At 51.2% G+C, this 57,671-nt stretch carries 51 protein-coding genes and 3 pseudogenes (2 of these 54 cut by a window edge); 32 read left to right on the top strand and 22 right to left on the bottom strand.

Annotated features, from left to right (window positions below):
• The 4 genes from prpD to codA all read left to right on the top strand — a co-directional run.
• On the top strand, positions 1-645 hold the end of the coding sequence (gene prpD, locus ACJHYO_RS07455) for a 2-methylcitrate dehydratase (protein ID WP_001591604.1). Its footprint begins 807 nt before the window's first position; the window shows 645 of its 1,452 coding nt (coding positions 808-1,452); its start codon lies beyond the left edge, outside the window; the stop codon is at positions 643-645.
• 39 nt (positions 646-684) lie between these two features.
• Positions 685-2,571 carry a propionate--CoA ligase gene (prpE, locus tag ACJHYO_RS07450; protein ID WP_024232108.1) on the top strand — a complete coding sequence of 629 codons (1,887 nt, stop codon included), beginning with the start codon at positions 685-687 and terminating at the stop codon, positions 2,569-2,571.
• 324 nt (positions 2,572-2,895) lie between these two features.
• Positions 2,896-4,155 (top strand): cytosine permease, encoded by a 1,260-nt coding sequence (gene codB, locus ACJHYO_RS07445; RefSeq protein WP_000076233.1) that lies wholly within the window; start codon positions 2,896-2,898, stop codon positions 4,153-4,155.
• On the top strand, positions 4,145-5,428 hold the full coding sequence (codA, locus tag ACJHYO_RS07440) for a cytosine/isoguanine deaminase (RefSeq protein WP_024232109.1): 1,284 nt from the start codon (positions 4,145-4,147) through the stop codon (positions 5,426-5,428). The genes codB and codA overlap by 11 nt, the downstream gene beginning before the upstream one ends.
• Positions 5,429-5,548: 120 nt before the next feature.
• Here codA and lacA read toward each other — a convergent pair whose 3' ends face one another.
• From lacA to ACJHYO_RS07415, 5 genes and pseudogenes are all read right to left on the bottom strand, one after another.
• The gene (lacA, locus tag ACJHYO_RS07435) at positions 5,549-6,160 is read right to left on the bottom strand and encodes a galactoside O-acetyltransferase (protein ID WP_001350624.1); all 612 of its coding nucleotides are present in this window, start codon (positions 6,158-6,160) and stop codon (positions 5,549-5,551) included.
• 65 nt (positions 6,161-6,225) lie between these two features.
• Complete coding sequence (lacY, locus tag ACJHYO_RS07430) at positions 6,226-7,479, bottom strand: lactose permease (RefSeq protein WP_000291549.1); 1,254 nt, start codon at positions 7,477-7,479, stop codon at positions 6,226-6,228.
• A gap of 51 nt (positions 7,480-7,530) precedes the next feature.
• On the bottom strand, positions 7,531-10,605 hold the full coding sequence (gene lacZ, locus ACJHYO_RS07425; protein WP_001682636.1) for a beta-galactosidase: 3,075 nt from the start codon (positions 10,603-10,605) through the stop codon (positions 7,531-7,533).
• Positions 10,606-10,727: 122 nt separating this feature from the next.
• Positions 10,728-11,810, bottom strand: coding sequence for a DNA-binding transcriptional repressor LacI (lacI, locus tag ACJHYO_RS07420; RefSeq protein WP_000805862.1), 1,083 nt, complete (start codon positions 11,808-11,810; stop codon positions 10,728-10,730).
• Between the two features lie 36 nt (positions 11,811-11,846).
• A pseudogene (locus tag ACJHYO_RS07415) lies at positions 11,847-11,945 on the bottom strand (GlxA family transcriptional regulator); the annotation flags it as partial.
• Between the two features lie 66 nt (positions 11,946-12,011).
• Between ACJHYO_RS07415 and ACJHYO_RS07410 the strand changes: the two are divergent.
• Entirely contained in the window at positions 12,012-12,551 is a 540-nt protein-coding gene (locus ACJHYO_RS07410) for a DUF2058 domain-containing protein (protein ID WP_001096700.1), read from the top strand.
• Positions 12,552-12,776: 225 nt separating this feature from the next.
• Here ACJHYO_RS07410 and fghA read toward each other — a convergent pair whose 3' ends face one another.
• The 7 genes from fghA to ACJHYO_RS07375 form a co-directional block, all read right to left on the bottom strand.
• Positions 12,777-13,610: an S-formylglutathione hydrolase gene (fghA, locus tag ACJHYO_RS07405; protein WP_000419066.1), complete on the bottom strand. Its 834-nt coding sequence runs from the start codon at positions 13,608-13,610 to the stop codon at positions 12,777-12,779.
• Positions 13,611-13,702: 92 nt separating this feature from the next.
• On the bottom strand, positions 13,703-14,812 hold the full coding sequence (gene frmA, locus ACJHYO_RS07400) for an S-(hydroxymethyl)glutathione dehydrogenase (RefSeq protein ID WP_000842109.1): 1,110 nt from the start codon (positions 14,810-14,812) through the stop codon (positions 13,703-13,705).
• 34 nt (positions 14,813-14,846) lie between these two features.
• Positions 14,847-15,122, bottom strand: a complete 276-nt coding sequence (gene frmR, locus ACJHYO_RS07395) for a formaldehyde-responsive transcriptional repressor FrmR (protein ID WP_001141271.1) — start codon at positions 15,120-15,122, stop codon at positions 14,847-14,849.
• Positions 15,123-15,310: 188 nt separating this feature from the next.
• The gene (locus ACJHYO_RS07390) at positions 15,311-16,084 is read right to left on the bottom strand and encodes a YaiO family outer membrane beta-barrel protein (protein ID WP_000596101.1); all 774 of its coding nucleotides are present in this window, start codon (positions 16,082-16,084) and stop codon (positions 15,311-15,313) included.
• 1 nt (position 16,085) lies between these two features.
• A complete protein-coding gene (locus ACJHYO_RS07385) occupies positions 16,086-16,610 on the bottom strand; it encodes an acetyltransferase (RefSeq protein WP_000582572.1) in 525 nt (174 codons plus the stop codon).
• Between the two features lie 34 nt (positions 16,611-16,644).
• Entirely contained in the window at positions 16,645-17,841 is a 1,197-nt protein-coding gene (locus ACJHYO_RS07380; protein ID WP_000860428.1) for a glycosyltransferase, read from the bottom strand.
• Positions 17,842-17,850: 9 nt separating this feature from the next.
• A complete protein-coding gene (locus tag ACJHYO_RS07375; RefSeq protein ID WP_000362014.1) occupies positions 17,851-18,522 on the bottom strand; it encodes a PIG-L deacetylase family protein in 672 nt (223 codons plus the stop codon).
• A gap of 607 nt (positions 18,523-19,129) precedes the next feature.
• On the opposite strand from ACJHYO_RS07375, the gene tauA reads away from it, so the two are divergent.
• From tauA to tauD, 4 genes are read left to right on the top strand one after another with little or no spacing between them, the layout of a single operon-like run.
• The gene (gene tauA / locus ACJHYO_RS07370; protein WP_001018403.1) at positions 19,130-20,092 is read left to right on the top strand and encodes a taurine ABC transporter substrate-binding protein; all 963 of its coding nucleotides are present in this window, start codon (positions 19,130-19,132) and stop codon (positions 20,090-20,092) included.
• 12 nt (positions 20,093-20,104) lie between these two features.
• Positions 20,105-20,872 (top strand): taurine ABC transporter ATP-binding subunit, encoded by a 768-nt coding sequence (gene tauB, locus ACJHYO_RS07365; protein WP_000939358.1) that lies wholly within the window; start codon positions 20,105-20,107, stop codon positions 20,870-20,872.
• Positions 20,869-21,696 (top strand): taurine ABC transporter permease TauC, encoded by an 828-nt coding sequence (tauC, locus tag ACJHYO_RS07360; protein ID WP_000114575.1) that lies wholly within the window; start codon positions 20,869-20,871, stop codon positions 21,694-21,696. Before tauB ends, tauC begins: the two co-directional genes overlap by 4 nt.
• Positions 21,693-22,544 (top strand): taurine dioxygenase, encoded by an 852-nt coding sequence (gene tauD, locus ACJHYO_RS07355; protein ID WP_000004064.1) that lies wholly within the window; start codon positions 21,693-21,695, stop codon positions 22,542-22,544. Before tauC ends, tauD begins: the two co-directional genes overlap by 4 nt.
• A 39-nt stretch (positions 22,545-22,583) precedes the next feature.
• Here tauD and hemB read toward each other — a convergent pair whose 3' ends face one another.
• A complete protein-coding gene (hemB, locus tag ACJHYO_RS07350) occupies positions 22,584-23,558 on the bottom strand; it encodes a porphobilinogen synthase (protein WP_001295337.1) in 975 nt (324 codons plus the stop codon).
• A gap of 525 nt (positions 23,559-24,083) precedes the next feature.
• On the opposite strand from hemB, the gene ACJHYO_RS07345 reads away from it, so the two are divergent.
• Both ACJHYO_RS07345 and iprA read left to right on the top strand, forming a co-directional pair.
• Positions 24,084-27,071: an autotransporter outer membrane beta-barrel domain-containing protein gene (locus ACJHYO_RS07345; RefSeq protein WP_000556414.1), complete on the top strand. Its 2,988-nt coding sequence runs from the start codon at positions 24,084-24,086 to the stop codon at positions 27,069-27,071.
• A gap of 85 nt (positions 27,072-27,156) precedes the next feature.
• Complete coding sequence (gene iprA, locus ACJHYO_RS07340; protein WP_001350621.1) at positions 27,157-27,780, top strand: hydrogen peroxide resistance inhibitor IprA; 624 nt, start codon at positions 27,157-27,159, stop codon at positions 27,778-27,780.
• On the opposite strand, the gene ampH is transcribed toward iprA, so the two are convergent.
• Positions 27,781-28,938, bottom strand: coding sequence for a D-alanyl-D-alanine-carboxypeptidase/endopeptidase AmpH (gene ampH, locus ACJHYO_RS07335; protein WP_000830766.1), 1,158 nt, complete (start codon positions 28,936-28,938; stop codon positions 27,781-27,783).
• Positions 28,939-29,289: 351 nt separating this feature from the next.
• On the opposite strand from ampH, the gene sbmA reads away from it, so the two are divergent.
• Together sbmA and yaiW are read left to right on the top strand one after the other, a co-directional pair.
• The gene (sbmA, locus tag ACJHYO_RS07330) at positions 29,290-30,510 is read left to right on the top strand and encodes a peptide antibiotic transporter SbmA (RefSeq protein ID WP_001298543.1); all 1,221 of its coding nucleotides are present in this window, start codon (positions 29,290-29,292) and stop codon (positions 30,508-30,510) included.
• A gap of 12 nt (positions 30,511-30,522) precedes the next feature.
• On the top strand, positions 30,523-31,617 hold the full coding sequence (gene yaiW / locus ACJHYO_RS07325) for a surface-exposed outer membrane lipoprotein YaiW (RefSeq protein WP_085455212.1): 1,095 nt from the start codon (positions 30,523-30,525) through the stop codon (positions 31,615-31,617).
• Positions 31,618-31,674: 57 nt separating this feature from the next.
• Here yaiW and ACJHYO_RS07320 read toward each other — a convergent pair whose 3' ends face one another.
• A complete protein-coding gene (locus tag ACJHYO_RS07320; protein ID WP_000763151.1) occupies positions 31,675-31,983 on the bottom strand; it encodes a YaiY family protein in 309 nt (102 codons plus the stop codon).
• Positions 31,984-32,242: 259 nt separating this feature from the next.
• Between ACJHYO_RS07320 and ACJHYO_RS07315 the strand changes: the two genes are divergently transcribed.
• The gene (locus ACJHYO_RS07315) at positions 32,243-32,455 is read left to right on the top strand and encodes a DUF2754 domain-containing protein (protein ID WP_001295334.1); all 213 of its coding nucleotides are present in this window, start codon (positions 32,243-32,245) and stop codon (positions 32,453-32,455) included.
• Between the two features lie 202 nt (positions 32,456-32,657).
• Here ACJHYO_RS07315 and ddlA read toward each other — a convergent pair whose 3' ends face one another.
• Positions 32,658-33,752 (bottom strand): D-alanine--D-alanine ligase, encoded by a 1,095-nt coding sequence (ddlA, locus tag ACJHYO_RS07310; RefSeq protein WP_000413677.1) that lies wholly within the window; start codon positions 33,750-33,752, stop codon positions 32,658-32,660.
• A 77-nt stretch (positions 33,753-33,829) separates the two neighbouring features.
• Here ddlA and ACJHYO_RS07305 point away from each other — a divergent pair.
• The 5 genes and pseudogenes from ACJHYO_RS07305 (at position 33,830) to adrA (ending at position 37,647) form a co-directional block, all read left to right on the top strand.
• A pseudogene (locus ACJHYO_RS07305) lies at positions 33,830-34,033 on the top strand (hypothetical protein).
• 181 nt (positions 34,034-34,214) lie between these two features.
• A complete protein-coding gene (gene iraP / locus ACJHYO_RS07300) occupies positions 34,215-34,475 on the top strand; it encodes an anti-adapter protein IraP (RefSeq protein ID WP_000792973.1) in 261 nt (86 codons plus the stop codon).
• A 100-nt stretch (positions 34,476-34,575) separates the two neighbouring features.
• Positions 34,576-35,991, top strand: coding sequence for an alkaline phosphatase (gene phoA / locus ACJHYO_RS07295; protein ID WP_000814404.1), 1,416 nt, complete (start codon positions 34,576-34,578; stop codon positions 35,989-35,991).
• A gap of 118 nt (positions 35,992-36,109) precedes the next feature.
• Positions 36,110-36,430 carry a phosphate starvation-inducible protein PsiF gene (gene psiF / locus ACJHYO_RS07290; RefSeq protein ID WP_001295332.1) on the top strand — a complete coding sequence of 107 codons (321 nt, stop codon included), beginning with the start codon at positions 36,110-36,112 and terminating at the stop codon, positions 36,428-36,430.
• Positions 36,431-36,531: 101 nt separating this feature from the next.
• Positions 36,532-37,647: a diguanylate cyclase AdrA gene (adrA, locus tag ACJHYO_RS07285; protein ID WP_410232426.1), complete on the top strand. Its 1,116-nt coding sequence runs from the start codon at positions 36,532-36,534 to the stop codon at positions 37,645-37,647.
• 16 nt (positions 37,648-37,663) lie between these two features.
• Here adrA and proC read toward each other — a convergent pair whose 3' ends face one another.
• Positions 37,664-38,473, bottom strand: a complete 810-nt coding sequence (proC, locus tag ACJHYO_RS07280) for a pyrroline-5-carboxylate reductase (protein WP_001298540.1) — start codon at positions 38,471-38,473, stop codon at positions 37,664-37,666.
• 119 nt (positions 38,474-38,592) lie between these two features.
• Between proC and ACJHYO_RS07275 the strand changes: the two genes are divergently transcribed.
• The 7 genes and pseudogenes from ACJHYO_RS07275 (at position 38,593) to ACJHYO_RS07245 (ending at position 41,856) form a co-directional block, all read left to right on the top strand.
• On the top strand, positions 38,593-39,051 hold the full coding sequence (locus ACJHYO_RS07275; protein WP_000158159.1) for a YaiI/YqxD family protein: 459 nt from the start codon (positions 38,593-38,595) through the stop codon (positions 39,049-39,051).
• 182 nt (positions 39,052-39,233) lie between these two features.
• Entirely contained in the window at positions 39,234-39,758 is a 525-nt protein-coding gene (gene aroL / locus ACJHYO_RS07270; RefSeq protein ID WP_000193393.1) for a shikimate kinase AroL, read from the top strand.
• A 49-nt stretch (positions 39,759-39,807) separates the two neighbouring features.
• Positions 39,808-39,999: a protein YaiA gene (gene yaiA / locus ACJHYO_RS07265; RefSeq protein WP_001142439.1), complete on the top strand. Its 192-nt coding sequence runs from the start codon at positions 39,808-39,810 to the stop codon at positions 39,997-39,999.
• 257 nt (positions 40,000-40,256) lie between these two features.
• The gene (locus ACJHYO_RS07260) at positions 40,257-40,934 is read left to right on the top strand and encodes an AroM family protein (protein ID WP_001276402.1); all 678 of its coding nucleotides are present in this window, start codon (positions 40,257-40,259) and stop codon (positions 40,932-40,934) included.
• A 71-nt stretch (positions 40,935-41,005) separates the two neighbouring features.
• The gene (gene ppnP, locus ACJHYO_RS07255; RefSeq protein WP_000941942.1) at positions 41,006-41,290 is read left to right on the top strand and encodes a pyrimidine/purine nucleoside phosphorylase; all 285 of its coding nucleotides are present in this window, start codon (positions 41,006-41,008) and stop codon (positions 41,288-41,290) included.
• Between the two features lie 147 nt (positions 41,291-41,437).
• Positions 41,438-41,779: pseudogene (locus ACJHYO_RS07250) on the top strand (DUF2773 domain-containing protein); the annotation flags it as partial.
• Positions 41,776-41,856 carry a hypothetical protein gene (locus ACJHYO_RS07245; RefSeq protein WP_122083095.1) on the top strand — a complete coding sequence of 27 codons (81 nt, stop codon included), beginning with the start codon at positions 41,776-41,778 and terminating at the stop codon, positions 41,854-41,856. The pseudogene ACJHYO_RS07250 and the gene ACJHYO_RS07245, both read left to right, overlap by 4 nt.
• An 80-nt stretch (positions 41,857-41,936) precedes the next feature.
• On the opposite strand, the gene rdgC is transcribed toward ACJHYO_RS07245, so the two are convergent.
• Positions 41,937-42,848, bottom strand: a complete 912-nt coding sequence (rdgC, locus tag ACJHYO_RS07240; protein ID WP_001366457.1) for a recombination-associated protein RdgC — start codon at positions 42,846-42,848, stop codon at positions 41,937-41,939.
• 124 nt (positions 42,849-42,972) lie between these two features.
• Here rdgC and mak point away from each other — a divergent pair, with 124 nt between their 5' ends.
• Positions 42,973-43,881, top strand: coding sequence for a fructokinase (gene mak / locus ACJHYO_RS07235; protein ID WP_001219315.1), 909 nt, complete (start codon positions 42,973-42,975; stop codon positions 43,879-43,881).
• Between the two features lie 267 nt (positions 43,882-44,148).
• Here the strand turns inward: mak and araJ are convergent, their stop codons facing one another.
• The 3 genes from araJ to sbcD form a co-directional block, all read right to left on the bottom strand.
• Positions 44,149-45,333, bottom strand: a complete 1,185-nt coding sequence (araJ, locus tag ACJHYO_RS07230; protein ID WP_001331503.1) for an MFS transporter AraJ — start codon at positions 45,331-45,333, stop codon at positions 44,149-44,151.
• 125 nt (positions 45,334-45,458) lie between these two features.
• Entirely contained in the window at positions 45,459-48,602 is a 3,144-nt protein-coding gene (sbcC, locus tag ACJHYO_RS07225) for an exonuclease subunit SbcC (RefSeq protein ID WP_021531072.1), read from the bottom strand.
• Complete coding sequence (sbcD, locus tag ACJHYO_RS07220; protein ID WP_001221287.1) at positions 48,599-49,801, bottom strand: exonuclease subunit SbcD; 1,203 nt, start codon at positions 49,799-49,801, stop codon at positions 48,599-48,601. The genes sbcC and sbcD overlap by 4 nt, the downstream gene beginning before the upstream one ends.
• Positions 49,802-49,990: 189 nt before the next feature.
• Here sbcD and phoB point away from each other — a divergent pair, with 189 nt between their 5' ends.
• The 5 genes from phoB (at position 49,991) to malZ (ending at position 57,181) form a co-directional block, all read left to right on the top strand.
• Positions 49,991-50,680 (top strand): phosphate response regulator transcription factor PhoB, encoded by a 690-nt coding sequence (gene phoB / locus ACJHYO_RS07215; protein ID WP_000113933.1) that lies wholly within the window; start codon positions 49,991-49,993, stop codon positions 50,678-50,680.
• Positions 50,681-50,737: 57 nt separating this feature from the next.
• Entirely contained in the window at positions 50,738-52,033 is a 1,296-nt protein-coding gene (gene phoR, locus ACJHYO_RS07210; RefSeq protein WP_000893603.1) for a phosphate regulon sensor histidine kinase PhoR, read from the top strand.
• A gap of 406 nt (positions 52,034-52,439) precedes the next feature.
• Positions 52,440-53,759 (top strand): branched-chain amino acid transporter carrier protein BrnQ, encoded by a 1,320-nt coding sequence (gene brnQ, locus ACJHYO_RS07205; RefSeq protein ID WP_000149635.1) that lies wholly within the window; start codon positions 52,440-52,442, stop codon positions 53,757-53,759.
• 75 nt (positions 53,760-53,834) lie between these two features.
• Positions 53,835-55,208 carry a proline-specific permease ProY gene (gene proY / locus ACJHYO_RS07200; protein ID WP_001295329.1) on the top strand — a complete coding sequence of 458 codons (1,374 nt, stop codon included), beginning with the start codon at positions 53,835-53,837 and terminating at the stop codon, positions 55,206-55,208.
• Positions 55,209-55,363: 155 nt separating this feature from the next.
• A complete protein-coding gene (gene malZ, locus ACJHYO_RS07195) occupies positions 55,364-57,181 on the top strand; it encodes a maltodextrin glucosidase (RefSeq protein ID WP_001682644.1) in 1,818 nt (605 codons plus the stop codon).
• A gap of 4 nt (positions 57,182-57,185) precedes the next feature.
• Here the strand turns inward: malZ and acpH are convergent, their stop codons facing one another.
• Positions 57,186-57,671, bottom strand: partial view of an ACP phosphodiesterase gene (gene acpH, locus ACJHYO_RS07190; protein ID WP_001009870.1) — the 3' portion only. The gene runs 96 nt beyond the window's last position; the window shows 486 of its 582 coding nt (coding positions 97-582); its start codon lies off the right edge, out of view — the gene reads right to left on this strand; it ends in the stop codon at positions 57,186-57,188.

Genomic DNA, 57,671 nt, shown 5'->3' with positions numbered 1-57,671 from the left:
CAGCGCCCGTATGGTTCTTACGTGATGGAAAATGTGCTGTTCAAAATCTCCTTCCCGGCGGAGTTCCACTCCCAGACGGCAGTTGAAGCAGCGATGACGCTCTATGAACAGATGCAGGCAGCAGGCAAAACGGCGGCGGATATCGAAAAAGTGACCATTCGCACCCACGAAGCCTGTATTCGCATCATCGACAAAAAAGGGCCGCTCAATAACCCGGCTGACCGCGACCACTGCATTCAGTACATGGTGGCGATCCCGCTGCTGTTCGGGCGCTTAACGGCGGCAGATTACGAGGACAACGTTGCGCAAGATAAACGCATCGACGCCCTGCGCGAGAAGATCAATTGCTTTGAAGATCCGGCGTTTACCGCTGACTACCACGACCCGGAAAAACGCGCCATCGCCAATGCCATAACCCTTGAGTTCACCGACGGCACGCGCTTTGAAGAAGTGGTGGTGGAGTACCCCATTGGTCATGCTCGCCGCCGTCAGGATGGCATTCCGAAACTGGTCGATAAATTCAAAATCAATCTCGCGCGCCAGTTCCCGACTCGCCAACAGCAGCGCATTCTGGAGGTTTCTCTCGACAGAACTCGCCTGGAACAGATGCCGGTCAATGAGTATCTCGACCTGTACGTCATTTAAGTAAACGGCGGTAAGGCGTAAGTTCAACAGGAGAGCATTATGTCTTTTAGCGAATTTTATCAGCGTTCGATTAACGAACCGGAGAAGTTCTGGGCCGAGCAGGCCCGGCGTATTGACTGGCAGACGCCCTTTACGCAAACGCTAGACCACAGCAACCCGCCGTTTGCCCGTTGGTTTTGTGAAGGCCGAACCAACTTGTGTCACAACGCTATCGATCGCTGGCTGGAGAAACAGCCAGGGGCGCTGGCATTGATTGCCGTCTCTTCGGAAACAGAGGAAGAGCGTACCTTTACCTTCCACCAGTTACATGACGAAGTGAATGCGGTGGCGTCAATGCTGCGCTCACTGGGCGTGCAGCGTGGCGATCGGGTGCTGGTGTATATGCCGATGATTGCCGAAGCGCATATTACCCTGCTGGCCTGCGCGCGCATTGGCGCTATTCATTCGGTGGTGTTTGGGGGATTTGCTTCGCACAGCGTGGCGGCGCGAATTGATGACGCTAAACCGGTGCTGATTGTCTCGGCTGATGCCGGGGCGCGCGGCGGTAAAATCATTCCGTATAAAAAATTGCTCGACGATGCGATAAGTCAGGCACAGCATCAGCCGCGTCACGTTTTACTGGTGGATCGCGGGCTGGCGAAAATGGCGCGCGTTAGCGGGCGGGATGTCGATTTCGCGTCGTTGCGCCATCAGCACATCGGCGCGCGGGTGCCGGTGGCATGGCTGGAATCCAACGAAACCTCCTGCATTCTCTACACCTCCGGCACGACCGGCAAACCTAAAGGTGTGCAGCGTGATGTCGGCGGATATGCGGTGGCGCTGGCGACCTCGATGGACACCATTTTTGGCGGCAAAGCGGGCGGCGTGTTCTTTTGTGCTTCGGATATCGGCTGGGTGGTAGGGCATTCGTATATCGTTTACGCGCCGCTGCTGGCGGGGATGGCGACTATCGTTTACGAAGGATTGCCGACCTGGCCGGACTGCGGCGTGTGGTGGAAAATTGTCGAGAAATATCAGGTTAGCCGCATGTTTTCAGCGCCGACCGCCATTCGCGTGCTGAAAAAATTCCCTACCGCTGAAATTCGCAAACACGATCTTTCGTCGCTGGAAGTGCTCTATCTGGCTGGAGAACCGCTGGACGAGCCGACCGCCAGTTGGGTGAGCAATACGCTGGATGTGCCGGTCATCGACAACTACTGGCAGACCGAATCCGGCTGGCCGATTATGGCGATTGCTCGCGGTCTGGATGACAGGCCGACGCGTCTGGGAAGCCCCGGCGTGCCGATGTATGGCTATAACGTGCAGTTGCTCAATGAAGTCACCGGCAAACCGTGTGGCGTCAATGAGAAAGGGATGCTGGTGGTGGAGGGGCCATTGCCGCCAGGCTGTATTCAAACCATCTGGGGCGACGACGACCGCTTTGTGAAGACGTACTGGTCGTTGTTTTCCCGTCCGGTGTACGCCACTTTTGACTGGGGCATCCGCGATGCTGACGGTTATCACTTTATTCTCGGGCGCACTGACGATGTGATTAACGTTGCCGGACATCGGCTGGGTACGCGTGAGATTGAAGAGAGTATCTCCAGTCATCCGGTCGTTGCCGAAGTGGCGGTGGTTGGGGTGAAAGATGCGCTGAAAGGGCAGGTGGCGGTGGCGTTTGTCATTCCGAAAGAGAGCGACAGTCTGGAAGACCGTGAGGTGGCGCACTCGCAAGAGAAGGCGATTATGGCGCTGGTGGACAGCCAGATTGGCAACTTTGGCCGCCCGGCGCACGTCTGGTTTGTCTCGCAATTGCCAAAAACGCGATCCGGAAAAATGCTGCGCCGCACGATCCAGGCGATTTGCGAAGGACGCGATCCTGGGGATCTGACGACCATTGATGATCCAGCGTCGTTGGATCAGATCCGCCAGGCGATGGAAGAGTAGGTCGGATAAGGCGCTCGCGCCGCATCCGACACCGTGCGCAGATGCCTGATGCGACGCTGACGCGTCTTATCATGCCTACAGGCCTGAACCGTAGGTCGGATAAGGCGCTCGCGCCGCATCCGACACCATGCGCAGATGCCTGATGCGACGCTGACGCGTCTTATCATGCCTACCCACTGTTTTTACACAGATAAGTTTCCCCCGCCTTTTTGCACTCATTCATATAAAAAATATATCCCCCTACGAAAACGATTGCTTTTTATCTTCAGATGAATAGAATGCGGCGGATTTTTTGGGTTTCAAACAGCAAAAAGGGGGAATTTCGTGTCGCAAGATAACAACTTTAGCCAAGGGCCAGTCCCGCAGTCGGCGCGGAAAGGGGTATTGGCATTGACGTTCGTCATGCTGGGATTAACCTTCTTTTCCGCCAGTATGTGGACCGGCGGCACTCTCGGAACCGGTCTTAGCTATCATGATTTCTTCCTCGCAGTTCTCATTGGTAATCTTCTCCTCGGTATTTACACTTCATTTCTTGGTTACATTGGCGCAAAAACCGGCCTGACCACCCATCTTCTTGCTCGCTTCTCGTTTGGTGTTAAAGGCTCATGGTTGCCTTCACTGCTGCTGGGCGGCACCCAGGTTGGCTGGTTTGGCGTTGGCGTGGCGATGTTTGCTATTCCGGTGGGCAAGGCAACCGGGCTGGATATTAATTTGCTGATTGCCGTCTCCGGTTTACTGATGACCGTCACCGTCTTCTTTGGCATTTCGGCGCTGACAGTTCTTTCGGTGATTGCGGTTCCGGCTATCGCCTGCCTTGGCGGTTATTCCGTGTGGCTGGCCGTTAACGGCATGGGCGGACTGGACGCATTAAAAGCGGTCGTTCCCGCACAACCGTTAGATTTCAATGTCGCGCTGGCGCTGGTTGTGGGGTCATTCATCAGTGCGGGTACGCTCACCGCTGACTTTGTCCGGTTTGGTCGCAATGCCAAACTGGCGGTGCTGGTGGCGATGGTGGCCTTTTTCCTCGGCAACTCGTTGATGTTTATTTTCGGTGCAGCGGGCGCTGCGGCACTGGGGATGGCGGATATCTCTGATGTGATGATTGCTCAGGGCCTGCTGCTGCCTGCGATTGTGGTGCTGGGGCTGAATATCTGGACCACCAACGATAATGCGCTCTATGCGTCGGGTTTAGGTTTCGCCAACATTACCGGTATGTCGAGCAAAACCCTTTCGGTGATTAACGGTATTATCGGTACGGTCTGCGCATTATGGCTGTATAACAATTTTGTCGGCTGGTTGACCTTCCTTTCGGCAGCTATTCCTCCGGTGGGCGGCGTGATCATCGCTGATTATCTGATGAACCGTCGCCGCTATGAGCACTTTGCGACCACGCGTATGATGAGTGTCAATTGGGTGGCGATTCTGGCGGTCGCGCTGGGGATTGCCGCAGGCCACTGGTTACCGGGAATTGTTCCGGTCAACGCGGTATTAGGTGGCGCGCTGAGCTATCTGATCCTTAACCCGATTTTGAATCGTAAAACGACAGCAGCAATGACGCATGTGGAGGCTAACAGTGTCGAATAACGCTTTACAAACAATTATTAACGCCCGGTTACCCGGCAAAGAGGGGCTGTGGCAGATTCATTTTCACGACGGAAAAATCAGCGCCATTGATGCGCAATCCGGGGTGATGCCCATAACTGAAAACAGCCTGGATGCCGAACAAGGTTTAGTTTTACCGCCGTTTGTGGAGCCGCATATTCACCTGGACACCACGCAAACCGCCGGACAACCGAACTGGAATCAGTCCGGCACGCTGTTTGAAGGCATTGAACGCTGGGCCGAGCGCAAAGCGTTATTAACTCATGACGATGTGAAACAACGCGCATGGCAAACGCTGAAATGGCAGATTGCCAACGGCATTCAGCATGTGCGTACCCATGTCGATGTTTCGGACGCAACGCTGACTGCGCTGAAAGCAATGCTGGAAGTGAAACAGGAAGTTGCGCCGTGGATTGATCTACAAATCGTCGCCTTCCCGCAGGAAGGGATTTTGTCGTATCCCAATGGTGAAGCGTTGCTGGAAGAGGCGTTACGCTTAGGGGCAGACGTTGTTGGGGCGATTCCGCATTTTGAATTTACCCGTGAATATGGCGTGGAGTCGCTGCATAAAACCTTCGCCCTGGCGCAAAAATACGACCGTCTCATCGATGTTCACTGTGACGAGATTGATGATGAGCAATCACGCTTTGTCGAAACCGTTGCTGCCCTGGCGCACCGTGAAGGCATGGGCGCGCGAGTCACCGCCAGCCATACTACGGCAATGCACTCCTATAACGGGGCGTATACTTCGCGCCTGTTTCGTTTGCTGAAAATGTCCGGTATTAACTTTGTCGCCAACCCGTTGGTCAATATTCATCTGCAAGGACGTTTCGATACGTATCCAAAACGTCGCGGCATCACGCGCGTTAAAGAGATGCTGGAGTCCGGCATTAACGTCTGCTTTGGTCACGATGATGTCTTCGATCCGTGGTATCCGCTGGGAACGGCGAATATGCTGCAAGTGCTGCATATGGGGCTGCATGTTTGCCAGCTGATGGGCTACGGGCAGATTAACGACGGCCTGAATTTAATCACCCACCACAGCGCCAGGACGTTGAATTTGCAGGATTACGGCATTGCCGCCGGAAACAGCGCCAACCTGATTATCCTGCCGGCTGAAAATGGGTTTGATGCGCTGCGCCGTCAGGTTCCGGTACGTTATTCGGTACGTGGCGGCAAGGTGATTGCCAGCACACAACCGGCACAAACCACCGTATATCTGGAGCAGCCAGAAGCCATCGATTACAAACGGTAATCGGCTGGGTTACCGCGAGCGTAGTTTATGCCGGATGCGGCGTGAACACCTTATCCGGCCTACGTAGATCTCTGAAATTGTAGGCCTGATAAGCGGAGCGCATCAGGCAATTTTGCTTATTTAAACTGAAGACTCAACTTTAAAATCTTTGAAATAATATTGCTTATCCCGGTCGTTTATTTCGCGAATAACCCGACAAGGAACGCCAGCAGCCACGACGTTTGGTGGAATGTCTTTTGTGACGACACTACCCGCGCCAATAACAGAATTATCCCCGATGGTGACGCCTGGATTAATAACCACATGACTTCCGATCCAGACGTTATTGCCAATCGTTATCGGAAAAGAGTACATCTCTCCGTTTTTTCTCAATTCATGGTGTACCGGGTGTCCCGTAACGGAAAGAGTAACGTTGGGTGCAATCAGTACGTTATCACCGATCGTTACCGTGTAGTCGTCGACAATGGTTAAATTGAAATTTGCATAAAAATTGCGGCCTATATAGATGTTGGAACCGTAAGAGAAATAGACGGGGGGTTCTACCCAGGCGTTTTCCCCTACCGTGGCAAACATTTCTTTAATCAGACTTTCTCTTTTATCAACTTCTGATGGATGCGAGTGATTAAACTCATACATTAACGTTTTTCCACGAAGTCTTTTTTCAGGTAAGCCTTCGCACATATCGGTAAATAGCTTGCCTGCTTTTATTCTTTCTGTCATCGACATGTTCATTGCGATCATTCCGCCCTGATATGTTGGTCGGATAAGGCGCTCGCGCCGCATCCGACATTGATTGCTTAAGCGACTTCATTCACCTGACGACGCAGCAAGGAAAGCGGGCCGGGGCCGCTAAGCGTGAACACGGAAATTAAGGTGAAGCCCAGCGCCACCAGACCCAGCACCAGATAAGCGCCCTGGAAACCGATGCTTTCATACATATTGCCCGCCAGTACAGACATAAAAATCATCGCCAGTTGCTTAAAGAAGCAGAAACAGACCAGATAAATCGTCGCTGAAAAACGCACTTCAAACTGGCTGGTAATATATTTAAAGCAGCCCACCAGCAGGAACGGTACTTCAAACATATGCAGCGTTTTCAGAATAACCACTTCCAGCGCTGAGGTGGCGAACGATGAGCCAATAATACGTACAGACATAATAGTGCCAGCCAGCAGCAGGGCATTTTTCCCACCGATGCGATTAATGATCAGTGGCGCAAAGAACATAATCGAGGCATTAAGTAATTCGCCCATTGTCGTTACGTAGCCAAATACCCGCGTACCCTGTTCACCGGTAGCAAAAAACGAAGTAAAGAAATTAGCAAACTGTTGGTCAAAAACATCGTAGGTGCAGGAAACGCCAATAACATACAGTGACAAAAACCACAGTTTTGGCTGTCTGAACAGTTCCAGCGCCAGCTTAAGGCTAAATGCCGAATGGTTGGCACCTACCGCATTGGCAACCGTGGCTGAAGAGGGCGCATCCGTTTTGGCGAAAAAGAGTAAAACGGCGAGGATGAGTGCACAGCCAGAACCCAGCCAGAAAACAAACTGATTATTGATGGTGAACATGATGCCGACAATCGAGGCACACAGCGCCCAGCCAACACAGCCAAACATCCGCGCGCGACCAAATTCGAAATTACTGCGACGGCTGACTTTCTCGATAAATGCCTCTACTGCTGGCGCACCGGCGTTAAAACAAAAGCCAAGATAAATACCACCAACAATCGATCCTACTAAAATGTTGTATTGTAACAGTGGTCCGAAGATAAAAATAAAGAACGGCGCAAACATCACTAACATGCCGGTAATAATCCACAGCAGGTATTTGCGCAGCCCGAGTTTGTCAGAAAGCAGACCAAACAGCGGTTGGAATAATAGCGAGAACAGAGAAATAGCGGCAAAAATAATACCCGTATCACTTTTGCTGATATGGTTGATGTCATGTAGCCAAATCGGGAAAAACGGGAAGTAGGCCCCCATGATAAAAAAGTAAAAGAAAAAGAATAAACCGAACATCCAAAAGTTTGTGTTTTTTAAATAGTACATAATGGATTTCCTTACGCGAAATACGGGCAGACATGGCCTGCCCGGTTATTATTATTTTTGACACCAGACCAACTGGTAATGGTAGCGACCGGCGCTCAGCTGGAATTCCGCCGATACTGACGGGCTCCAGGAGTCGTCGCCACCAATCCCCATATGGAAACCGTCGATATTCAGCCATGTGCCTTCTTCCGCGTGCAGCAGATGGCGATGGCTGGTTTCCATCAGTTGTTGTTGGCTGTAGCGGCTGATGTTGAACTGGAAGTCGCCGCGCCACTGGTGTGGGCCATAATTCAATTCGCGCGTCCCGCAGCGCAGACCGTTTTCGCTCGGGAAGACGTACGGGGTATACATGTCTGACAATGGCAGATCCCAGCGGTCAAAACAGGCTGCAGTAAGGCGGTCGGGATAGTTTTCTTGCGGCCCCAGGCCGAGCCAGTTTACCCGCTCTGCGACCTGCGCCAGCTGGCAGGTCAGGCCAATCCGCGCCGGATGCGGTGTATCGCTTGCCACCGCAACATCCACATTGATGACCATCTCACCGTGCCCATCAATCCGGTAGGTTTTCCGGCTGATAAATAAGGTTTTCCCCTGATGCTGCCACGCGTGGGCGGTCGTAATCAGCACCGCGTCGGCAAGTGTATCTGCCGTGCACTGCAACAACGCCGCTTCGGCCTGGTAATGGCCCGCCGCCTTCCAGCGTTCGACCCAGGCGTTAGGGTCAATGCGGGTCGCTTCACTTACGCCAATGTCGTTATCCAGCGGCGCACGGGTGAACTGATCGCGCAGCGGGGTCAGCAGTTGTTTTTCATCGCCAATCCACATCTGTGAAAGAAAGCCTGACTGGCGGTTAAATTGCCAACGCTTATTACCCAGCTCGATGCAAAAATCCGTTCCGCTGGTGGTCAGTTGAGGGATGGCGTGGGACGCGGAGGGGAGTGTCACGCTGAGGTTTTCCGCCAGACGCCATTGCTGCCAGGCGCTGATGTGTCCGGCTTCTGACCATGCGGTCGCGTTTGGTTGCACTACGCGTACCGTTAGCCAGAGTTGTCCGGCGCTCTCCGGCTGCGGCAGTTCAGGCAGTTCAATCAACTGCTTACCTTGCGGGCCAACATCCAGAGGCACTTCACCGCTTGCCAGCGACTTGCCATCCAGCGCCACCGACCAGTGCAGGAACTCGTTATCGCTATGACGGAACAGGTATTCGCTGGTCACTTCGATGATTCGCCCGGATAAACGGAACTGGAAATACTGCTGCTGGTGTTTTGCTTCCGTCAGCGCCGGATGCGGCGTGCGGTCGGCAAAGACCAGACCGTTCATGCAGAACTGGCGATCGTTCGGCGTATCGCCAAAATCACCGCCGTAAGCCGACCACGGGTTGCCGTTTTCATCATATTTAATCAGCGACTGATCCACCCAGTCCCAGACGAAGCCGCCCTGTAAACGGGGGTACTGACGAAACGCCTGCCAGTATTTAGCGAAGCCGCCAAGACTGTTACCCATCGCGTGGGCATATTCGCAAAGGATCAGCGGGCGCATTTCTCCAGGCAGCGAAAGCCATTTTTTGATGGACCATTTCGGCACCGCCGGGAAGGGCTGGTCTTCATCCACGCGCGCGTACATCGGGCAAATAATATCGGTTGCGGAGGTGTCGGCTCCGCCGCCTTCATACTGTACCGGGCGGGAAGGATCGACAGATTTGATCCAGCGATAGAGTGCGTCGTGATTAGCGCCGTGGCCTGACTCATTCCCCAGCGACCAGATGATCACACTCGGGTGATTACGATCGCGCTGCACCATCCGCGTTACGCGTTCGCTCATCGCGGGTAGCCAGCGCGGATCATCGGTCAGACGATTCATTGGCACCATGCCGTGGGTTTCAATATTGGCTTCATCCACCACATACAGGCCGTAGCGGTCGCACAGCGTGTACCACAGCGGATGGTTCGGATAATGCGAACAGCGCACGGCGTTAAAGTTGTTCTGCTTCATCAGCAGGATATCCTGCACCATCGTCTGCTCATCCATGACCTGACCATGCAGAGGATGATGCTCGTGACGGTTAACGCCGCGAATCAGCAACGGCTTGCCGTTCAGCAGCAGCAGACCATTTTCAATCCGCACCTCGCGGAAACCGACATCGCAGGCTTCTGCTTCAATCAGCGTGCCGTCGGCGGTGTGCAGTTCAACCACCGCACGATAGAGATTCGGGATTTCGGCGCTCCACAGTTCCGGATTTTCAACGTTCAGGCGTAGCGTGACGCGATCGGCATAACCGCCACGCTCATCGATAATTTCACCGCCGAAAGGCGCGGTGCCGCTGGCGACCTGCGTTTCACCCTGCCACAAAGAAACCGTCACCCGCAGTTCATCGCGCAGCTCGCCGTACATCTGAACTTCTGCCTCCAGTACCGCGCGGCTGAAATCATCATTAAAGCGAGTGGTAACTTGGAAATCGCTGATTTGCGTGGTCGGTTTATGCAGCAACGAGACGTCACGGAAAATGCCGCTCATCCGCCACATATCCTGATCTTCCAGATAACTGCCGTCACTCCAGCGCAGCACCATCACCGCGAGGCGGTTTTCTCCGGCGTGTAAAAATGCGCTCAGGTCAAATTCAGACGGCAAACGGCTGTCCTGGCCGTAACCGACCCAGCGCCCGTTGCACCACAGATGAAACGCCGAGTTAACGCCATCAAAAATAATTCGCGTCTGGCCTTCCTGTAGCCAGCTTTCATCAATATTAAATGTGAGCGAGTAACAACCTGTCGGATTCTCCGCGGGAACAAACGGCGGATTGACCGTAATGGGATAGGTCACGTTGGTGTAGATAGGCGCATCGTAACCGTGCATCTGCCAGTTTGAGGGGACGACGACAGTATCGGCGTCAGGAAGATCGCGCTCCAGCCAGCTTTCCGGCACCGCTTCTGGTGCCGGAAACCAGGCAAAGCGCCATTCGCCATTCAGGCTGCGCAACTGTTGGGAAGGGCGATCGGTGCGGGCCTCTTCGCTATTACGCCAGCTGGCGAAAGGGGGATGTGCCGCAAGGCGATTAAGTTGGGTAACGCCAGGGTTTTCCCAGTCACGACGTTGTAATACGACGGCCAGAGAATCCGTAATCATAGTCATAGCTGTATCCTGTGTGAAATTGTTATCCGCTCACAATTTCACACAACATACGAGCCGGACACATAGAGTGTAAAGACTGGGGTGCCTAATGAGTGAGCTGACTCACATTAATTGTGTTGCGCTCACTGCCCGCTTTCCAGTCGGGAAACTTGTCGTGCCAGCTGCATTAATGAATCGGCCAACGCGCGGGGAGAGGCGGTTTGCGTATTGGGCGGAAGGGTGGTTTTTCTTTTCACCAGTGAGACGGGCAACAGCTGATTGCCCTTCACCGCCTGGCCCTGAGAGAGTTGCAGCAAGCGGTCCACGCTGGTTTGCCCCAGCAGGCGAAAATCCTGTTTGATGGTGGTTAACGGCGGGATATAACACGAGCTGTCTTCGGTATCGTCGTATCCCACTACCGAGATATCCGCACCAACGCGCAGCCCGGACTCGGTAATGGCGCGCATTGCGCCCAGTGCCATCTGATCGTTGGCAACCAGCATCGCAGTGGGAACGATGCCCTCATTTAGCATTTGCATGGTTTGTTGAAAACCGGACATGGCACTCCAGTCGCCTTCCCGTTCTGTTATCGGCTGAATTTGATTGCGTGTGAGATATTTATGCCAGCCCGCCAGACGCAGACGCGCCGAGACAGAACTTAATGGGCCTGCTAACAGCGCGATTTGCTGGTGACCCAATGCGACCAGGTGCTCCACGCCCAGTCGCGTACCGTCTTCATGGGAGAAAATAATACTGTTGATGGGAGTCTGGTCAGAGACATCAAGAAATAACGCCGGAACATTAGCGCAGGCAGCTTCCACAGCAATGGCATCCTGGTCATCCAGCGGATAGTTAATGATCAGTCCACTGACGCGTTGCGCGAGAAGATTGTGCACCGCCGCTTTACAGGCTTCGACGCCGCTTCGTTCAACCATCGACACCACCACGCTGGCACCCAATTGATCGGCGCGAGATTTAATCGCCGCGACAATTTGCGACGGCGCGTGCAGGGCCAGACTGGAGGTGGCAACGCCAATCAGCAACGACTGTTTGCCCGCCAGTTGTTGTGCCACGCGGTTGGGAATGTAATTCAGCTCCGCCATCGCCGCTTCCACTTTTTCCCGCGTTTTCGCAGAAACGTGGCAGGCCTGGTTCACCACGCGGGAAACGGTCTGATAAGAGACACCGGCATACTCTGCGACATCGTATAGCGTTACTGGTTTCACATTCACCACCCTGAATTGACTCTCTTCCGGGCGCTATCATGCCATACCACGAAAGGTTTTGCGCCATTCGGCGGGGCTGACGCCGAAGTGAGATTTAAAATGCTGACGCCAGGTCACAGGTGAGAGAAAACCCACGCCAATACACCTACGGCGTTTACAGGTATACTCGCTAAAAATTATTCAGCGGGTTTGGAAACAAAGATGGCAAAACTTACCTTACAAGAGCAGTTGCTCAAAGCGGGACTAGTCACCAGCAAAAAAGCGGCGAAGGTGGAGAGAACGGCGAAAAAATCGCGCGTTCAGGCGCGTGAAGCTCGGGCTGCGGTAGAAGAAAATAAAAAGGCACAGCTTGAGCGTGATAAACAGCTTAGCGAACAGCAAAAACAAGCGGCGTTGGCGAAAGAATATAAAGCCCAGGTGAAGCAGCTCATTGAAATGAACCGAATCACCATTGCCAATGGCGATATTGGTTTTAACTTCACTGACGGCAATCTGATTAAGAAAATCTTTGTCGATAAAATCACGCAAACGCAGTTGATTAATGGTCGTCTGGCGATTGCCCGCTTGTTGGTCGATAACAATAACGAAGGTGAATACGCCATTATTCCCGCCAGCGTTGCCGATAAAATTGCTCAGCGTGATGCCAGCAGTATTGTGTTGCACAGCGCGCTCAGCGCCGAAGAGCAGGATGAAGACGATCCGTATGCCGACTTCAAAGTGCCTGATGATTTGATGTGGTAAACATAGATAAGCCGTGCAGTGATGCCTGATGCGACGCTTACGCGTCTTATCAGGCCTACGGTTTATGGGCGAAGTGTAGGCCGGATAAGGCGTTCACGCCGCATCCGGCAGCCGTGCGCAGATGCCTGATGCGACGCTTTTCGCGTCTTATCAGGCCTACGGTTTACGAGCGAAATGTGGGCCGGATAAGGCGTTTACGCCGCATCCGGCAGTCGTGCACTATTATCAACGCATATTCAGTTTATTGGCGTGGTACGCAATATGCTCGCCAATAAAACTGGAGACAAAATAATAGCTGTGATCATAACCCTCGTGATAACGGATTAACGTCTTGATATTCATCTCCTGGCAGATCTTTTCAAGATTTGGAGTCCGCAGCTGTTCTGCGTAAAAATCATCACTCAATCCCTGATCAACCATGATTTCCGCAACGCGTTGACCTTGTGAAATAAGACTCACCGGGTCGTAATCCAACCAGGCATCTTTATTTTCACCAAGATATGCGGCAAAGGCTTGCTGTCCCCACGGTACTTGCGATGGGGAGACAATGGGCGAAAACGCCGAGACGCTGGCATATTCATCTGGGTTACGTAACGCCAGCACCAGCGCGCCCAGCCCGCCCATAGAATGACCTGAGATAGACTTTCTGGCCGTTGCTGGAAAATGATGCATCACTAAATTCGGCAGCTCGTTGCGGATATAGTCATACATTTTGTAATGTTCATTCCACGGCGCTTGCGTCGCGTTCAGGTAAAACCCGGCACCTTGCCCGAGATCGTAACGGTCAGCATCTGCGACATGACTGCCTCGCGGACTGGTGTCCGGCGCAACAACAATAATGTTGTGCTCAGCCGCGTAACGCTGCATCCCCGATTTAGTAATGAAATTCTGCTCGTTGCAGGTCAGGCCTGAAAGCCAGTACAACACCGGCAATTTTTCATTCTCGGCTTTTGGTGGGAGATAGACGCCGACATTCATTTCACATTTCAGTGATTGGGAATAATGCCGATACACATTTTGCCAGCCGCCAAAGCTGGCATGTTTTTCAATGAGTTCCATCAGTCATTATCTCACGGTTAATCCCCCGGACGGCTGCCCGGGGAGAGTATTAAGAACCCCGTCTGAACTGGACGGGGTAAACCAGCGGGAAATCAGTAACGAATTACGGTTCGAATGGATTTACCTTCATGCATCAGGTCGAAGGCGTCATTAATTTCATCCAGGCTCATTGTATGCGTGACAAACGGTTCCAGATCGATATCACCTTTCATCGCATCTTCAACCATACCCGGTAACTGGGAACGACCTTTCACGCCGCCAAACGCGGAACCTTTCCATACGCGACCGGTGACCAACTGGAATGGACGGGTGGAGATTTCCTGACCAGATCCTGCGACACCGATGATCACCGATTGACCCCAGCCGCGGTGCGCACTTTCCAGCGCCGCACGCATCACGTTGACGTTACCGATGCATTCAAAGGTATGGTCGATACCCCATTTGTTGATATCCAGCAGGACATCTTTAATCGGTTTGTCGTAGTCATTCGGGTTAATGCAGTCGGTGGCACCGAAGCGACGCGCCAGTTCGAATTTCTTCGGGTTGGTATCGATAGCGATAATCCGTCCCGCTTTCGCCTGACGCGCGCCCTGAACCACTGCCAGACCAATCGCGCCAAGACCAAACACGGCAACAGAATCACCTGGCTGGACTTTAGCTGTGTTGTGTACCGCGCCAATACCGGTGGTCACGCCACAGCCCAGCAGGCAGACGTGTTCATGGTTCGCTTCTGGATTAATTTTGGCCAGAGACACTTCCGCTACCACGGTGTATTCACTGAATGTTGAGCATCCCATGTAGTGATAAAGCGGCTGCCCGTTGTAAGAAAAACGGGTGGTGCCGTCTGGCATCAAGCCTTTGCCCTGCGTTTCGCGAACCGCGACACACAGGTTGGTTTTGCCAGAACGACAGAACTCACACTCGCCGCACTCTGCGGTGTAAAGCGGGATCACATGGTCGCCAGGTTTGACGCTGGTTACGCCTTCACCGACTTCAACTACAACCCCGGCCCCTTCGTGACCGAGAACCACCGGGAAGACACCTTCCGGGTCATCGCCGGAGAGGGTAAATGCGTCGGTATGGCAAACACCGGTATGGGTGACTTTAATCAGCACTTCACCTTTTTTCGGTGGTGCAACGTCAATTTCAACGATTTCCAGCGGTTTACCGGGAGCAAATGCAACGGCAGCACGTGATTTCATCTCTCGCTCTTCCTCAATATGGTAATAGATTCAGCTATTTAAGATAGGCACGAACCAGTTCAATAGTGTCGTCAACGGATTGGCTGACTTCGCGGCTGTAGCAGTCATTTCGGTCAAACGTTTCCCGGATATGGCTTTCAAGCACTTCTGCCATCAGCCCGTTAGCCGCGCCCCGAACGGCAGCGATCTGTTGGAGTATGGCACGGCATTCGGCATCACCCTCCAGCGACCGTTCCAGAGCATCAATCTGCCCCCGAATACGACGAACTCGAGTAAGGACCTTTTTCTTCTCTTCCGGAGTACTGGGCATTTCGCACCTCATCATCTGCACGCAATATACTATAGGGGGGTATGCTATATGTCAATGCATACCCCCCTATAGTATATAACACTGGAGAATAAAATTTATCCGGTGAATGTAGTCGGAAAACAAAGAGGAAAGGTGGTGGGGGCTAATCGGCAGGGAAGGCCGCCCCGGATAGCGGGCGGCAGAAGGAATCAGAATTTCCAGGTCAGATGGGCTGCAAGTTGCAGACCGTTATAATCATCGGTTGGGGTGTCGTACCACACTTTACCTGCCGTCAACCCGAGATTAAGTTGCTCAGTCAGCGGTTGAATACGTTGTAAACTGATGCTCTTCATGCTGCCGTAGCGTGTTTCTGGCGTCCAGTCGTAGGTGTAAGCACCTGTTCCGCGGCTTAGCCATAGTTGCGTGTAACCAGTGCCGCGCGGGTCATTCAGACGCACGGAAATCATATTGCTGTAACTACCACCTGCATCGCTGGAGTCATAATGGGTATAGCGATAGCTGGTGATCACCGGGCCAGTATAGAGTGATATGCCACCTTGCCAGGCATCGACTTCGACATCATCGTAATATTTAGTGTAGCGATAACCGGTCGTGAAAAGCGTTTTTGGCAACAGGGCCAGGTTAATATCCTGACGAAAATCCTGGCGGGCAAAGACCGGCGTATTATCCGCAAAGGCAATACCCGTTCGGGTTGTCAGCCAGTTATTCCATTTGTACCAGACTGCACCCTGGCCGCGAGTGGCATTGAAATGTTCAGTTTCATAATCACGACGCCCCTGGGAAAGATTAAAAAGCAGCGTTGCGTTTTCAACTTTCGCCACCAGTTCAGCATACGCTAAATTACGGTTGCCATGATCGCCAGAATAATCGGTAAAATCGTAGCCCGCGGTAATGGAAGTTAACCCGGCATAAACGGGTAATGCGCTAAAAATTGCCGCCGCTAATAACGTCCGTTTTATCATTTTAATCTCCTGTACGGATAAGTTCTTGTCGGAGTGAATAAGTTCCGGTAGGTAAATTACGTTCTACAATCACGCGCGGGCCAAGTTGCGTGTTCGGGGAAATAATTCGCCCAGGCAAAATAATAACTTGTACGCCAAGGCGTGAACGCTGCCCGATATAACAACCTAATTTATCGCATCCGGTAGCGATAATTCCATCTGGAGTTCGAACAGACACGGGCTGTTCATCCAGACGATGATTACTGGTTCGTACTTGTGCGCCCAAATATGCCTGGTTTGCAACTACCGAGTCGGCAATAAAGCATTGCGGACCAATCGTGGCTTCCGCTTCAATAACCGCATTTTTAATTTCGGTGGCAAAACCAATTCTTACGCCATTGCTGATTATTGTGCCAGGACGAATAAACGCATAATTACCTATCAGGCAGTTTGCGCCAATCACTACCGGACCCTGAATAACGGCACCGTGGCAAATACGGGTATTCGCGCCGATAACAACCTCACCGGCACTTTCATCAATAATCACCTGGTCTGCAATCTGAATATTTTTCTCTTTAACATTAAGCTTCAGATAGTTTTTCAGTTCCTGTGACAGAAGGGTGGGAATAAGCGGTTGACGCTTCCACCAGTGCGGAATAGCGGGTGGGTTTGTCGCGCTGAGGTTCGCGTCCAGTAAAAAAGGCAATAAGTCCATAAATAATCCAGATGGCATAAGCTAATAATACATACACAACGGAAAGCGGTGCTAAAGGCACCAACAACCAGCAACGATGAAACCAGGCGCTAAATGCACCAATAACACAAACTACGCCGACCCAGATAAGCGGGAACATTGCCAACACCACACCATGTGGCCCGGTGGTGATGAATTCATTAAACCAGGTAGTGAGATAAATACCAACGCCATAAAGCACAACCAACAGCATAGGAAATATACTGAAGATACCGAAGCGGCTAAATAAAAGTCTTTTATGCAGGCGCATACAGACCGCGTAGCCCACAATCCAACGCCGCCAGCGGCGCCACTCCTCACGCGGACTGTTACATTCCTGTGGGTATACGATGCAGCGATTCGCCTGCCGAATACGGTAGCCGTTTGCCACCAATGTCCAGGTGAGATCAAGGTCTTCGACTTTAGTACGATCCGAGAAACCGAACTTACGCAATACATCAGTACGGAACATCCCGCAGGCACCGCTGATGATAAACGGTGCGCCGCCCAGAAGCTGCTGTAGCGTGCGCTTCATAACAATCATCGGCAACTTTACGGTCGCGCGGATGTGTGGTAACAGACCCGCGCCTTTCAACGCAGTAGAGGGAATGCCGCCTACGGCATCAGCGCCACGCTCAATTTCCGCCAGCATATAGCCCATTCCGTCTTGATCGGGCGGAACATAGGTGTCGGCATCACTTAAAAAAACCTGATCGCAGGTGGCGTAATTGAGGCCATTCATCAGCGCACCACCTTTACCGGTATTTTTTTGCGTGACGGCAACAAAGCGGTCGCCCCATTTGCGTTTGACTTCCGCCATGACCGCTTCGGTATTGTCCGTGGAGCCGTCGTTAACGCAAATTACCCGGCAAAAATAAGGGTTACGCAGCAGATTATCCAGTGACTGCGCCAGACACGGGCCTTCGTTATAAGCAGGTATAATGGCGTCAATACAGCCTTTCTTTTGGCTGGGCTTACGCCTTAACGTACTCAGAAACCATAGCAATATTGCTACGGCCATACATATAAAGATCCAGGTTTTCATGCAATTTGCTCAAAGAATCATTTTATGAATAACAAAACCTTCACCCAGATCGCTATTGACCTGTTGCCCGCGAAATTGAGCAACTGCACGCAGACGCTCCGGGCGCATATAATCTCGCTGGCTCTGACTTTTATGTTTTTTTAACGCAGTCAGTTTAAGAGAAAAATATTCTTCTTTCACGGATTCAAAAACCTGAGGCATAAATGAAAGCCAGGTACTTGGTGTTTCATAGCCGAGAATTTGCGGAATAGCGCGACAGGCAACCATTGAGGCTTGATAGACTGCAAGATGATCCTGATGGCGGTCAGCATCATGCATGGTATATACACGTATAATTTCAACATCAGAGGGAATTTGATTTTTTATGATGTTTTCCAGGGCAGAAATCATATCATTGAGCTGTAAATGAGCGCGGGTGTCAGCAAAATTAAGATGAATAGTTTGGTGGCACCCTAATATCTTTAGAGCGTTGCGTGATTCTTCGTGGCGATCGATTATTCCATCTACGCCAGAATTACCGGTAGTCATCACCACGGTAGCAATATAAATTCCTTTTTGCGCAAGGCGAGCTAGCGATGCGCCACAGCCTAATTCTATATCGTCAGGATGCGCGCCAATGGCAAGGATACCCTTTCTTTTATTTGCCGAAGAAAGGATCGCTGAATCTAAAACCTTATCCACTTTATGACACTCCATTTTATTTATTATACTACAAGCACAACGACGCCCCCAGAGACGTAACCTCTGACGCAGACAGATGCTAATTTTTAAGTGTTAAAAATAGCTGATAGCTGAAAAACAAGGGGCTGTCAGGTACGGGGATAAGAGTGTGTAATCTTTTATGTAGTTCATATGTTAAGTGTTTGTGTGTTTGGTTTGTATGGTTATTTTGTTTTATATATTGTATTTAAATGTGATTTAGTTTGTCAATTAATTGCATATTAAAAATATGTTCTATGCACAAATATTGATTATATACATTATGTGAATACATTATGTGGTTGATTGAGAATGATACATTTATATATGCAATGTGAATATAATGGTTTCATTATATGTGTTGCTGTTAATAAAATAACAGACATTAGAACCTGCTTGTTTATGCATTAATAAAATGAAGTGCAGTAATTTACTGAGTTATCAGAGTGGGCGTAATTGCATATTTAATCTTTCCTTTGCCGCTTTTTTGCTAAGAATAAAATCATCTGTACGATAACGACTAATTCTTTTAATGAATGTTTTTATTCCTGAATACTGCTCCCATAACAAGACGGGGGAGCAGACAATCATGGCAATTTCATCGCGTAACACATTTCTTGCCGCACTGGCATTCATCGCTTTTCAGGCGCAAGCGGTGAACGTCACCGTGGCGTATCAAACCTCCGCCGAACCGGCGAAAGTGGCTCAGGCCGACAACACCTTTGCTAAAGAAAGCGGAGCAACCGTGGACTGGCGTAAGTTTGACAGTGGAGCCAGCATCGTGCGGGCGCTGGCTTCGGGCGACGTGCAAATCGGCAACCTCGGTTCCAGCCCGTTAGCGGTTGCAACCAGCCAACAGGTGCCGATTGAAGTCTTCTTGCTGGCGTCAAAACTGGGTAACTCCGAAGCGCTGGTGGTAAAGAAAACTATCAGTAAACCGGAAGACTTGATTGGTAAACGCATCGCCGTACCGTTTATCTCCACCACCCACTACAGCTTGCTGGCGGCGCTGAAACACTGGGGTATTAAACCTGGGCAAGTTGAGATTGTGAACCTGCAGCCGCCCGCGATTATCGCCGCATGGCAGCGGGGAGATATTGATGGTGCTTATGTCTGGGCACCGGCGGTTAACGCCCTGGAAAAAGATGGCAAGGTGCTGACCGATTCTGAACAGGTCGGGCAGTGGGGCGCGCCGACACTGGACGTATGGGTCGTGCGGAAAGATTTTGCCGAGAAACATCCTGAGGTCGTGAAAGCGTTCGCTAAAAGCGCCATCGATGCTCAGCAACCGTACATTGCTAACCCAGACGCGTGGCTGAAACAGCCGGAAAACATCAGCAAACTGGCGCGGTTAAGCGGCGTGCCGGAAGGTGACGTTCCGGGGCTGGTGAAGGGGAATACCTATCTGACGCCGCAGCAACAAACGGCAGAACTGACCGGACCGGTGAACAAAGCGATCATCGACACCGCGCAGTTTTTGAAAGAGCAGGGCAAAGTCCCGGCTGTAGCGAATGATTACAGCCAGTACGTTACCTCGCGCTTCGTGCAATAAAAGGAGGCGCAGATGCTGCAAATTTCTCATCTTTACGCCGATTATGGCGGCAAACCGGCACTGGAAGATATCAACCTGACGCTGGAAAGCGGCGAGCTTCTGGTAGTTCTGGGGCCGTCTGGCTGCGGCAAAACTACGTTGCTGAATTTGATTGCTGGTTTTGTGCCTTATCAGCATGGCAGCATTCAACTGGCGGGTAAGGGTATTCAGGGACCGGGAGCAGAGCGTGGCGTAGTTTTTCAGAATGAAGGGTTGTTACCGTGGCGCAATGTACAGGACAACGTGGCGTTCGGCCTGCAACTGGCAGGTGTAGAGAAAATGCAGCGACTGGAAATCGCACACCAGATGGTGAAAAAAGTCGGGCTGGAAGGCGCAGAAAAACGCTACATCTGGCAGCTTTCCGGTGGTCAACGTCAGCGGGTGGGGATTGCCCGCGCGTTGGCGGCAAATCCCCAGCTGTTATTACTCGACGAACCGTTTGGTGCGCTGGACGCCTTCACCCGCGACCAGATACAAACCCTGCTGCTGAAACTCTGGCAGGAGACGGGAAAGCAGGTGCTGTTGATTACCCACGATATAGAAGAAGCGGTGTTTATGGCGACTGAACTGGTTCTGCTTTCACCCGGCCCAGGCCGCGTGCTGGAGCGGCTGCCGCTCAACTTCGCCCGCCGCTTTGTTGCGGGAGAGTCGAGCCGCAGCATCAAGTCCGATCCACAATTCATCGCCATGCGCGAATATGTTTTAAGCCGCGTATTTGAGCAACGGGAGGCGTTCTCATGAGTGTGCTCATTAATGAAAAACTGCATTCGCATCGGCTGAAATGGCGCTGGCCGCTCTCGCGTCAGGTGACCTTAAGCATTGGCACGTTAGCGATTTTACTCACTGTATGGTGGGTAGTCGCGGCGCTGCAACTGATTAGCCCGCTGTTTTTGCCGCCACCGCAACAGGTACTGGCAAAACTGCTCACCATTGCCGGGCCGCAGGGATTTATGGACGCCACGCTGTGGCAGCATCTGGCAGCTAGCCTGACGCGCATTGTGCTGGCGCTACTCGCGGCGGTGTTGATCGGTATTCCGGTCGGGATCGCCATGGGGCTAAGCCCGACGGTGCGCGGCATTCTGGATCCGATAATCGAGCTTTATCGTCCGGTGCCGCCGCTGGCTTATTTGCCGCTGATGGTGATCTGGTTTGGTATTGGCGAAACCTCGAAGATCTTACTGATCTATCTAGCGATTTTTGCGCCGGTGGCGATGTCGGCGCTGGCGGGGGTGAAAAGCGCGCAGCAGGTTCGCATTCGTGCCGCCCAGTCGCTGGGTGCCAGCCGTGCGCAGGTGCTGTGGTTTGTCATTTTGCCCGGCGCGCTGCCGGAAATCCTCACCGGATTACGCATTGGTCTGGGTGTGGGCTGGTCTACGCTGGTGGCGGCGGAGCTGATTGCCGCAACGCGCGGTTTAGGATTTATGGTTCAGTCAGCGGGTGAATTTCTCGCGACTGACGTGGTGCTGGCGGGGATCGCGGTGATTGCGATTATCGCCTTTCTTTTAGAACTGGGTCTGCGCGCGTTACAGCGCCGCCTGACGCCCTGGCATGGAGAAGTACAATGAGTGAACGTCTGAGCATTACCCCGCTGGGGCCGTATATTGGCGCACAAATTACGGGGGCCGACTTAACGCGCCCGTTAAGCGATAATCAGTTTGAACAGCTTTACCATGCGGTGCTGCGCCATCATGTGGTGTTTCTGCGCGATCAAGCTATTACGCCGCAGCAGCAACGCGCGCTGGCCCAGCGTTTTGGCGAGCTGCATATTCACCCTGTTTACCCTCATGCTGAAGGGGTTGACGAGATCATCGTCCTGGATACCCATAACGATAATCCGCCGGATAACGACAACTGGCACACCGATGTGACATTTATTCAAACGCCACCCGCAGGGGCGATTCTGGCGGCGAAAGAGTTACCCTCGACCGGCGGCGATACGCTCTGGGCCAGTGGTATTGCCGCATATGAGGTGCTCTCTGTTCCCTTCCGCCAGCTGTTGAGCGGGTTGCGTGCGGAGCATGATTTCCGTAAATCGTTCCCGGAATACAAGTACCGCAAAACCGAGGCTGAGCATCAACGCTGGCGTGAGGCGGTCGCGAAAAATCCACCGTTGCTACATCCGGTGGTGCGAACGCATCCGGTGACCGGTAAACAGGCGCTGTTTGTGAACGAAGGTTTTACCACACGAATTGTTGATGTCAGCGAGAAAGAGAGCGAAGCCTTGTTAGGTTTTTTGTTTGCCCATATCACTAAACCGGAGTTTCAGGTGCGCTGGCGCTGGCAACCGAATGATATTGCGATTTGGGATAACCGCGTGACTCAGCACTATGCCAATGCGGATTACCTGCCACAGCGGCGGATTATGCATCGGGCGACGATTCTTGGGGATATTCCGTTTTATCGGGCGGGGTAAGGGGGAAATGCCGGGTTGGATAACCCGGCATAATGATCATTAACGCAGAATCTTCTTCTCAGCCAAATCCAGCGCAAAGTAGCTGAAAATCAGATCCGCACCCGCACGCTTAATCGAACCTAAGCTTTCGAGCACGACTTTCTCTTCATCTATAGCACCCGCCAGCGCGGCGAACTTAATCATCGCGTACTCACCGCTCACCTGATACGCGCCAATCGGCAATTCAGTACGTTCACGCAGCTCACGCACGATGTCGAGGTATGCTCCGGCAGGTTTAACCATCAGGCAGTCTGCGCCCTGGGCTTCATCCAGCAGCGACTCACGAATCGCCTCACGACGGTTCATTGGGTTCATCTGATAGCTTTTGCGGTCGCCTTTTAATGCGCTTCCGGCAGCTTCACGGAACGGGCCATAAAAGGAGGAGGCGAACTTGGTCGAATACGACATAATCGCCGTATCTTTAAAGCCCGCAGCGTCCAGCGCCTGGCGAATCGCCTGTACCTGACCATCCATCGCGGCAGAAGGGGCGATGAAGTCTGCGCCTGCAGCAGCTGCAACCACAGCTTGCTTGCCTAAATTTTCCAGAGTCGCGTCGTTGTCGACGCCATGCTCGCACAGAACACCGCAGTGACCGTGAGATGTGTATTCACAGAAGCAGGTGTCTGACATAACGATCATTTCTGGCACGGTCTGCTTGCAGATGCGCGACATACGCGCCACCAGTCCATCTTCCCGCCAGGCATCGCTGCCGGTTTCATCGGTATGGTGAGAGATGCCGAAAGTCATCACGGAACGAATACCGGCGTTGGCGATGCGTTCAATTTCGCGTGCCAGATGTTTCTCTGGAATGCGCATCACGCCTGGCATGGCTTCAACGGCTTTGTAGTCGTCAATTTCTTCTTCAACAAAGATCGGCAACACCAGGTCGTTAAGGCTAAGTGTTGTCTCTTCAAACATAGCGCGCAGCGCAGGAGATTTGCGCAGGCGACGAGGGCGTTGGATTAAATCTGTCATGGTCTGCCTGATGTTTGTGGAATCGAGGAGCATAGTATACCTGAAGCAGGCTGGGTGTGTTTTACGAAAGTTGTCGCGATGTTGACAAAAAGAGAATGAAAAAGAGGTCAGGACATCTTTGTAATAGAAATAGCAATAATTTCATATTCACTGAAAATATTTTTAATTTTTATTTATAGCCATAGATTATTGTTTTTGGGGATTTGGTGACGTTTCCAAAAAGTGAATAGCTTAAAGTTCATTGCTTATTGATACATTATTTGTCTGTTTTTGTTGTTTTATATTTTCATGGTCTATGTTTTAAAATTAACGCTTTCATTAACGTATTGAAATATTGTGTTTTTGTTATTTCTTTCTTTGTGTGTGTTCACGTGCTTTATATATGTCCGCAATCGGACTTAGGGGAAAGAATAATTGAACCATTCCTCTATAACGCCGCATAATCGTAAACGCGAAACATAATATGTTTTCTATGCATTGATAATTGATGGATCAACTTATTACGTCCCTGAGGAGGGATGACAAATGCACTCCTGGAAAAAGAAACTTGTAGTATCACAATTAGCATTGGCTTGCACTCTGGCTATCACCTCTCAGGCTAATGCAGCAAACTATGATACCTGGGGGTATCATGACAACACCACGACCGATTTAGTTTGGCCGTATGACACTGACAATGATGGAATTGCCGATGCTGGCGGCATGGACCCGATGGGTTCAGACGGTAACTACGTAACTTACAATGGTTTTGTTTACTATAACAATGCCAATGGCGATTTCGATACTGTCTTTAAAGGCGATACCGTTAACGGTACCATTTCTACTTATTACTTGAATCATGATTACGCTAGCGGTTCTGTTAACCAGGTAGATATCAGCAATTCAGTAATTCATGGGGCAATCACCTCTGAACTGCCATTTGGTTATTACAGCATTACTCCTGCAGAAGTTAATGCTAAAGGTGAAGTTGTAACTCCACAGACCTATAATGGCTATAATTTCTATAACGGAATCACTACTGACCTTGACTACAATTGGTACGATGGTGACGTATTCACTCTGAACGTATCCAATTCCACCATTGATGATGACTATGAAGCTCTTTACTTCACTGACACATATCTTGATGGTGATAAATCTAAGTCAACCAATGAAACGTTCTATACCGCTCTGGGTGTTGCAGTAAATCTTGATGTTGAAAGCAATATCAATATTACTAACAACTCCCGTGTAGCTGGTATTGCGCTGTCTGAAGGCAATACAAGCAACACGACTTATACTAGCGAATATCATCAGTGGGACAACAACATTAATGTGTCTAACTCCACTGTAACTTCAGGGTCACAGACTCCGCTGGAAGAAAGCAATGGCTTCTTCGGTAAATCTGCTGAACCAAGTGATTACGCTGGTAATGGTGGCGAAAATGACGTAGCTCTGTCATTCTCTGACAATGCTGGCTCAAATTATTCCATGAAAAACAATGTAAACTTTGACCATTCAACCCTGTTGGGTGATGTCGAGTTCACAAGCCACTGGAATAACGATGGCGTATTCTTCTATTCAACCGGCCATGACAGCAATGGTGACGGTGTCCTTGATACCAACGGTGGTTGGGTAGATGATGCTCAGAACGTTGATGAACTGAACATTACTCTGAACAACGGTAGTAAGTGGGTTGGCTCAGCAAACATGAGTGCTGAAGTAATTGCTCCGGCAGATATGTATGATGTTGCGCCGAACAGCCTGACCCCTGGTGCCACTATCGAAGCTAACGATTGGGGTCGTATTATTGACAACAAGGTATTCCAGAGCGGCGTATTTAACGTAGCACTGAACAATGGTTCAGAATGGAATACCGTTAATAGTTCAGTAATTGATACATTAGCTGTAAATAATGGCTCTCAGGTAAATGTTACTGATTCCTCTCTGGTCTCAGATACCATTGGTTTAACCAACGGCTCCTCACTGAATATTGGTGAAGATGGTTTGGTTGCTACAGACCACCTGACTGTTGATAGCTACAGTACCGTTAATTTAACCGAATCTACTGGCTGGAATAACTATTCTAACCTGTATGCCAATATCATCACCGTAACTAACGGTGGTGTACTGGATGTGAACGTTGATCAGTTTGATACTGAAGCTTTCCGTACTGACAAACTGGAACTGACTAGCGGCAACATCGCTGACCACAACGGCAATGTAGTTTCTGGTGTGTTCGATATCAACAGCAGCGATTATGTTCTGAACGCTGACCTGGTGAACGACCGTACTTGGGATACCGCTCAGGCTAACTACGGCTACGGTGTTGTTGCTATGAACTCTGATGGTCATCTGACTATCAACGGTAACGGCGACGTAGACAACGGTACTGAACTGGATAACAGCTCTGTAGACAACGTTGTTGCGGCAACCGGTAACTACAAAGTTCGTATCGACAACGCAACTGGCGCTGGCGCAATCGCTGATTACAAAGATAAAGAAATTATCTATGTAAACGACGTCAACAGCAACGCGACCTTCTCTGCTGCTAACAAAGCTGACCTGGGTGCATACACCTATCAGGCTGAGCAGCGTGGTAACACCGTTGTTCTGCAACAGATGGAGCTGACCGACTACGCTAACATGGCGCTGAGCATCCCGTCTGCGAACACCAATATCTGGAACCTGGAACAAGACACCGTTGGTACTCGTCTGACCAACTCTCGTCATGGTCTGGCTGATAACGGCGGCGCATGGGTAAGCTACTTCGGTGGTAACTTCAACGGCGACAACGGCACCATCAACTATGATCAGGATGTTAACGGCATCATGGTCGGTGTTGATACCAAAATTGACGGTAACAACGCTAAGTGGATCGTCGGTGCGGCTGCAGGCTTCGCTAAAGGTGATATGAATGACCGTTCTGGTCAGGTGGATCAAGACAGCCAGACTGCCTACATCTACTCTTCTGCTCACTTCGCGAACAACGTCTTTGTTGACGGTAGCTTGAGCTACTCTCACTTCAACAACGACCTGTCTGCAACCATGAGCAACGGTACTTACGTTGACGGCAGCACCAACTCCGACGCTTGGGGCTTTGGTTTGAAAGCCGGTTACGACTTCAAACTGGGTGATGCAGGTTACGTGACTCCTTACGGCAGCGTTTCTGGTCTGTTCCAGTCTGGTGATGATTACCAGCTGAGCAACGACATGAAAGTTGATGGTCAGTCTTACGACAGCATGCGTTATGAACTGGGTGTAGATGCAGGTTATACCTTCACCTACAGCGAAGACCAGGCTCTGACTCCGTACTTCAAACTGGCTTACGTCTACGACGACTCTAACAACGATAACGATGTGAACGGTGATTCCATCGATAACGGTACTGAAGGGTCTGCGGTACGTGTTGGTCTGGGTACTCAGTTCAGCTTCACCAAGAACTTCAGCGCCTATACCGATGCTAACTACCTCGGTGGTGGTGACGTAGATCAAGACTGGTCCGCGAATGTGGGTGTTAAATATACCTGGTAATATTCTTCACTCCGAAGAAATAGGTAATTTAATCTAAATAATGCCCGTCAAGGATTTGACGGGCATTACTGCAAAGGACGCGCAAATGTTATCTGTAGTTAAACCTCTTCAGGAATTTGGTAAGCTCGATAAATGTTTGTCCAGATACGGTACGCGCTTCGAGTTTAATAATGAAAAGCAAGTTATATTTTCCAGTAATGTCAATAGCGAAGATACTTTCGTTATTTTAGAGGGCGTTATCTCTTTGCGTAGAGAAGAAAACGTACTTATCGGTATTACACAGGCTCCTTATATTATGGGGCTGGCTGATGGTTTAATGAAAAACGATATACCATACAAATTAATATCAGAAGGAAACTGTACGGGATATCATTTGCCAGCCAAACAAACCATTACTCTTATTGAACAAAATCAACTCTGGCGAGACGCTTTTTACTGGTTAGCCTGGCAAAATAGAATTCTGGAATTACGCGACGTTCAGCTCATTGGGCATAATTCCTACGAACAAATCCGCGCGACGTTATTATCAATGATTGACTGGAATGAAGAATTGCGATCACGTATTGGCGTGATGAATTATATCCATCAACGTACACGTATATCGCGTTCTGTCGTTGCGGAAGTTCTTGCTGCTTTGCGTAAAGGCGGCTATATCGAAATGAATAAAGGCAAACTGGTCGCTATCAACCGTTTGCCTTCAGAGTATTAATCAGGATGCGGGGATAACCAACGGTTTATTCCCGCTTAGCTCGGTCACCAGGTCATTGATGCCATCGCTCATATTTTTAAAGCGCGTCAACGGCGAACGAGTGACCACCACAAACGCGCCAATATTCTTCTGCGGGATCATCGCCATATAGGTAATGAAACCGCCACCACCACCTGTCTTCTGAATAATCCCCGGACGACCCTCTTTCGGGGCCATATATACCCAGCCTAAACCAAGCGCATCCGCTTTGCCGGGGACATCCATGCCAATCACTTTTGTAAACTGCGCGCGCTGATAAATCAACGTCTGCATGCGATCAGCCTGGTTACTGCGCTGATAAAAATCAGATGACAAATACTGCTGCATCCAGCGCATCATATCGCCTGGCGTGGAATAGACGCCGCCGCTGCCAATTGCCGCCAGCGTGTTATTGCACGGACTGGCACCGCGCTCAGCAACCATTAAACGGCGGCACTGATCCGGTGAGGGGGTGTAGGTGGTGTCTTTCATCCCCAACGGACGGGTAATCTGCTCTTCAAACAACTGGGTATAAGGCTTGCCGGACGCATTCGCCAGTGCATCTGCCAGCAGATCGAATGCGAGGTTGGAGTACGCGGCCTGGCTGCCCGGCGCGGCTTTTAGTTTGGCAGTGGAAAGGTATTTCCAGCGTTGCTCGCGCGTTGGCCAGACAAATACCGGACGATGTGCCGCGCCACCGGGCTGTTCACGGGGCAGGGCGCTGGTATGGGTTGCCAGATTCACCAGCGTAATGGGCGTCCCATTGTAGGTCGGTACGCGTGCGCCTGGCGGAGCATATTTACTTAGCGGATCGTTTAACTTCACGGTCCCCTGGTCGAGCAATTTCACCAGCATCTCACTGGTCATTAACTTGGTGAGGGAAGCAATACGTATGACGGAATCCAGCTGCGGGCGAACGTTATTACCAGGTCGCGTTTCGCCATAACTGCGAAAGACACGCTGGTTACCGTCGATAACAACCAGCGCCATCCCCGTGGCACCGCTGCCGTAAAAAATATGATCGGCATAACGATCGACAATATCAGAGGCAAACTCCGGTTCAGTGATCGGCTGAGCCGCATGGACGGAGGTCAATGACGCCGCATACAGCACGGCAGAAAAAAGCAGACTACGTTTCAACGGTGGTGTCCATAGATTGAATGAAGGTAACTGAGCGTATTTATACTACTCATTGATGGATTGCAAAGGGCGAATTAGTGCAATAATAGTGTTAAAAACGTAACGGCGCGTAAACACGATCTTTTTCCTGCTCACCAATGCCTGCATTTGTGATCCTGCGCGTGTTAATCCGCTTATGTAAACAATCTTTGGTTTGTGAAACCCGTCGAAACAATTCTTATGGTCAGGCTGGCGAACTAAGCGCCTTGCTATGGGTCACAATGGGCAGTTTCATTTGGCTGACGCTTTGTAGCGGTCATGCGGTTAATACACAGCAGTTGTTAAAACGATAAGAAGTTAGCAGGAGTGCATATGTTTAAGTCTTTTTTCCCAAAGCCGGGAACGTTTTTTCTCTCGGCCTTTGTTTGGGCATTGATTGCCGTTATCTTCTGGCAAGCCGGTGGGGGTGATTGGGTGGCGCGTATCACCGGCGCTTCCGGGCAGATCCCGATTAGCGCCGCGCGTTTCTGGTCGTTGGATTTCCTGATTTTTTACGCTTACTACATTGTTTGCGTAGGACTTTTTGCATTTTTCTGGTTTATCTATAGCCCGCACCGTTGGCAATACTGGTCAATACTCGGTACTGCGCTGATTATCTTCGTCACCTGGTTTTTGGTGGAAGTCGGGGTTGCCGTCAACGCCTGGTATGCGCCGTTCTATGATCTGATTCAAACGGCGCTAAGTTCGCCGCATAAAGTCACCATCGAACAATTTTACCGCGAAGTGGGCGTCTTTCTGGGGATTGCGCTGATCGCGGTGGTGATCAGTGTGCTGAACAACTTCTTTGTCAGTCACTACGTGTTCCGCTGGCGTACGGCGATGAACGAATATTACATGGCGAACTGGCAACAACTGCGTCATATCGAAGGGGCCGCGCAGCGTGTGCAGGAAGACACCATGCGTTTTGCTTCAACGCTGGAGAATATGGGCGTCAGCTTTATCAACGCTATCATGACGTTGATCGCCTTCCTGCCGGTGCTGGTAACGCTCTCCGCACATGTGCCGGAGCTGCCGATTGTCGGGCACATTCCGTATGGTCTGGTGATTGCCGCTATCGTCTGGTCGCTGATGGGGACCGGATTACTGGCAGTGGTAGGGATCAAACTGCCGGGGCTGGAGTTTAAAAACCAGCGTGTAGAGGCTGCCTACCGTAAAGAGCTGGTTTATGGTGAAGACGATGCCACGCGCGCGACGCCGCCTACGGTACGCGAGCTTTTTAGCGCCGTACGGAAAAACTATTTCCGCCTCTATTTTCACTATATGTATTTCAATATCGCCCGCATTCTCTATTTGCAGGTCGATAACGTTTTCGGTTTGTTCTTGCTGTTTCCGTCAATTGTTGCCGGTACGATTACACTCGGCCTGATGACGCAGATTACTAACGTTTTTGGTCAGGTTCGCGGTGCTTTCCAGTACCTGATTAACTCATGGACCACACTGGTTGAGTTGATGTCTATCTACAAACGTCTGCGCAGCTTTGAACATGAGCTGGATGGTGACAAAATTCAGGAAGTAACCCATACCTTGAGCTAAAAAGGAGAAGTAATGTCGCGCGTCAATCCTCTATCTTCGCTGTCATTGTTGGCGGTTCTGGTTTTAGCGGGGTGTAGTAGTCAGGCTCCGCAACCGTTGAAAAAGGGCGAAAAAGCGATAGATGTGGCGAGCGTCGTGCGGCAGAAGATGCCTGCGAGCGTGAAAGACCGCGATGCCTGGGCGAAAGATCTCGCCACCACCTTTGAAAGTCAGGGGCTGGCACCGACGCTGGAAAACGTCTGCTCGGTGCTGGCGGTGGCGCAGCAGGAGTCAAATTATCAGGCAGATCCGGCCGTTCCGGGCTTAAGCAAGATCGCATGGCAAGAGATTGACCGTCGTGCTGAACGGATGCACATTCCTGCTTTTCTGGTGCATACCGCGCTAAAAATCAAATCGCCAAACGGCAAAAGCTATAGCGAACGGTTAGATTCGGTGCGTACAGAAAAGCAATTGAGCGCGATTTTTGACGATCTGATCAGCATGGTGCCAATGGGGCAGACGCTGTTTGGTTCGCTCAATCCGGTGCGCACCGGTGGGCCGATGCAGGTCAGTATTGCTTTTGCCGAACAGCATACCAAAGGGTATCCGTGGAAAATGGACGGTACAGTCCGTCAGGAAGTCTTCAGTCGCCGCGGCGGGTTGTGGTTTGGTACTTACCATTTACTGAATTATCCCGCCAGCTATAGCGCGCCGATATACCGTTTTGCTGATTTTAACGCTGGCTGGTACGCCAGCCGTAATGCCGCGTTTCAGAACGCGGTCAGTAAGGCCAGCGGCGTGAAGCTGGCACTGGACGGTGATTTAATTCGTTACGACAGTAAAGAGCCCGGGAAAACCGAACTGGCAACGCGCAAACTGGCGGGAAAACTGGGGATGAGCGACAGCGAAATTCGCCGTCAGTTAGAGAAAGGGGACAGCTTCTCTTTTGAGGAGACGGCGCTGTACAAGAAAGTTTATCAACTTGCCGAAGCGAAAACGGGTAAATCACTACCCCGCGAAATGTTGCCTGGCATTCAACTGGAAAGCCCGAAAATCACCCGCAACCTGACTACGGCCTGGTTTGCGAAGCGCGTAGACGAACGGCGGGCGCATTGTATGAAACAGTGATCAAACAGGAATGTCATGCCAGATAAAGCGTTTTAGGTCCTATCTGGCAAGTAAATCTTACTGGCGGCGATGTCGCCAGTGCAGCCATAGCGCCACTACTGCAAAAATGAGGCAGCCAACTAAAAACGGGATCAGCCCGAAAATGGTGCCGACACCTAAACCAATTTCCACCCGTGGGCGACCTGTTTCCTGGACCTGCATTAAGCGCTCATAGACGCCGGGCGCATGCACTAACAGGTTCAGCAATTGCGCCCCAGCCCAAAAGCAAAACAGCACAAACAACGCATAGGCAATGTTGCCAGGCGTTGAAGAGGCATTGCGATATTTTCCGCTAAACAGCGATTTTGACAGGGTGAAATCAGCCATAAAAACCTCCGGAAGTCATCTGCTTCTCTTCTGGTGTGATACCAGCGGCTTATGGCAAGTCTGACAGGTCATTAAGATTGTCAATATCAGAATCATGGTAAATTGATGTTGGGAATATTCCCGAAGCGTGAATCTTCGTCGTGAGTCACAAAATGACAACCTTAAGTTAAATTTATTAACAATTACGGAAATGTTGTCTACGCCACAGACGGATGTTGCAGAATATGCAAGGATGTTGTTTTTCGTTAACGGAGCTGCCATGAACTTGCCTGTAAAAATCCGCCGTGACTGGCACTACTATGCGTTCGCCATTGGCCTTATATTCATTCTTAATGGCGTGGTGGGTTTACTGGGATTTGAAGCAAAAGGTTGGCAGACCTATGCCGTCGGTCTGGTGACGTGGGTGATTAGTTTCTGGCTGGCGGGGCTGATTATTCGTCGTCGCGATGAAGAAACTGAAAACGCCCAATAACAGAGGATTGGGCGTTCTGGGGGCTGACAAAGTGCTCGTTGTTTTTGCCGGATGCGGCGCGAACGCCTTACCCTGCCTACAAAATCATGCAAAATCAGTATATTGCAATTATCTGGTAGGCCTGATAAGCAAAGCGCATCAGGCAATCTTACGTTTGCCATCAGTCTTAAATGCCCAATAAAAGTTATCAGGCATTTAAAAATTACATTGTGGTTTTCAGTGCGTTATCCGCAGCGTGACGCTCCAGCGCCAGCTCAATCAAACGCGTGATCAGGTCGGTGTAACCCAGACCGCTGGCTTGCCACAACTTCGGATACATACTGATGTTGGTGAAGCCAGGCAGTGTGTTGATCTCGTTGATCACCACTTCGTTCTCTGGGGTTAAAAATACGTCTACACGCGCCATGCCTGCGCATCCCAACGTTTGATAGGCCTGAACGGCAATCGCCCGGATCTTATCGTTGATTTCTGGCGCAATGGCTGCCGGAACAACCACTTTCGCGCCATCTTCGTCAATGTACTTGGTGTCGTAGGCATAGAAATCGCTGGTGAGTACGATCTCGCCACAGGTGCTGGCTTGCGGATTGTCGTTGCCCAGAACTGCGCATTCGATCTCACGACCTTTGATCCCTTGCTCAACGATCACTTTATGGTCGAACTCGAACGCCAGATCGACGGCAATTGCGTACTGTTCTTCACTAGTTACTTTGCTGACACCAACAGAAGAGCCCTGATTAGCCGGTTTTACAAACAGCGGTAACCCCAGTTTAGACTCCACTTCGGCAAAACTGATGTTGTGACGATTAGCGCGCGTCAGGGTAATAAATGGCGCAATGTTCAGCCCGGCATCGCGCAGCAGACGTTTGGTGACATCTTTATCCATACAGGCCGCTGAAGCCAGAACATCAGAACCTACAAACGGTAAATTGGCGACCCGCAGCATTCCCTGCAAGGAACCATCTTCGCCCAGCGTACCGTGGACAATAGGGAAAATGACATCCACCGTCGGCAACGGCTGACCGTTTTGTGCGTCGATAAGCTGATGCTCATGTTTACCTGGCACCTGCGCAAGGCTGGTCGCCGAAGGGCGCAACGCAATATGGGCAGGATCGTCTGCATTTAGCAGATAATTGCTGGCATCGCTGACGTGCCATTGCCCTTGTTTATCAATGCCCAGCAGCACAACATCGAAGCGACTTTTATCAATGGCATCGACAATGTTTTTTGCCGATTGCAGAGACACTTCATGTTCCGCTGATTTACCACCAAAAACGATTCCTACCCGCAGTTTTTCCATCTTAAAAACCTATCCCGTCTAACACAAAGTGCATACATTACCACGACAAAACGGGGGATTCGCGGCCTTCTGACAGAATGTTGCAATCTTCTGCTGACAAAGCGAGCAACGTACTGGTGAAGAAAGTGCGTTATCTCAAAGATGTGTGCAAGATCACAAAAATGATGAACGGGAAGCTAATTTATTCCTGGCTTAAATGACCATGTGGTGAGTTTTTTTCTCTTAATTATAAGATAACGAGGAGAATATATTTCATAACTTTTATTTATAATAAAGGTTGATAATTAAAGACCTATATTTTATGTGGGTAATTATTTAAATAAGAGAAACGTTTCGCTGGTAATCAAACAAAAAATATTTGCGCAAAGTATTTCCTTTGTCATAAAAATAATACTTCCAGACACTATGAAGTTGTGAAACATAATGTTAACTTCTCCATACTTTGGATAAGGAAATACAGACATGAAAAATCTCATTGCTGAGTTGTTATTTAAGCTTGCCCAAAAAGAAGAAGAGTCGAAAGAACTGTGCGCGCAGGTAGAAGCTTTGGAGATTATCGTCACGGCAATGCTTCGCAATATGGCGCAAAATGATCAACAGCGGTTGATTGATCAGGTAGAGGGGGCGCTGTACGAGGTAAAGCCCGATGCCAGCATTCCTGACGACGATACGGAGCTGCTGCGCGATTACGTAAAGAAGTTATTGAGGCATCCTCGTCAGTAAAAAGTTAATCTTTTCAACAGCTGTCATAAAGTTGTCACGGCCGAGACTTATAGTCGCTTTGTTTTTATTTTTTAATGTATTTGTACATGGAGAAAATAAAGTGAAACAAAGCACTATTGCACTGGCACTCTTACCGTTACTGTTTACCCCTGTGACAAAAGCCCGGACACCAGAAATGCCTGTTCTGGAAAACCGGGCTGCTCAGGGCGATATTACTGCACCCGGCGGTGCTCGCCGCTTAACGGGTGATCAGACCGCCGCTCTGCGTGATTCTCTTAGCGATAAACCTGCAAAAAATATTATTTTGCTGATTGGCGATGGGATGGGGGACTCGGAAATTACTGCCGCACGCAATTATGCCGAAGGTGCGGGCGGCTTTTTTAAAGGTATCGATGCCTTACCGCTTACCGGGCAATACACTCACTATGCGCTGAATAAAAAAACCGGCAAACCGGACTACGTCACCGACTCGGCTGCATCAGCAACCGCCTGGTCAACTGGTGTCAAAACCTATAACGGCGCGCTGGGCGTCGATATTCACGAAAAAGATCACCCAACGATTCTGGAAATGGCAAAAGCCGCAGGTCTGGCGACCGGTAACGTTTCTACCGCAGAGTTGCAGGATGCCACGCCCGCTGCGCTGGTGGCGCATGTGACCTCGCGCAAATGCTACGGTCCGAGTGCGACCAGTGAAAAATGTCCGGGTAACGCTCTGGAAAAAGGCGGAAAAGGATCGATTACCGAACAGCTGCTTAACGCCCGTGCCGATGTTACGCTTGGCGGCGGTGCAAAAACCTTTGCTGAAACGGCAACCGCCGGTGAATGGCAGGGAAAAACGCTGCGTGAACAGGCACAGGCGCGTGGTTATCAGTTGGTGAGCGATACTGCCTCACTGAATTCGGTGACGGAAGCGAATCAGCAAAAACCCCTATTAGGACTGTTTGCTGACGGCAATATGCCAGTGCGCTGGCAAGGACCGAAAGCAACGTACCACGGTAATATAGATAAGCCCGCAGTCACCTGTACGCCTAATCCGCAACGTAATGACAGTGTACCGACCCTGGCGCAGATGACCGACAAAGCCATTGAATTGTTGAGTAAAAATGAGAAAGGCTTTTTCCTGCAAGTTGAAGGTGCGTCAATCGATAAACAGGATCACGCAGCGAATCCTTGTGGGCAAATTGGCGAGACGGTCGATCTCGATGAAGCCGTACAACGGGCGCTGGAATTCGCTAAAAAGGATGGTAACACGTTGGTCATAGTCACCGCTGATCACGCACATGCCAGCCAGATAGTTGCGCCGGATACCAAAGCTCCGGGCCTCACCCAGGCGCTAAATACCAAAGATGGCGCAGTGATGGTGATGAGTTACGGGAACTCCGAAGAGGATTCACAAGAACATACCGGCAGTCAGTTGCGTATTGCGGCGTATGGCCCGCATGCCGCCAATGTTGTTGGACTGACCGACCAGACCGATCTCTTCTACACCATGAAAGCCGCCCTGGGGCTGAAATAAAACCGCGCCCGGCAGTGAATTTTCGCTGCCGGGTGGTTTTTTTGCTGTTAGCAACCAGACTTAATGGCAGATCACGGGCGCATACGCTCATGGTTAAAACATGAAGAGGGATGGTGCGATGAAAATTACATTACTGGTTACCTTGCTTTTCGGTCTGGTTTTTTTAACCACCGTCGGCGCTGCCGAGAGAACCTTAACCCCACAACAACAGCGTATGACCTCTTGTAATCAGCAGGCGACGGCGCAGGCGTTGAAAGGGGATGCTCGTAAGACCTACATGAGTGATTGCCTGAAGAACAGCAAATCTGCGCCTGGTGAAAAAAGTTTGACGCCACAGCAGCAAAAGATGCGCGAATGTAATAATCAAGCAACACAACAATCTCTGAAAGGGGATGATCGTAATAAGTTTATGAGTGCCTGCCTCAAGAAAGCCGCCTGATACCTGATAGTGCTAACGGGTGAGCTACGAAAATGGCTCACCCGAAATTTCATACTTCTGCCTTTAGCCCCGTCTCTATAATTTGGGAAAATTGTTTCTGAATGTTCCCAAAAATAATGAATGATGAAAACTTTTTCAAAAAAGCGGCGGCGCATGGGGAGGAACCTCCTTTAACTCCTCAAAACGAACATCAGCGGTCCGGGCTGCGCTTTGCCCGTCGCGTCAGACTACCCCGCGCGGTTGGCCTGGCTGGCATGTTCTTACCGATTGCTTCAACGCTGGTTTCGCATCCGTCGCCGGGCTGGTGGTGGCTGTTGTTGGTCGGCTGGGCGTTCGTCTGGCCGCATTTAGCCTGGCAAATAGTGAGCAGGGCCGTCGATCCGCTTAGCCGGGAAATTTACAACTTAAAAACCGATGCAGTATTAGCGGGAATGTGGGTAGGCGTAATGGGCGTAAACGCACTGCCTTCCACCGCGATGTTGATGATTATGTGTCTGAATTTGATGGGGGCAGGCGGCCCCCGTCTGTTTGTCGCGGGTCTGGTGTTGATGGTGGTCTCCTGCCTTGTCACCCTCGAGCTGACGGGCATCACCGTGTCGTTCAATAGCGCACCGCTGGAATGGTGGCTCTCCCTTCCCATTATTGTCATTTATCCTCTGCTGTTTGGCTGGGTCAGCTACCAGACGGCGACTAAACTGGCGGAACATAAACGCAGGTTGCAGGTCATGAGTACCCGCGACGGTATGACGGGCGTGTATAACCGACGTCATTGGGAAACTATGTTACGCAATGAATTTGATAACTGTCGGCGGCATAATCGCGATGCAACGTTACTGATTATCGATATCGACCATTTCAAGAGCATCAACGATACCTGGGGCCATGATGTGGGTGATGAAGCGATTGTGGCGCTTACCCGACAGTTACAAATTACCCTGCGCGGTAGCGATGTGATTGGTCGGTTTGGCGGCGATGAGTTTGCAGTAATCATGTCCGGTACGCCAGCTGAGAGCGCCATCACCGCCATGTTACGGGTGCATGAAGGGCTAAACACGTTACGCTTGCCGAATACGCCACAGGTAACTTTACGGATTAGTGTGGGGGTTGCGCCGCTGAATCCACAAATGAGTCACTATCGCGAGTGGTTGAAATCGGCAGATTTGGCGCTCTACAAAGCAAAGAAAGCCGGACGTAACCGCACCGAAGTGGCGGCCTGACGTCCGGCAAAAGCCATCAGGATTTGCTGAGTTTTTCTGATTTTTCCATACACTTCGTCATCGCTTCGATCACTGCGGCACGGAAGCCTTTCTCTTCCAGTACGCGTACCGCCTCAATGGTGGTGCCTCCCGGTGAGCAGACCATATCTTTCAGTGTTCCCGGATGTTCTCCCGTTTCCAGCACCATTTTTGCGGAGCCCATTACCGCCTGAGCGGCAAATTTATACGCCTGGGCGCGTGGCATCCCGCCCAGCACGGCGGCGTCGGCCATCGCTTCGATAAACATAAAGACGTAGGCTGGCGAAGAACCGCTCACACCGACCACCGGGTGGATCATCGGCTCAGCAATCACTTCCGCTTCGCCAAAGCAGCGGAAAATATTCAGCACATCAGCGGTATCTTCTGGGGTTACCAGCGCGTTTGGCGTTACGGAGGTCATCCCGGCATTAACCAGCGCGGGAGTGTTCGGCATGGCGCGGATAATTTTCCGGTCATGGCCCAGCGCGCGGGCAAGCTGGTCGAGCGTGATACCTGCAGCAATAGAAACGACCAGAGAGTCTTTATTCAGGCTGGAGGTGATTTCGCTAAGCACTTTAATCATGATGCCTGGTTTAACGGCGGCAAAAATGATGTCGGCGATTTGCGCTACTTCTTGCGCCGATTCTGCGGCGTTGATGCCGAACTGGTCATGCAGGGCGGTGACTTTATCCGGGGAGGGGGTATATACCCAGATTTGCCCTGGAAGCACCTGACCGCTGGCAATCAGACCGCCGAGAATGGCTTTTCCCATATTGCCGCAGCCAATAAAACCGATTTTCTTTTCCATTGCCTCACTCCTGCCGTGAAATTCATTGTTTTGATAATCGCTGGCAGAAGCATAAACAGAACTATGCCGGAAGGCAAAAGCGCGACACAATAGAGGATTACCCAACAAAGGATGACTTTATGACAATTTGGGTGGATGCCGACGCGTGTCCCAATGTAATTAAAGAGATTTTGTATCGCGCGGCGGAACGTATGCAGATGCCGCTGGTACTGGTAGCAAACCAGAGTTTACGCGTGCCGCCATCACGATTTATTCGTACGCTGCGCGTCGCGGCAGGTTTCGACGTTGCCGATAACGAAATTGTTCGGCAGTGTGAAGCGGGCGATTTGGTGATCACCGCAGATATACCTTTGGCTGCTGAAGCCATCGAGAAAGGCGCGGCGGCGCTTAATCCTCGCGGCGAACGTTACACGCCAGCGACCATTCGTGAGCGCCTGACGATGCGCGATTTTATGGATACCTTACGTGCCAGTGGGATCCAGACCGGAGGACCAGATAGTCTTTCACAACGTGACCGCCAGGCCTTTGCTGCGGAGCTGGAGAAGTGGTGGCTGGAAGTGCAACGTAGTCGTGGCTAAATGTAATTTATTATTTACACTTCATTCTTGAATATTTATTGGTATAGTAAGGGATGTATTGAGATTTTCACTTTAAGTGGAATTTTTTCTTTACAATCGAAATTGTACTAGTTTGATGGTATGATCGCTATTCTCATGACACCGGCTTTCGCCGCATTGCGACCTTTTGGGGAAAACCCACGATGACACAACCTCTTTTTCTGATCGGGCCTCGGGGCTGTGGTAAAACAACGGTCGGAATGGCCCTTGCCGATTCGCTTAACCGTCGGTTTGTCGATACCGACCAGTGGTTGCAATCACAGCTCAATATGACGGTCGCGGAGATCGTCGAAAGGGAAGAGTGGGCGGGATTCCGCGCCAGAGAAACGGCGGCACTGGAAGCGGTAACTGCGCCATCCACCGTTATCGCCACGGGCGGCGGCATTATTCTGACGGAATTTAATCGTCACTTCATGCAAAATAACGGGATCGTGGTTTATTTGTGTGCGCCAGTATCAGTCCTGGTTAACCGACTGCAAGCTGCACCGGAAGAAGATTTACGGCCAACCTTAACGGGAAAACCACTGAGCGAAGAAGTTCAGGAAGTGCTGGAAGAACGCGATGCGCTATATCGCGAAGTTGCGCATATTATCATCGACGCAACAAACGAACCCAGCCAGGTGATTTCTGAAATTCGCAGCGCTCTGGCACAGACGATCAATTGTTGATTTTCGAGCGCCTATACTTAACGTTCATCCCGTGAAATAAGGAAGAACGATGCCAACGAAACCGCCTTATCCTCGTGAAGCATATATAGTGACGATTGAAAAAGGAAAGCCAGGACAGACGGTAACCTGGTACCAACTCAGAGCCGATCATCCTAAACCAGACTCGTTGATCAGTGAACATCCGACCGCTCAGGAAGCGATGGATGCGAAAAAACGCTATGAGGACCCTGACAAAGAGTGACCGCATCAGACTGCTCGGAAGGGATTCTGAGTGCCGCCACAAGGGATCTGCGTCACATTTTTCACAATTCATGTTTTTCAAATAATTAGAATATTAAACAATAACAATCCATTACTGGAATCATTTGGAATCTTTACATTATGCAGTGCAGGTCTGCTGCTACGCTTTTTGTCATTTGTAGCACAAGTAAGTGTCAGCAGTGGTGCTTAACACTTGCCCGGTAATTAACGACGAAATAAAAGTAAGGTGGAAGAACAATGAGTGCGTCGTTGGCGATCCTGACTATCGGCATTGTACCTATGCAGGAAGTTTTGCCGCTCCTGACAGAATACATTGACGAAGATAATATTTCCCATCATAGCCTGCTGGGGAAGTTAAGCCGCGAAGAAGTGATGGCGGAGTACGCGCCAGAAGCAGGCGAAGACACAATTCTCACATTATTAAATGACAACCATCTGGCCCATGTTTCGCGTCGCAAAGTGGAGCGAGACCTGCAAGGTGTGGTTGAAGTGCTCGATAATCAGGGTTACGACGTCATTATATTAATGAGTACAGCAAACATTAGTAGTATGACCGCGCGTAATACGATCTTTCTTGAGCCGTCGCGGATATTGCCACCGCTGGTTTCCTCTATTGTTGAAGATCATCAGGTGGGGGTTATCGTACCGGTTGAGGAGTTGCTGACCGTTCAGGCGCAAAAATGGCAAATTTTGCAGAAACCGCCAGTATTTTCATTGGGTAACCCCATTCATGATTCGGAACAAAAAATCATTGATGCCGGGAAAGAATTACTGGCAAAAGGTGCAGATGTCATCATGCTGGATTGTTTGGGATTTAACCAGCGTCATCGCGATTTACTGCAAAAACAGCTCGATGTTCCTGTCTTGCTCTCTAACGTATTGATTGCACGGCTGGCTGCGGAATTACTGATGTAATTTTGCGTGACAGCCAGCGCCTCTGGCCCCTATAGTGAAGTAGATGTTCAACTACCAGACAGGGCCAGTTTATGCTTCAAAGTAATGAGTACTTTTCCGGCAAAGTGAAATCGATCGGCTTTTCCAGCAGCAGCACTGGTCGCGCCAGCGTGGGTGTTATGGTTGAAGGTGAATACACCTTCAGCACCGCTGAGCCTGAAGAGATGACGGTAATCAGTGGCGCGCTGAATGTGTTACTGCCTGACGCGACCGACTGGCAAGTGTATGAAGCCGGTTCGGTGTTTAATGTTCCCGGTCACAGCGAGTTTCATCTGCAAGTTGCCGAACCCACCTCTTATCTGTGCCGCTATCTGTAATTCCTCGCCTTCCCCTTGAACGGGAGGGCATTTTTCTGAAATGTCCTCTCTTTAACCCATAATAATATTTCCTTTGCTGGGATTTTTTCGATTTCCGATATATTCATAATTCATCAAGGTTGATATAAATATCAGCGAAGATCTCCAGATATTGTTGCGGAACTGGCGACGATAAAAGATAAATCAGATGATGAATGGTGGCGTGCATTGCTGCAAAGTCGCAATGATCATTTGCGCCAAACGGCATTGCACAACGCACATACCCCGGTGTTGTTGTTAACGACATTGACTGAGCCTCAGGAGCGGTCGCTGGCTATTAATAATTCACAGCTGGCTGCCGATGTGAAAACGGCGTGGTTAAAAGAGGAGCCATCATTACTCTTATTTGTCGAACAACCCGATCTTTCGCTGTTACGTGATTTAGTGAAAAACGGGGCAACGCGGAAAATTCGCAGTGAAGCGCGTCACCGGCTTGAGGAAAAACAATGACACAACGCCCCTGGAGCAAGTTACAGCATAAAACGCATAATATTGCTGCGCTAAGAATTATTGCCCGCTGTAGCTAACGATTATATTCCTGGTGTGGCTTCGTACGCCGGATAAGACGCGGCAGGCGTCGCATCCGGCATTAAAGGTAAATCAGCAATTAACGTTGTGCTTCGCCACCTAATCCTTCAATCAGGTTTTGAATTAACGCTGCCAGTTCACCAGTCATCAGGATGAAATCGGCATCAAAACGCTGGGCGAAATCTTCACGGTCGATATCTTCGTTTTGATCGCGCAGCTCGTCGCAGAACTTCAGACGCTTGAGCGAACCATCGTCGCACATCACAAACTGAATGCGCTGCTGCCAGTCGAGCGCCAGTTTAGTCACCACTTTTCCGGCTTCAATGTGGTTGGTGATCTCTTCGCTGGTCAGATCTTGTTTCTTCGCGCGGATCACGCCGCCATCTTCCAGCAACGATTTCAGCTCGGCTTCATCAAGCAGCTGGAAGCCCTGTGCCGTGCTGCCGGAACGTACCCATTCGGTCAGCGTCAGTTCAATCGGGTTTTCCATGCTCAATGGTACAACCGGTAACGACCCCAGGCTTTTACGCAACAGTGCCAGCGTATCTTCCGCTTTTTTGGCGCTGGCGCAGTCCACCATAATCAAACCGTTAACCGTGTCGATCCACATCATTGTCTGGCTAAAACGGCTGAAAGCACGCGGCAGCAGAGAGTGCAGCACTTCGTCTTTCAGCGAATCTTTTTCGGTTTTCTTCAGCTTACGCGCCTGTTCTGCTTCCAGTTTGGCGATTTTCGCTTCCAGCGCCTGTTTAATCACCGGGGACGGGAGGATTTTTTCTTCTTTGCGCGCACAGATAACAATTTGACCATTGGCAACGTGCGTTAACGCATCGCTGTGCGATCCCATCGGAGGTACCCAGCCCATCTTCGCCATGTCCTGGCTGCCGCATGGGGTAAATGCCATCGAGGCTAGCTGTTTTTCCATCTCTTCTGCACGCAGCGAAATCTCGCGGCTAAGACGGTAAACCATTAAATTTTTGAACCACAGCATGATAATTTCCACGGCCTTGTCGTTAAATTTAGCGGGCATGATAACGAATTGTCGGCGGCCTTGCATTGCCAATCCGGTTGTCCGTCTCTACGCTATTGATATTGAAAAAAATAAGGAGAGTACCGTGCGTATAGGTATCGATTTAGGCGGCACCAAAACTGAAGTGATTGCATTGGGCGATGCAGGGGAGCAGTTGTACCGCCATCGTCTGCCCACGCCGCGTGATGATTACCGGCAGACTATTGAAACGATCGCCACGTTGGTTGATATGGCGGAGCAGGCAACAGGGCAGCGCGGAACGGTAGGTATGGGCATTCCTGGTTCGATTTCGCCCTACACCGGCGTGGTGAAGAATGCCAATTCAACCTGGCTCAACGGTCAGCCATTCGATAAAGACTTAAGCGCGCGGTTGCAGCGGGAAGTGCGGCTGGCAAATGACGCCAACTGTCTGGCGGTTTCAGAAGCGGTAGATGGCGCGGCAGCGGGAGCGCAGACGGTATTTGCCGTGATTATCGGCACGGGATGCGGCGCGGGCGTGGCATTCAATGGGCGGGCGCATATCGGCGGCAATGGCACGGCAGGCGAGTGGGGACACAATCCGCTACCGTGGATGGACGAAGACGAACTGCGTTATCGCGAGGAAGTCCCTTGTTATTGCGGTAAACAAGGTTGTATTGAAACCTTTATTTCAGGCACGGGATTCGCGACGGATTATCGTCGTTTGAGCGGACATGCGCTGAAAGGCAGTGAAATTATCCGCCTGGTTGAAGAAAGCGATCCGGTAGCGGAACTGGCATTGCGTCGCTACGAGCTGCGGCTGGCAAAATCGCTGGCACATGTCGTGAATATTCTCGATCCGGATGTGATTGTCCTGGGCGGCGGAATGAGCAATGTAGACCGTTTATATCAAACGGTTCCACAGTTGATTAAACAATTTGTCTTCGGCGGAGAATGTGAAACGCCGGTACGCAAGGCGAAACATGGTGATTCGAGCGGCGTACGCGGCGCTGCATGGTTATGGCCACAAGAGTAAAAAAACCAGGCAATTGGCGTATCATGCCTGATGCGACGCTTGCCGCGTCTTATCAGGCCTACAAAGTGAGCCGTCCGGTAGGCCGGATAAGGCGCTCGCGCCGCATCCGGCAACAAATAACGCGCACAGTGGCGGCAACCCCCGGTGCTCCGATGCCTGATGCGACACTGGCGTGTCTTATCAGGCCTACAAAATGAACAGTCCCGTAGGCCGGATAAGGCGTTCACGCCGCATCCGGCAACAAGCGATGCGCACTGCGACTGCTATCTACCCCAGTGGTTTCGCCAGCACCGAACTATCCGCCGCTTGCTGGCGCTTATAGCGACCATACAGCAGCAACGACGACATCGCAGCAAACGAAAGCAGGGCAGCGGGCAGCGCCACGTAATTATATGCCAGCCCCAGCGTCAGCATCATACCACCGCAATATGCGCCGACGGCGCTACCGAGGTTAAACGCTATTTGCCCACCTGCGGCACCTAATAACTCTCCGCCTTTGGCATTTTGCAGTAATAATATTTGTAGAGGTGCTGATAGGGCAAATAATCCCGCGCAACAAATAAAAGCAAAAATAAGCGACGTTGTTTTCATACCGCCGAAGAAAAAGAGCATCAGCAGTGCCAGTACAATGATAAAGTCAGTCACTGCTGCAATGCGCAGTGGTGAATAACGTCCTGAAATCCTGCCACTTAGCATATTCCCCAGCACCATCCCTAGCCCAACTAACATCATAATAAAGGTCATCGCCGTTTCCGAAAAACCGGAAATAAACATCATGTATGGCTTTACGTAGCTGAACCAGGCAAACACACCTGCGTTGCCAAACATCGTAGCGGCGAAAATTAACCACGGGGCAGGGCTGCGTAAAAAATGAAATTGTTCGCGTAGTTTTCCTTTCGCCTCGTCGCGAATATCCGGCACCCAAAAATAGACCGATGCCATCACCGCAATATTAAAAACAGCGATCAACAAAAAGGTGTAACGCCAACTAAATTCCTGACTTAAATACGTTCCCAGTGGAATGCCCAGCAAATTGGCGACTGTCATCCCGGAAACCATCCCTGCCACGGCGGCGGTGACTTTGCCGGGTTTGATAATTTTTGATAACACGATCGCGCCGACGCCAAAAAATGCACCATGCGGAAAGCCGGAAACCAGCCGACCAATGGCGAGCATCAGGTAAGACGAAGAGAGCGTGAACATGGCGTTGCCAATGACGCACAACGCCACCAGAAACAACAAGATATGTTTGAGTGAGTAGCGGCTGGAAAAAAGCGCGATTATAGGCGCACCGACCACCACCCCCAGCGCATAATACGAGATCATATGCCCGGCGGCAGGAATCGAAATTCCTACGTTATGCGCCAGCTCCGTGAGCACGCCCATAATGCCAAATTCGGCCATCCCCAAACCAAACGTGCCCAGAGCCAAAGATAAAATAACTTTTTTCATACCACCATCACAACCACCAGAACGGCTACCAATCACCGTAGCCAATAAAGTGATAGATTGCAGGATAACGACCAGCGAGGCCAAGAGATAATTCGCCCCTCTGTATTCATTATCCTGCTGAATAGTTATTTCATTGCAAACGCACTTTCCAGTTTGCTGTAGCCCAGTCCATTGATCTTCTTCACTTTGATCTGCACCGGAATACGCTCTTTCATCGCCTCAACGTGGCTAATCACCCCGATGGTTTTGCCACTGGCATTCAGGGCATCCAGCGCATCAAGGGCGGTATCCAGCGTTTCGCTATCCAGTGTGCCAAAACCTTCATCAAGGAACAGCGAGTCAATACGCGTTTTATGGCTGACCAGATCTGAAAGCGCCAGTGCCAGCGCCAGACTGACGAGGAAACTTTCGCCGCCGGAAAGGGTACGGGTATCGCGTACCGCATCAGCCTGCCAGGTATCAACAACCTCAACTTCCAGCGCTTCGCTGGCTTTGCGCTGTAACAGATAGCGCCCGTGCAGCCGGGTAAGTTGCTGATTAGCGAGATGGACTAAATTATCCAGCGTCAGCCCTTGGGCAAACTTGCGGAATTTATCGCCCTCTTTGGAACCTATTAGCGAATTCAGATATCCCCAGTCCTCAACCTGCTGCGTCATTTGAGCAATTTGCTGCATTAAGGTTTGTTGTTGCTGACGGTTATCTGCATCCTGCTTCAGCTGCTGGCGAATCTCGCCTTGACTCGTGGTGTTTTCACGCAACTTTTGGTGAGTTTGCGCTAACTCTTGCTGAATCTGCTCCACCGTCACAGTGAGAGACAACCCGCCAGGTCGGTGTTGCTGATGCTGTGTCAGCGTTTCTGCTGTCTGAGTGACCAGCGTTTGCGCCTGACGGCGCTGGTTTTCCAGATTCTGCTTGAGCTGTTCCAGCTGCGTTAGTGTTTGTTCATCCATGAGCGCCGCAAGGAACGCCTGCTGATCGTCAAAGACGCTCGCCTGTAGCGCGGTGTCAAACTGCGCCTGGGCTTTTTGCAGACTTTGCGCCGCCAGAACATCCTGTTGCTGTAACGTCTGCTGCTGGCTGTGTAATGCGAGACATTGTTCATGAACCTGCCGCCAGTTTTCCAGCGCCATAGTTTCTTCGCTGTGCGGGAGTTCATCACTTTGCGGCAACGTTTCCAGAATCGGCGTCAGCTGCTGCATACGGTTTTGCAGCGCGGTTAATTCGTTCTGGCGTTGCTGCCAGCTCTGCGCTTCTTGCTGACGCGTCGCCAACCAGCTCTCTTCTTCATCTTCCTGTGGCAATGTCAGTGCATAACCCGCCAATGCCGTTAAGAGTTGCTGCTGGCGTTGTTCAATTTGCTGTTGATACTGGATAATTTGCTGGTTATGCGCGGCAATCTGCCCTTGTAATTCATGCCGTTGGCTGAGTAACCGCAGCTGGCGTTCGTGCTCATCTTGTGCATCTAGCCACGGTTGAATATCGTCCTGTGGCTGCAGGGTGATATTGAGGCTGGCCGTGACGGCTTGCCATTGTTGAGTAAGTGCTTGCTCATCTTGTCGGAGGCTTTGCGCTTCGTTTTCATCGCGCTGAAGCTGCTTCGTTAATGCATCCAGTTGCCCACGTAGCGCCGCACCTTCTTCGCCGAGCTTTTTCACTTCTTTTTCCAGCGTTAATAGCCGGGCCTGATTAACGCCCGGTTCCAGCGCCTGATACGCCTCGACCGCCGGGTGGCTGCTGGAACCACAAAGTGGACAAGGCTGACCCGCCTGTAACTGTGCGCGCTGGGCTTCCAGCGTTTTAATGCGCGCTTCCTGCTCGCAAATGGTTTTCACATCGGCAAGTTGTTGCGTTTTTTCTTTATAACGATGGCGCATTTCGTTAAGTGCGGCATTACGTTGCGTCTGTTCCAGAGTGACATTCTGGATAGCGACCTGTAACTGCGCCAGACGTTTTTGTTGGGGAACAATCTGCCCATGCAGTGCGACCAGGCGCTGACGCAGTGGGCGTTGCTCAGCATGTTGCGCCAGGGCGCTAGCAACTTCATCGGCGGTTAACGTCAACGTGATCGCCGCAAGCGCATTAAGTTTTTGCTCAGCATGAGTTAACTGTTGCTGCCATTGCCGCAGATGCTCGCGATCGCTGGTTTGTTGGGAGAACTGTGCACGCCAACCCGCCAGTTCGTTGTTCCACTGACGGAAGCGGTCGTGTTCCTGTAACCAGGCATTCAGGCTTTGTTGCTGCTGCTGTAATTCTGCTGACTGCTTCGCCGCGTGGTGGCGAATGCTCGCACGAAGCGCCATTGTGCTCTGTAAGCGAGTATTTACTTCTTCAATCTGCTGGCGAGTATGCGCCAGCGCCGTGCTGTGTTCTGCGATGCGTTCCCAGTGCGGACGAAGATTTCGTGCCGGTTGTGCCAGACTGAGCGCCGCCAGTTGAGGTTGCGCTTTTTCTTCTTCGGCTAATGCCTGTTGCAAGGCCTGTTGACGGCGGCTGGCTTCTTGCTGCAATTCGTCCAGACGCGTTAACCAGTTTAGCGATTGTTGTTCTTGCTGCTGCGCGGTAATTAACTGTTTTTCTTCGTCAGTAAGTACCTGCAAACTCGCTGTCAGCGATTGCACTTGTTCCGGCGTGAGCAACGCGACGCCGCTGGCCTGCGCTTGCAGCTTCTCCAGCTCTGTGCGGGCCGATTTGTGCTGCTCAAAAACCATCGCCGAGATTTGCCCGTAGATTTCAGTGCCGGTTAACTCCTCGAGCAATTCTGCGCGTTCTTTGGGTTTGGCATTCAGGAAGGCAGCAAATTGCCCCTGCGAAAGCAGCATCGAACGGGTGAAGCGCCCGTAATCCAGTCCGGTTAACGTCGCCGTCAGTTCCAGCTTATCTTTCACTTTGTCGGCGAGAATTTTGCCGTCTGCACAGCGCGCCAGCTCTACGCGTGGCACCTGCAAATTACCGTCCGGCTGGTTACGCGCCCGATTCTGGCTCCAGAACGCGCGATACGCTTCACCTTTGACTTCAAACTCCACTTCCGCCAGACATTCGGCGGTATCGCGGGTCATGAGATCATTTTGCGATTGTGAAACGTTAGAGAGGCGCGGGGTTTCGTGATACAGCGCCAGACAAATGGCGTCCAGCAGGGTGGTTTTCCCCGCACCGGTTGGGCCGGTAATAGCAAACAGCCCGTTGCTGGCGAACGGCTCGCGGGTGAAATCAATCTTCCATTCGCCTTTTAATGAGTTCAGGTTTTTCAGGCGCAGGCTGAGAATTTTCATGCTTCGTGTTCTCCGGCGAGGCTATGCAACGTCGTGGCGAAAAGATGCTGCAGACGTTGCTGCTGTGATTCATCCAGTTCTTCCAGTGCCAGACGGCGATTGAACACCTCTTCGACGCTGAGTTCGCTGAGGGTTTCACGCTGTTGGCTGGCTAACACACGCTCGCGCTGTTCACGACTCCGGCGTACCAGCAATACTTCGACAGGCAATGATTCGGTTAATGCCTGGATTTTGCGCTGAATATCATGCAGATACTCATCAGTAGTGATTTCGATATCCAGCCAGACAGGCGGCTCCTGTGATACATCGCGCCACTGTTCCAGCTGTGCGGTAATCGACGCCAGATCGCCTTTCAGCACCGCCATGGGTTGCGTTACCGGTACGTTCAGGTTTTCCACGCTCTCTAATTTGCCGTTTGAAAATGTCACCAGATGGACATATTTACTCTTACCGCATTCATCAAAACTCAGTGGTATGGGGGAACCGCAATAGCGAACATGTTCCATGCCGCCAATAATCTGCGCGCGGTGAATATGCCCGAGCGCGATGTAGTCGGCTGGTGGAAAGTTTTGTGCCGGAAACGCGTCCAGCGTGCCAATATAAATGTCACGCACGGCGTCACTTTTACTGGCACCCACGGTCGTTAAATGTCCAGTGGTGATGATGGGCAGAGGCTGATCGCCGCGCAGTTTGCAGGCATCGGCATAATGTTGTTGATAATAATCAGTAATAGCCGCCAGCAAATGCTGCTGTTTTTCAATACCGTTAAGCCCCGCCTGGCTGGTAATAATGTCACGCGGGCGTAAAAAAGGTATGGGACACAGCACTGCGCCTGGCGTCCCGTCGCGACGGGGCAATATTTGCGGCGCATGTCCGGCGCTGGCGACCACGGTAGTATTGAGGAACGCCATGATATCGCGCGATTCATTCAGCGTGGCGACCGAGTCATGGTTTCCTGCCAGTACCACCAGATGACAGCCAGTTTGCTGTAAATTGACAACAAAACGGTTGTATAACGTGCGGGCGTAACTGGGCGGCGAGCCGGTATCGAAAACATCACCGGCAACAATAATCGCATCCACCTGATGGGCTTGTGCTGTCTCCAGCAGCCAGTCAAGAAAAGCCTGATGTTCAGCTTCGCGGCTTTTACTGTAGAAGTTCTGGCCGAGATGCCAGTCTGAGGTGTGAAGGATGCGCATAACGGTTCCCTGGCGAAAAAGCATGGGCGCGATTATACCCAAACAGATGTGCCATTTGCTTTTTTCTGTGCCACGGAAATCAATAACCTGAAAGGATGTGCGACGAGCTTTTCATAAATCTGTCATAAATCTGACGCATAATGACGTCGCATTAATGATCGCAACCTATTTATTACAACAGGGCAAATCATGGCGAGACGTATTCTGGTCGTAGAAGATGAAGCTCCAATTCGCGAAATGGTCTGCTTCGTGCTCGAACAAAATGGCTTTCAGCCGGTCGAAGCGGAAGATTATGACAGTGCTGTGAATCAACTGAATGAACCCTGGCCGGATTTAATTCTCCTCGACTGGATGTTACCTGGCGGCTCCGGTATCCAGTTCATCAAACACCTCAAGCGCGAGTCGATGACCCGGGATATTCCAGTGGTGATGTTGACCGCCAGAGGGGAAGAAGAAGATCGCGTGCGCGGCCTTGAAACCGGTGCGGATGACTATATCACCAAGCCGTTTTCTCCGAAGGAGCTGGTGGCGCGAATCAAAGCGGTAATGCGCCGTATTTCGCCAATGGCGGTGGAAGAGGTGATCGAGATGCAGGGGCTAAGTCTGGACCCGACATCTCACCGGGTGATGGCGGGCGAAGAACCGCTGGAGATGGGGCCGACAGAATTTAAACTGCTGCACTTTTTTATGACGCATCCTGAGCGCGTGTACAGCCGCGAGCAGCTGTTAAACCACGTCTGGGGAACCAACGTGTATGTGGAAGATCGTACGGTCGATGTCCACATTCGTCGCCTGCGTAAAGCACTGGAGCCCGGCGGGCATGACCGCATGGTGCAGACCGTGCGCGGTACAGGGTATCGTTTTTCAACCCGCTTTTAAGGCCTTGCTCATCGGACGTAGAGCAGGGCTTATGATTTCTTAACTGGAGTATCTTACGTGCTGGAACGGCTGTCGTGGAAAAGGCTGGTGCTGGAGCTGCTACTTTGCTGCCTCCCGGCTTTCATCCTGGGTGCATTTTTTGGTTACCTGCCCTGGTTTTTGCTGGCATCGGTAACAGGACTGCTTATCTGGCATTTCTGGAATTTATTGCGCCTTTCATGGTGGCTGTGGGTGGATCGTAGTATGACCCCGCCACCGGGGCGTGGTAGCTGGGAACCGCTACTATACGGCTTACACCAGATGCAGCTGCGAAATAAAAAACGCCGCCGTGAACTGGGCAATCTGATTAAACGCTTTCGTAGCGGCGCGGAGTCGCTGCCCGACGCGGTGGTGCTGACCACGGAAGAGGGCGGTATTTTCTGGTGCAACGGTCTGGCGCAACAGATTCTTGGCTTGCGCTGGCCGGAAGATAACGGGCAGAACATCCTTAACTTGCTGCGTTACCCGGAGTTTACGCAATATCTGAAAACGCGTGATTTCTCTCGCCCGCTCAATCTGGTGCTCAACACCGGGCGGCATCTGGAGATTCGCGTCATGCCTTATACCCACAAACAGTTGCTGATGGTGGCGCGAGATGTCACGCAAATGCATCAACTGGAAGGGGCGCGGCGTAACTTTTTTGCCAACGTGAGCCATGAGTTACGTACGCCATTGACCGTGTTACAGGGTTACCTGGAGATGATGGATGAGCAACCGCTGGAAGGCGCGGTACGTGAAAAAGCGTTGCACACCATGCGCGAGCAGACCCAGCGGATGGAAGGGTTGGTGAAGCAATTGCTGACGCTGTCGAAAATAGAAGCCGCACCGACGCATTTGCTCAATGAAAAGGTTGATGTGCCGATGATGCTGCGCGTCGTTGAGCGCGAGGCTCAGACTCTGAGTCAGAAAAAACAGACATTTACCTTTGAGATAGATAACGGCCTCAAGGTGTCAGGCAACGAAGATCAGCTACGCAGTGCGATTTCGAACCTGGTCTATAACGCCGTGAATCATACGCCGGAAGGCACGCATATCACCGTACGCTGGCAGCGAGTGCCGCACGGTGCCGAATTTAGTGTTGAAGATAACGGACCGGGCATTGCACCGGAGCATATTCCGCGCCTGACCGAGCGTTTTTATCGCGTTGATAAAGCGCGTTCCCGGCAAACCGGTGGTAGCGGATTAGGGTTAGCGATCGTGAAACATGCGGTGAATCATCACGAAAGTCGCCTGAATATTGAGAGTACAGTAGGAAAAGGTACACGTTTCAGTTTTGTTATCCCGGAACGTTTAATTGCCAAAAACAGCGATTAATTCGCCTTTGTCATCTTTTATTGCCATAAGCCAGCCGATGCTGGCTTATTTTCTTTGCAGTCGAAATACGGGCGTTAGATTTTACAACGGTTGGTGATTTTTTGTTCGCATGATTAGCCATGTCTTTTTCATTGAAATAGTGTTTTATACTGGTTGGTGATTTCTTATCGCTATATACCTCTGGTTTTTAGATCCCTTCTTGCTTTAAAACGTTATAAGCGTTTAAATTGCGCTTCAGGTGCTGTCATACTGACTGCATTTACGCGGTAAATCGAAAAACTATTCTTCGCCGCGCCTGGTTGGGAGTATTTCCCGCTAAAATTGTTTAAATATACCGCTGTATCATCCCCAGGGATTGGCACAAAAATTTAACGTTACAACACCACATCCACAGGCAGTATGATTTATGACCCATCAATTAAGATCGCGCGATATCATCGCTCTGGGCTTTATGACATTTGCGTTGTTCGTCGGCGCAGGTAACATTATTTTCCCTCCAATGGTCGGCTTGCAGGCAGGCGAACACGTCTGGACTGCGGCATTCGGCTTCCTCATTACTGCCGTTGGCCTACCGGTATTAACGGTAGTGGCGCTGGCAAAAGTTGGCGGCGGTGTTGACAGTCTCAGCACGCCAATTGGTAAAGTCGCTGGCGTACTGCTGGCAACAGTTTGTTACCTGGCGGTGGGGCCGCTTTTCGCTACGCCGCGTACAGCTACCGTTTCTTTTGAAGTGGGCATTGCGCCGCTGACGGGTGATTCCGCGCTGCCGCTGTTTATTTACAGCCTGGTCTATTTCGCTATCGTTATTCTGGTTTCGCTCTATCCGGGCAAGCTGCTGGATACCGTGGGCAACTTCCTTGCGCCGCTGAAAATTATCGCGCTGGTCATCCTGTCTGTTGCCGCAATTATCTGGCCGGCGGGTTCTATCAGCACGGCGACTGAGGCTTATCAAAACGCTGCGTTTTCTAACGGCTTCGTCAACGGCTATCTGACCATGGATACGCTGGGCGCAATGGTGTTTGGTATCGTTATTGTTAACGCGGCGCGTTCTCGTGGCGTTACCGAAGCGCGTCTGCTGACCCGTTATACCGTCTGGGCTGGCCTGATGGCGGGTGTTGGTCTGACTCTGCTGTACCTGGCGCTGTTCCGTCTGGGTTCAGACAGCGCGTCGCTGGTCGATCAGTCTGCAAACGGTGCGGCGATCCTGCATGCTTACGTTCAGCATACCTTTGGCGGCGGCGGTAGCTTCCTGCTGGCGGCGTTAATCTTCATCGCCTGTCTGGTCACGGCGGTTGGCCTGACCTGTGCTTGTGCAGAATTCTTCGCCCAGTACGTACCGCTCTCTTATCGTACGCTGGTGTTTATCCTCGGCGGCTTCTCGATGGTGGTGTCTAACCTCGGCTTGAGCCAGCTGATTCAGATCTCTGTACCGGTGCTGACCGCCATTTATCCGCCGTGTATCGCACTGGTTGTATTAAGTTTTACACGCTCATGGTGGCATAATTCGTCCCGCGTGATTGCTCCGCCGATGTTTATCAGCCTGCTTTTTGGTATTCTCGACGGGATCAAGGCATCTGCATTCAGCGATATCTTACCGTCCTGGGCGCAGCGTTTACCGCTGGCCGAACAAGGTCTGGCGTGGTTAATGCCAACAGTGGTGATGGTGGTTCTGGCCATTATCTGGGATCGTGCGGCAGGTCGTCAGGTGACCTCCAGCGCTCACTAAATCACTGAACATTTGTTTTAACCACGGGGCTGCGATGCCCCGTGGTTTTTTATTGTGTTGATGGGTTAGGAATTGATGGAAAGTAAGAACAAGCTAAAGCGTGGGCTAAGTACCCGACACATACGCTTTATGGCACTGGGTTCAGCAATTGGCACCGGGCTGTTTTACGGTTCGGCAGATGCCATCAAAATGGCCGGTCCAAGCGTGTTGTTGGCCTATATTATCGGTGGTATCGCGGCGTATATCATTATGCGTGCGCTGGGGGAAATGTCGGTACATAACCCAGCAGCCAGCTCTTTCTCGCGTTATGCGCAGGAAAACCTCGGCCCGCTGGCAGGTTACATTACCGGCTGGACCTACTGCTTTGAAATCCTTATTGTCGCCATCGCCGATGTGACCGCTTTTGGTATCTATATGGGTGTCTGGTTCCCGACGGTGCCGCACTGGATTTGGGTACTGAGTGTGGTGCTGATCATTTGCGCCGTAAACCTGATGAGCGTGAAGGTATTCGGTGAGCTGGAGTTCTGGTTCTCGTTCTTTAAAGTCGCCACTATCATCATCATGATTGTCGCCGGTTTCGGCATCATCATCTGGGGGATTGGCAACGGCGGGCAACCGACCGGTATTCATAACCTGTGGAGCAACGGCGGCTTCTTCAGTAACGGCTGGCTTGGTATGGTGATGTCGTTGCAAATGGTGATGTTTGCTTACGGTGGGATCGAAATTATCGGGATTACCGCCGGTGAAGCGAAAGATCCTGAGAAATCGATTCCGCGTGCGATTAACTCCGTGCCGATGCGTATTCTGGTGTTCTACGTCGGTACGCTGTTCGTCATTATGTCTATCTACCCGTGGAATCAGGTTGGCACTGCCGGTAGCCCGTTTGTGCTGACGTTCCAGCATATGGGCATTACCTTTGCCGCCAGCATTCTTAACTTTGTTGTGCTGACCGCTTCGCTGTCGGCAATTAACAGTGACGTATTTGGTGTAGGCCGTATGCTCCACGGTATGGCAGAGCAGGGCAGCGCGCCAAAAATTTTCAGCAAAACCTCGCGTCGCGGTATTCCGTGGGTTACGGTGCTGGTGATGACTACCGCGCTGCTGTTTGCGGTGTATCTGAACTACATCATGCCGGAAAACGTCTTCCTGGTGATCGCTTCGCTGGCAACCTTCGCCACGGTGTGGGTGTGGATTATGATCCTGCTGTCGCAAATCGCCTTCCGTCGCCGTTTGCCGCCAGAAGAAGTTAAGGCGCTGAAATTTAAAGTGCCGGGTGGGGTCGCAACCACCATCGGCGGTTTGATTTTCCTGCTCTTTATTATCGGGTTGATTGGTTATCACCCTGATACGCGTATCTCGCTGTATGTTGGTTTCGCGTGGATTGTTGTGCTGTTGATTGGCTGGATGTTTAAGCGCCGCCACGATCGTCAGCTGGCTGAAAACCAGTAATCCTTGCGTTTTGTAAGCCGGTTCAGGAGGAAATCCTGATCCGGCTATTCCGAAAGTTATCCGCCCCCGTCCTCCTCCCCCAAATATCCTTCAGATGATGAGTGATCCTGCATTAGGCTATGGCAAGGTGATCAGATTTTCATCACAGGGGAATTATGATGTTAAATGCATGGCATCTGCCGGTGCCCCCATTTGTTAAACAAAGCAAAGATCAACTGCTCATTACACTGTGGCTGACGGGCGAAGACCCACCGCAGCGCATTATGCTGCGTACAGAACACGATAACGAAGAAATGTCAGTACCGATGCATAAGCAGCGCAGTCAGCCGCAGCCTGGCGTCACCGCATGGCGGGCGGCGATCGATCTCTCCAGCGGACAACCTCGGCGGCGTTATAGTTTCAAATTGCTGTGGCACGATCGCCAGCGTTGGTTTACACCGCAAGGCTTCAGCCGAATGCCGCCAGCACGACTGGAGCAGTTTGCCATTGATGTACCGGATATCGGCCCACAATGGGCTGCGGATCAGATTTTTTATCAGATCTTCCCTGATCGTTTCGCCCGTAATCTTCCTCGTGAAGCTGAACAGGATCATGTCTATTACCATCACGCAGCCGGACAAGAGATCATATTGCGTGACTGGGATGAACCGGTCACGGCGCAGGCTGGCGGATCAACGTTCTATGGCGGCGATCTGGACGGGATAAGTGAAAAACTGCCGTATCTGAAAAAACTTGGCGTGACGGCGCTGTATCTCAATCCGGTGTTTAAAGCTCCCAGCGTGCATAAATACGATACCGAGGATTATCGCCATGTCGATCCGCAGTTTGGCGGTGATGGGGCGTTGCTGCGTTTGCGACACAATACGCAGCAGCTGGGAATGCGACTGGTGCTGGACGGCGTGTTTAACCACAGTGGCGATTCCCATGCCTGGTTTGACAGGCACAATCGTGGCACGGGGGGAGCTTGTCACAACCCCGAATCACCCTGGCGTGACTGGTACTCGTTTAGTGATGATGGCACGGCGCTCGACTGGCTGGGCTATGCCAGCTTGCCGAAGCTGGATTATCAGTCGGAAAGTCTGGTGAATGAAATTTATCGCGGGGAAGACAGTATTGTCCGCCACTGGCTGAAAGCGCCGTGGAATATGGATGGCTGGCGGCTGGATGTGGTGCATATGCTGGGGGAAGCGGGTGGGGCGCGCAATAATTTGCAGCACGTTGCCGGGATCACCGAAGCGGCGAAAGAAACCCAGCCGGATGCGTATATTGTCGGCGAACATTTTGGCGATGCACGGCAATGGTTACAGGCCGATGTGGAAGATGCCGCCATGAACTATCGCGGCTTCACATTCCCGTTGTGGGGATTTCTTGCCAACACCGATATCTCTTACGATCCGCAGCAAATTGACGCCCAAACCTGTATGGCCTGGATGGATAATTACCGCGCAGGGCTTTCTCATCAACAACAATTACGTATGTTTAATCAGCTCGACAGCCACGATACTGCGCGATTTAAAACGCTGCTCGGTCGGGATGTTGCGCGCCTGCCCCTGGCGGTGGTCTGGCTGTTCACCTGGCCTGGTGTACCGTGCATTTATTACGGTGATGAAGTGGGACTGGATGGCAAAAACGATCCGTTTTGCCGTAAGCCGTTCCCCTGGCAGGTGGAAAAGCAGGATTCGGCGTTATTCGCGCTGTACCAGCGAATGATTGCGCTGCGTAAGAAAAGTCAGGCGTTGCGTCGTGGCGGCTGTCAGGTGCTGTATGCGGAAGATAACGTGGTGTTATTTGTCCGCGTGCTGAATCAGCAGCGTGTACTGGTGGCAATCAACCGTGGCGAAGCCTGTGAAGTGGTGCTACCCGCGTCACCGTTGCTTAATGTCGCGCAATGGCAACGCAAAGAAGGTCACGGGCAACTGACGGACGGGATTCTGGCTTTGCCTGCCATTTCGGCTACGGTGTGGATGAATTAACGTCTTATAACGCCTTGCGTGACGCCTGCTCCATCATCCGCGGATAAAACTGCCAGAAGCGGGTTTCGAGAGCATCGTAATGGGCGTCTAAATCGTACCAGGAGTCACGCAGGGCATCCAGACGTGGGCGACGGCTTGCCATGCCGTTTAACACGCTCTGGATGAAATCCATATCGCGATAGCGCACCAACCACTGCTCTGACCATAAGTAGTTGTTCAGATTGATAAAGCGTGGCGGTGAGTCTGGAAGAATAGTCATCACTTGCTCCCGGGCATAACAGGTAAATTCCTGTAGCGGAAAATCGGGCGACAGCTGCGACCAGTGGCGGGACAGAAAGTGATCCCACATCACATCCAGCGTAATAGGCGCGACACGGCGCGTTTCATTACGAAACCACTCCCGCGCTTCGCGGACTTCTGGCAGATTGTCGGTTAATACGTCGATTCGCCGATGCATATGAATACCAGCCACGACGTCGGGCGGAAAACT

Source organism: Escherichia sp. WS1118, from assembly GCF_046487695.1.
Lineage (GTDB): Bacteria > Pseudomonadota > Gammaproteobacteria > Enterobacterales > Enterobacteriaceae > Escherichia > Escherichia coli.
The sequence above is the reverse complement of the archived record's forward strand: the minus strand, read 5'-3'. Positions and strand labels throughout refer to the sequence as shown.

Bases quoted from the DNA above. Each gene is read 5' to 3' on its own strand.
- prpE (WP_024232108.1), top strand. From the start codon at position 685: ATGTCTTTTAGCGAATTTTATCAGCGTTCGATTAACGAACCGGAGAAG.
- lacA (WP_001350624.1), bottom strand. From the start codon at position 6,160: ATGAACATGTCGATGACAGAAAGAATAAAAGCAGGCAAGCTATTTACC.
- lacY (WP_000291549.1), bottom strand. From the start codon at position 7,479: ATGTACTATTTAAAAAACACAAACTTTTGGATGTTCGGTTTATTCTTT.
- lacZ (WP_001682636.1), bottom strand. From the start codon at position 10,605: ATGACTATGATTACGGATTCTCTGGCCGTCGTATTACAACGTCGTGAC.
- ACJHYO_RS07410 (WP_001096700.1), top strand. From the start codon at position 12,012: ATGGCAAAACTTACCTTACAAGAGCAGTTGCTCAAAGCGGGACTAGTC.
- fghA (WP_000419066.1), bottom strand. From the start codon at position 13,610: ATGGAACTCATTGAAAAACATGCCAGCTTTGGCGGCTGGCAAAATGTG.
- frmA (WP_000842109.1), bottom strand. From the start codon at position 14,812: ATGAAATCACGTGCTGCCGTTGCATTTGCTCCCGGTAAACCGCTGGAA.
- frmR (WP_001141271.1), bottom strand. From the start codon at position 15,122: ATGCCCAGTACTCCGGAAGAGAAGAAAAAGGTCCTTACTCGAGTTCGT.
- ACJHYO_RS07390 (WP_000596101.1), bottom strand. From the start codon at position 16,084: ATGATAAAACGGACGTTATTAGCGGCGGCAATTTTTAGCGCATTACCC.
- ACJHYO_RS07380 (WP_000860428.1), bottom strand. From the start codon at position 17,841: ATGAAAACCTGGATCTTTATATGTATGGCCGTAGCAATATTGCTATGG.
- tauA (WP_001018403.1), top strand. From the start codon at position 19,130: ATGGCAATTTCATCGCGTAACACATTTCTTGCCGCACTGGCATTCATC.
- tauB (WP_000939358.1), top strand. From the start codon at position 20,105: ATGCTGCAAATTTCTCATCTTTACGCCGATTATGGCGGCAAACCGGCA.
- tauC (WP_000114575.1), top strand. From the start codon at position 20,869: ATGAGTGTGCTCATTAATGAAAAACTGCATTCGCATCGGCTGAAATGG.
- tauD (WP_000004064.1), top strand. From the start codon at position 21,693: ATGAGTGAACGTCTGAGCATTACCCCGCTGGGGCCGTATATTGGCGCA.
- hemB (WP_001295337.1), bottom strand. From the start codon at position 23,558: ATGACAGATTTAATCCAACGCCCTCGTCGCCTGCGCAAATCTCCTGCG.
- ACJHYO_RS07345 (WP_000556414.1), top strand. From the start codon at position 24,084: ATGCACTCCTGGAAAAAGAAACTTGTAGTATCACAATTAGCATTGGCT.
- iprA (WP_001350621.1), top strand. From the start codon at position 27,157: ATGTTATCTGTAGTTAAACCTCTTCAGGAATTTGGTAAGCTCGATAAA.
- sbmA (WP_001298543.1), top strand. From the start codon at position 29,290: ATGTTTAAGTCTTTTTTCCCAAAGCCGGGAACGTTTTTTCTCTCGGCC.
- yaiW (WP_085455212.1), top strand. From the start codon at position 30,523: ATGTCGCGCGTCAATCCTCTATCTTCGCTGTCATTGTTGGCGGTTCTG.
- ACJHYO_RS07320 (WP_000763151.1), bottom strand. From the start codon at position 31,983: ATGGCTGATTTCACCCTGTCAAAATCGCTGTTTAGCGGAAAATATCGC.
- ACJHYO_RS07315 (WP_001295334.1), top strand. From the start codon at position 32,243: ATGAACTTGCCTGTAAAAATCCGCCGTGACTGGCACTACTATGCGTTC.
- ddlA (WP_000413677.1), bottom strand. From the start codon at position 33,752: ATGGAAAAACTGCGGGTAGGAATCGTTTTTGGTGGTAAATCAGCGGAA.
- iraP (WP_000792973.1), top strand. From the start codon at position 34,215: ATGAAAAATCTCATTGCTGAGTTGTTATTTAAGCTTGCCCAAAAAGAA.
- psiF (WP_001295332.1), top strand. From the start codon at position 36,110: ATGAAAATTACATTACTGGTTACCTTGCTTTTCGGTCTGGTTTTTTTA.
- adrA (WP_410232426.1), top strand. From the start codon at position 36,532: ATGTTCCCAAAAATAATGAATGATGAAAACTTTTTCAAAAAAGCGGCG.
- proC (WP_001298540.1), bottom strand. From the start codon at position 38,473: ATGGAAAAGAAAATCGGTTTTATTGGCTGCGGCAATATGGGAAAAGCC.
- ACJHYO_RS07275 (WP_000158159.1), top strand. From the start codon at position 38,593: ATGACAATTTGGGTGGATGCCGACGCGTGTCCCAATGTAATTAAAGAG.
- aroL (WP_000193393.1), top strand. From the start codon at position 39,234: ATGACACAACCTCTTTTTCTGATCGGGCCTCGGGGCTGTGGTAAAACA.
- yaiA (WP_001142439.1), top strand. From the start codon at position 39,808: ATGCCAACGAAACCGCCTTATCCTCGTGAAGCATATATAGTGACGATT.
- ACJHYO_RS07260 (WP_001276402.1), top strand. From the start codon at position 40,257: ATGAGTGCGTCGTTGGCGATCCTGACTATCGGCATTGTACCTATGCAG.
- ppnP (WP_000941942.1), top strand. From the start codon at position 41,006: ATGCTTCAAAGTAATGAGTACTTTTCCGGCAAAGTGAAATCGATCGGC.
- ACJHYO_RS07245 (WP_122083095.1), top strand. From the start codon at position 41,776: ATGACACAACGCCCCTGGAGCAAGTTACAGCATAAAACGCATAATATT.
- rdgC (WP_001366457.1), bottom strand. From the start codon at position 42,848: ATGCTGTGGTTCAAAAATTTAATGGTTTACCGTCTTAGCCGCGAGATT.
- araJ (WP_001331503.1), bottom strand. From the start codon at position 45,333: ATGAAAAAAGTTATTTTATCTTTGGCTCTGGGCACGTTTGGTTTGGGG.
- sbcC (WP_021531072.1), bottom strand. From the start codon at position 48,602: ATGAAAATTCTCAGCCTGCGCCTGAAAAACCTGAACTCATTAAAAGGC.
- sbcD (WP_001221287.1), bottom strand. From the start codon at position 49,801: ATGCGCATCCTTCACACCTCAGACTGGCATCTCGGCCAGAACTTCTAC.
- phoB (WP_000113933.1), top strand. From the start codon at position 49,991: ATGGCGAGACGTATTCTGGTCGTAGAAGATGAAGCTCCAATTCGCGAA.
- brnQ (WP_000149635.1), top strand. From the start codon at position 52,440: ATGACCCATCAATTAAGATCGCGCGATATCATCGCTCTGGGCTTTATG.
- proY (WP_001295329.1), top strand. From the start codon at position 53,835: ATGGAAAGTAAGAACAAGCTAAAGCGTGGGCTAAGTACCCGACACATA.
- malZ (WP_001682644.1), top strand. From the start codon at position 55,364: ATGATGTTAAATGCATGGCATCTGCCGGTGCCCCCATTTGTTAAACAA.